Source organism: Brevundimonas sp. GW821-FHT12C05, from assembly GCF_058807475.1.
The window spans coordinates 367,501-423,069 of record NZ_JBXAQS010000001.1 but is presented as its reverse complement, the minus strand read 5'-3'; the positions used below and the strand labels follow the sequence as shown (position 1 = coordinate 423,069).

General features: G+C 68.3%; 54 protein-coding genes, 2 tRNA genes and 2 rRNA genes (2 of these 58 cut by a window edge). 36 read left to right on the top strand and 22 right to left on the bottom strand.

All coding sequences use genetic code 11. The annotated features are described in order from the left end of the window. Positions 1–888, top strand: partial view of an acyl-CoA dehydrogenase family protein gene (locus tag AC1RRF_RS02055; protein WP_492832341.1) — the 3' portion only. 300 nt of this gene lie to the left of the window's left edge; 888 of the gene's 1,188 nt are visible here — the last part of the coding sequence; its start codon lies beyond the left edge, outside the window; its stop codon occupies positions 886–888. Between the two features lie 69 nt (positions 889–957). On the opposite strand, the gene AC1RRF_RS02050 is transcribed toward AC1RRF_RS02055, so the two are convergent. Further along, positions 958–3,291 (bottom strand): TonB-dependent receptor, encoded by a 2,334-nt coding sequence (locus AC1RRF_RS02050; protein WP_492832339.1) that lies wholly within the window; start codon positions 3,289–3,291, stop codon positions 958–960. Between the two features lie 374 nt (positions 3,292–3,665). Here AC1RRF_RS02050 and AC1RRF_RS02045 point away from each other — a divergent pair, with 374 nt between their 5' ends. The 5 genes from AC1RRF_RS02045 to AC1RRF_RS02025 all read left to right on the top strand — a co-directional run bounded on the left by AC1RRF_RS02045 (position 3,666) and on the right by AC1RRF_RS02025 (position 8,517). After that, positions 3,666–5,030 (top strand): spinster family MFS transporter, encoded by a 1,365-nt coding sequence (locus AC1RRF_RS02045; RefSeq protein ID WP_492832337.1) that lies wholly within the window; start codon positions 3,666–3,668, stop codon positions 5,028–5,030. Next, on the top strand, positions 5,027–6,655 hold the full coding sequence (locus AC1RRF_RS02040) for an AMP-binding protein (RefSeq protein WP_492832335.1): 1,629 nt from the start codon (positions 5,027–5,029) through the stop codon (positions 6,653–6,655). Before AC1RRF_RS02045 ends, AC1RRF_RS02040 begins: the two co-directional genes overlap by 4 nt. A 31-nt stretch (positions 6,656–6,686) precedes the next feature. Then, complete coding sequence (locus tag AC1RRF_RS02035) at positions 6,687–7,628, top strand: winged helix-turn-helix transcriptional regulator (protein ID WP_492832333.1); 942 nt, start codon at positions 6,687–6,689, stop codon at positions 7,626–7,628. A 116-nt stretch (positions 7,629–7,744) separates the two neighbouring features. Next, positions 7,745–8,146, top strand: coding sequence for a nuclear transport factor 2 family protein (locus AC1RRF_RS02030; RefSeq protein ID WP_291832716.1), 402 nt, complete (start codon positions 7,745–7,747; stop codon positions 8,144–8,146). After that, a complete protein-coding gene (locus AC1RRF_RS02025) occupies positions 8,143–8,517 on the top strand; it encodes a nuclear transport factor 2 family protein (protein WP_492832331.1) in 375 nt (124 codons plus the stop codon). The genes AC1RRF_RS02030 and AC1RRF_RS02025 overlap by 4 nt, the downstream gene beginning before the upstream one ends. A gap of 3 nt (positions 8,518–8,520) precedes the next feature. Here the strand turns inward: AC1RRF_RS02025 and AC1RRF_RS02020 are convergent, their stop codons facing one another. From AC1RRF_RS02020 to AC1RRF_RS02000, 5 genes are all read right to left on the bottom strand, one after another. Beyond that, entirely contained in the window at positions 8,521–9,999 is a 1,479-nt protein-coding gene (locus AC1RRF_RS02020) for an AMP-binding protein (protein ID WP_492832329.1), read from the bottom strand. 23 nt (positions 10,000–10,022) lie between these two features. Next, positions 10,023–10,859 carry a DUF1295 domain-containing protein gene (locus AC1RRF_RS02015; RefSeq protein ID WP_492832327.1) on the bottom strand — a complete coding sequence of 279 codons (837 nt, stop codon included), beginning with the start codon at positions 10,857–10,859 and terminating at the stop codon, positions 10,023–10,025. Between the two features lie 29 nt (positions 10,860–10,888). After that, positions 10,889–11,647: an SDR family oxidoreductase gene (locus AC1RRF_RS02010; protein ID WP_492832325.1), complete on the bottom strand. Its 759-nt coding sequence runs from the start codon at positions 11,645–11,647 to the stop codon at positions 10,889–10,891. Between the two features lie 9 nt (positions 11,648–11,656). Then, positions 11,657–12,187, bottom strand: a complete 531-nt coding sequence (locus tag AC1RRF_RS02005; RefSeq protein ID WP_492832323.1) for a nuclear transport factor 2 family protein — start codon at positions 12,185–12,187, stop codon at positions 11,657–11,659. 74 nt (positions 12,188–12,261) lie between these two features. After that, the gene (locus tag AC1RRF_RS02000) at positions 12,262–13,284 is read right to left on the bottom strand and encodes an NAD(P)H-dependent amine dehydrogenase family protein (protein WP_492832321.1); all 1,023 of its coding nucleotides are present in this window, start codon (positions 13,282–13,284) and stop codon (positions 12,262–12,264) included. 134 nt (positions 13,285–13,418) lie between these two features. Here AC1RRF_RS02000 and AC1RRF_RS01995 point away from each other — a divergent pair, with 134 nt between their 5' ends. After that, positions 13,419–14,384 (top strand): SDR family NAD(P)-dependent oxidoreductase, encoded by a 966-nt coding sequence (locus AC1RRF_RS01995; protein ID WP_492832319.1) that lies wholly within the window; start codon positions 13,419–13,421, stop codon positions 14,382–14,384. A gap of 8 nt (positions 14,385–14,392) precedes the next feature. Here AC1RRF_RS01995 and AC1RRF_RS01990 read toward each other — a convergent pair. The 3 genes from AC1RRF_RS01990 to AC1RRF_RS01980 form a co-directional block, all read right to left on the bottom strand. Then, positions 14,393–14,475, bottom strand: a tRNA-Leu gene (locus AC1RRF_RS01990). 14 nt (positions 14,476–14,489) lie between these two features. After that, on the bottom strand, positions 14,490–15,917 hold the full coding sequence (locus tag AC1RRF_RS01985; RefSeq protein ID WP_492832317.1) for a M20/M25/M40 family metallo-hydrolase: 1,428 nt from the start codon (positions 15,915–15,917) through the stop codon (positions 14,490–14,492). Positions 15,918–16,021: 104 nt separating this feature from the next. Beyond that, a complete protein-coding gene (locus AC1RRF_RS01980) occupies positions 16,022–16,258 on the bottom strand; it encodes a DUF3297 family protein (protein WP_291838985.1) in 237 nt (78 codons plus the stop codon). 126 nt (positions 16,259–16,384) lie between these two features. Here AC1RRF_RS01980 and AC1RRF_RS01975 point away from each other — a divergent pair, with 126 nt between their 5' ends. The 14 genes from AC1RRF_RS01975 to AC1RRF_RS01910 all read left to right on the top strand — a co-directional run bounded on the left by AC1RRF_RS01975 (position 16,385) and on the right by AC1RRF_RS01910 (position 27,161). Further along, entirely contained in the window at positions 16,385–17,269 is an 885-nt protein-coding gene (locus tag AC1RRF_RS01975; protein WP_492832315.1) for an alpha/beta hydrolase family protein, read from the top strand. 25 nt (positions 17,270–17,294) lie between these two features. Next, positions 17,295–18,146, top strand: a complete 852-nt coding sequence (locus tag AC1RRF_RS01970) for an aldo/keto reductase (protein WP_492832313.1) — start codon at positions 17,295–17,297, stop codon at positions 18,144–18,146. 80 nt (positions 18,147–18,226) lie between these two features. Next, a complete protein-coding gene (locus AC1RRF_RS01965) occupies positions 18,227–18,475 on the top strand; it encodes a helix-turn-helix domain-containing protein (RefSeq protein ID WP_492832311.1) in 249 nt (82 codons plus the stop codon). Further along, on the top strand, positions 18,475–19,119 hold the full coding sequence (locus AC1RRF_RS01960) for a Pr6Pr family membrane protein (protein ID WP_492832309.1): 645 nt from the start codon (positions 18,475–18,477) through the stop codon (positions 19,117–19,119). The genes AC1RRF_RS01965 and AC1RRF_RS01960 overlap by 1 nt, the downstream gene beginning before the upstream one ends. Before the next feature lie 8 nt (positions 19,120–19,127). Beyond that, positions 19,128–20,657 carry a UbiD family decarboxylase gene (locus tag AC1RRF_RS01955; protein ID WP_492832307.1) on the top strand — a complete coding sequence of 510 codons (1,530 nt, stop codon included), beginning with the start codon at positions 19,128–19,130 and terminating at the stop codon, positions 20,655–20,657. Between the two features lie 113 nt (positions 20,658–20,770). After that, complete coding sequence (locus AC1RRF_RS01950) at positions 20,771–21,115, top strand: hypothetical protein (RefSeq protein WP_492832305.1); 345 nt, start codon at positions 20,771–20,773, stop codon at positions 21,113–21,115. Positions 21,116–21,253: 138 nt separating this feature from the next. Continuing rightward, on the top strand, positions 21,254–21,883 hold the full coding sequence (locus tag AC1RRF_RS01945; RefSeq protein ID WP_492832303.1) for a hypothetical protein: 630 nt from the start codon (positions 21,254–21,256) through the stop codon (positions 21,881–21,883). Positions 21,884–21,929: 46 nt separating this feature from the next. Then, positions 21,930–23,750 (top strand): M14 family metallopeptidase, encoded by a 1,821-nt coding sequence (locus AC1RRF_RS01940; protein WP_492832301.1) that lies wholly within the window; start codon positions 21,930–21,932, stop codon positions 23,748–23,750. A gap of 9 nt (positions 23,751–23,759) precedes the next feature. Beyond that, entirely contained in the window at positions 23,760–24,179 is a 420-nt protein-coding gene (locus AC1RRF_RS01935) for an MAPEG family protein (RefSeq protein ID WP_492832299.1), read from the top strand. Between the two features lie 40 nt (positions 24,180–24,219). Continuing rightward, on the top strand, positions 24,220–25,572 hold the full coding sequence (locus AC1RRF_RS01930) for a TldD/PmbA family protein (RefSeq protein WP_492832297.1): 1,353 nt from the start codon (positions 24,220–24,222) through the stop codon (positions 25,570–25,572). Then, positions 25,569–26,366 (top strand): 3'(2'),5'-bisphosphate nucleotidase CysQ, encoded by a 798-nt coding sequence (locus AC1RRF_RS01925; RefSeq protein ID WP_492832295.1) that lies wholly within the window; start codon positions 25,569–25,571, stop codon positions 26,364–26,366. The genes AC1RRF_RS01930 and AC1RRF_RS01925 overlap by 4 nt, the downstream gene beginning before the upstream one ends. Positions 26,367–26,438: 72 nt before the next feature. Then, entirely contained in the window at positions 26,439–26,687 is a 249-nt protein-coding gene (locus tag AC1RRF_RS01920) for a DUF4170 domain-containing protein (protein ID WP_492832293.1), read from the top strand. Between the two features lie 82 nt (positions 26,688–26,769). Continuing rightward, positions 26,770–26,937, top strand: coding sequence for a hypothetical protein (locus AC1RRF_RS01915; protein WP_291836146.1), 168 nt, complete (start codon positions 26,770–26,772; stop codon positions 26,935–26,937). Beyond that, entirely contained in the window at positions 26,934–27,161 is a 228-nt protein-coding gene (locus tag AC1RRF_RS01910) for a hypothetical protein (RefSeq protein WP_492832291.1), read from the top strand. The genes AC1RRF_RS01915 and AC1RRF_RS01910 overlap by 4 nt, the downstream gene beginning before the upstream one ends. 4 nt (positions 27,162–27,165) lie before the next feature. On the opposite strand, the gene AC1RRF_RS01905 is transcribed toward AC1RRF_RS01910, so the two are convergent. Next, positions 27,166–27,831, bottom strand: a complete 666-nt coding sequence (locus AC1RRF_RS01905; RefSeq protein WP_492832289.1) for a protein tyrosine phosphatase family protein — start codon at positions 27,829–27,831, stop codon at positions 27,166–27,168. Positions 27,832–27,910: 79 nt separating this feature from the next. Between AC1RRF_RS01905 and AC1RRF_RS01900 the strand changes: the two genes are divergently transcribed. From AC1RRF_RS01900 to AC1RRF_RS01875, 6 genes are read left to right on the top strand one after another with little or no spacing between them, the layout of a single operon-like run. Further along, positions 27,911–28,471: a COG3650 family protein gene (locus tag AC1RRF_RS01900; RefSeq protein ID WP_492832287.1), complete on the top strand. Its 561-nt coding sequence runs from the start codon at positions 27,911–27,913 to the stop codon at positions 28,469–28,471. Between the two features lie 40 nt (positions 28,472–28,511). Further along, entirely contained in the window at positions 28,512–30,353 is a 1,842-nt protein-coding gene (locus AC1RRF_RS01895) for an ABC transporter ATP-binding protein (protein WP_492832285.1), read from the top strand. Next, entirely contained in the window at positions 30,350–31,036 is a 687-nt protein-coding gene (locus tag AC1RRF_RS01890; RefSeq protein WP_492832283.1) for a lysophospholipid acyltransferase family protein, read from the top strand. Before AC1RRF_RS01895 ends, AC1RRF_RS01890 begins: the two co-directional genes overlap by 4 nt. 1 nt (position 31,037) lies before the next feature. Then, positions 31,038–32,327, top strand: a complete 1,290-nt coding sequence (locus tag AC1RRF_RS01885) for a 3-deoxy-D-manno-octulosonic acid transferase (RefSeq protein ID WP_492832281.1) — start codon at positions 31,038–31,040, stop codon at positions 32,325–32,327. Continuing rightward, on the top strand, positions 32,324–33,328 hold the full coding sequence (lpxK, locus tag AC1RRF_RS01880; protein WP_492832279.1) for a tetraacyldisaccharide 4'-kinase: 1,005 nt from the start codon (positions 32,324–32,326) through the stop codon (positions 33,326–33,328). Before AC1RRF_RS01885 ends, lpxK begins: the two co-directional genes overlap by 4 nt. A gap of 55 nt (positions 33,329–33,383) precedes the next feature. Next, complete coding sequence (locus tag AC1RRF_RS01875; protein ID WP_492832277.1) at positions 33,384–33,734, top strand: YMGG-like glycine zipper-containing protein; 351 nt, start codon at positions 33,384–33,386, stop codon at positions 33,732–33,734. On the opposite strand, the gene tipF is transcribed toward AC1RRF_RS01875, so the two are convergent. Continuing rightward, positions 33,731–34,999, bottom strand: coding sequence for a flagella assembly cyclic-di-GMP phosphodiesterase TipF (gene tipF, locus AC1RRF_RS01870; protein WP_492832275.1), 1,269 nt, complete (start codon positions 34,997–34,999; stop codon positions 33,731–33,733). The two genes, AC1RRF_RS01875 and tipF, sit on opposite strands and share 4 nt — an antisense overlap. Before the next feature lie 109 nt (positions 35,000–35,108). Between tipF and AC1RRF_RS01865 the strand changes: the two genes are divergently transcribed. Both AC1RRF_RS01865 and AC1RRF_RS01860 read left to right on the top strand, forming a co-directional pair. Further along, positions 35,109–35,879 (top strand): SDR family NAD(P)-dependent oxidoreductase, encoded by a 771-nt coding sequence (locus tag AC1RRF_RS01865; protein ID WP_492832273.1) that lies wholly within the window; start codon positions 35,109–35,111, stop codon positions 35,877–35,879. Between the two features lie 10 nt (positions 35,880–35,889). Next, a complete protein-coding gene (locus tag AC1RRF_RS01860) occupies positions 35,890–36,798 on the top strand; it encodes a lysophospholipid acyltransferase family protein (protein ID WP_492832271.1) in 909 nt (302 codons plus the stop codon). A 6-nt stretch (positions 36,799–36,804) separates the two neighbouring features. Here the strand turns inward: AC1RRF_RS01860 and AC1RRF_RS01855 are convergent, their stop codons facing one another. The 5 genes from AC1RRF_RS01855 to AC1RRF_RS01835 form a co-directional block, all read right to left on the bottom strand. Next, positions 36,805–37,305: a response regulator gene (locus tag AC1RRF_RS01855; protein WP_492832269.1), complete on the bottom strand. Its 501-nt coding sequence runs from the start codon at positions 37,303–37,305 to the stop codon at positions 36,805–36,807. Between the two features lie 118 nt (positions 37,306–37,423). Then, positions 37,424–38,254 carry a M23 family metallopeptidase gene (locus AC1RRF_RS01850; RefSeq protein ID WP_492832267.1) on the bottom strand — a complete coding sequence of 277 codons (831 nt, stop codon included), beginning with the start codon at positions 38,252–38,254 and terminating at the stop codon, positions 37,424–37,426. Further along, positions 38,254–38,454, bottom strand: a complete 201-nt coding sequence (locus AC1RRF_RS01845; protein WP_492832265.1) for a DUF2093 domain-containing protein — start codon at positions 38,452–38,454, stop codon at positions 38,254–38,256. Before AC1RRF_RS01845 ends, AC1RRF_RS01850 begins: the two co-directional genes overlap by 1 nt. Positions 38,455–38,501: 47 nt before the next feature. Next, complete coding sequence (xseA, locus tag AC1RRF_RS01840) at positions 38,502–39,977, bottom strand: exodeoxyribonuclease VII large subunit (RefSeq protein WP_492832263.1); 1,476 nt, start codon at positions 39,975–39,977, stop codon at positions 38,502–38,504. 36 nt (positions 39,978–40,013) lie between these two features. Next, positions 40,014–42,659: a TonB-dependent receptor plug domain-containing protein gene (locus AC1RRF_RS01835; RefSeq protein WP_492832261.1), complete on the bottom strand. Its 2,646-nt coding sequence runs from the start codon at positions 42,657–42,659 to the stop codon at positions 40,014–40,016. Between the two features lie 97 nt (positions 42,660–42,756). Between AC1RRF_RS01835 and AC1RRF_RS01830 the strand changes: the two genes are divergently transcribed. Together AC1RRF_RS01830 and purD are read left to right on the top strand one after the other, a co-directional pair. Next, positions 42,757–42,915: a hypothetical protein gene (locus AC1RRF_RS01830; RefSeq protein WP_492832259.1), complete on the top strand. Its 159-nt coding sequence runs from the start codon at positions 42,757–42,759 to the stop codon at positions 42,913–42,915. Between the two features lie 58 nt (positions 42,916–42,973). Continuing rightward, complete coding sequence (gene purD, locus AC1RRF_RS01825) at positions 42,974–44,248, top strand: phosphoribosylamine--glycine ligase (protein WP_492832257.1); 1,275 nt, start codon at positions 42,974–42,976, stop codon at positions 44,246–44,248. 3 nt (positions 44,249–44,251) lie between these two features. On the opposite strand, the gene AC1RRF_RS01820 is transcribed toward purD, so the two are convergent. Beyond that, positions 44,252–44,974 carry a murein L,D-transpeptidase catalytic domain family protein gene (locus AC1RRF_RS01820; protein WP_492832255.1) on the bottom strand — a complete coding sequence of 241 codons (723 nt, stop codon included), beginning with the start codon at positions 44,972–44,974 and terminating at the stop codon, positions 44,252–44,254. 167 nt (positions 44,975–45,141) lie between these two features. Here AC1RRF_RS01820 and AC1RRF_RS01815 point away from each other — a divergent pair, with 167 nt between their 5' ends. The 5 genes from AC1RRF_RS01815 to ileS all read left to right on the top strand — a co-directional run bounded on the left by AC1RRF_RS01815 (position 45,142) and on the right by ileS (position 51,838). Next, entirely contained in the window at positions 45,142–46,416 is a 1,275-nt protein-coding gene (locus AC1RRF_RS01815) for a metal-dependent hydrolase family protein (RefSeq protein ID WP_492834124.1), read from the top strand. Positions 46,417–46,462: 46 nt separating this feature from the next. Beyond that, positions 46,463–47,332: a TIGR01459 family HAD-type hydrolase gene (locus tag AC1RRF_RS01810; RefSeq protein ID WP_492832253.1), complete on the top strand. Its 870-nt coding sequence runs from the start codon at positions 46,463–46,465 to the stop codon at positions 47,330–47,332. Positions 47,333–47,370: 38 nt separating this feature from the next. Next, the gene (locus tag AC1RRF_RS01805) at positions 47,371–47,832 is read left to right on the top strand and encodes a MaoC family dehydratase (RefSeq protein WP_492832251.1); all 462 of its coding nucleotides are present in this window, start codon (positions 47,371–47,373) and stop codon (positions 47,830–47,832) included. Continuing rightward, positions 47,832–48,800: a bifunctional riboflavin kinase/FAD synthetase gene (locus tag AC1RRF_RS01800; protein ID WP_492834123.1), complete on the top strand. Its 969-nt coding sequence runs from the start codon at positions 47,832–47,834 to the stop codon at positions 48,798–48,800. The genes AC1RRF_RS01805 and AC1RRF_RS01800 overlap by 1 nt, the downstream gene beginning before the upstream one ends. Positions 48,801–48,922: 122 nt before the next feature. Then, positions 48,923–51,838, top strand: coding sequence for an isoleucine--tRNA ligase (gene ileS / locus AC1RRF_RS01795; RefSeq protein ID WP_492832249.1), 2,916 nt, complete (start codon positions 48,923–48,925; stop codon positions 51,836–51,838). A gap of 53 nt (positions 51,839–51,891) precedes the next feature. Here the strand turns inward: ileS and AC1RRF_RS01790 are convergent, their stop codons facing one another. The 5 genes from AC1RRF_RS01790 to AC1RRF_RS01770 form a co-directional block, all read right to left on the bottom strand. After that, positions 51,892–53,628: a M56 family metallopeptidase gene (locus AC1RRF_RS01790; protein WP_492832247.1), complete on the bottom strand. Its 1,737-nt coding sequence runs from the start codon at positions 53,626–53,628 to the stop codon at positions 51,892–51,894. Beyond that, positions 53,625–53,999 carry a BlaI/MecI/CopY family transcriptional regulator gene (locus tag AC1RRF_RS01785; RefSeq protein WP_492832245.1) on the bottom strand — a complete coding sequence of 125 codons (375 nt, stop codon included), beginning with the start codon at positions 53,997–53,999 and terminating at the stop codon, positions 53,625–53,627. Before AC1RRF_RS01785 ends, AC1RRF_RS01790 begins: the two co-directional genes overlap by 4 nt. 273 nt (positions 54,000–54,272) lie before the next feature. Further along, positions 54,273–54,349, bottom strand: a tRNA-Met gene (locus AC1RRF_RS01780). 85 nt (positions 54,350–54,434) lie between these two features. After that, positions 54,435–54,549 (bottom strand): 5S ribosomal RNA (gene rrf / locus AC1RRF_RS01775). 67 nt (positions 54,550–54,616) lie between these two features. Then, a 23S ribosomal RNA gene (locus AC1RRF_RS01770) occupies positions 54,617–55,569 on the bottom strand; it runs 1,833 nt beyond the window's last position.

The window sequence follows — 55,569 nt, the reverse complement described above, 5'->3', positions numbered from 1 at the left end:
GTCGTCTTCGCCGACCTGGCCACGCCCTGGATCGCCCTGCCGCCGATCATCAACGGCGGGACGCCTGAGATGCTGGACCGCGTCGCTCGCCCCGTGCTGGCCGGTCAGAAGAAGATCGCCTTTGCGGTCACCGAGCCCGGCGGCGGCTCCGACGTCTCGGGCTTCACCACCACGGCCGAGCGCCGCGGCGACGTCTTCGTCGTCAACGGCGGCAAGACCCTGATCTCGGGCGCCATGAAGGCCGACTTCCTGCTGACCGCCGTCCGCACCGGCGGCCCCGGTATGGGCGGCCTGTCCATGCTGCTGATCGAGACCGACCGGCCCGGCGTCACCCGCGGACCCGTGCCCGGCCTCCAATGGTACAACCGCAACAACGGCTGGCTTCAGTTCGACAATGTCGAGGTCCCCGTCTCCAACCTGATCGGGACCGAGAACCGCGGCTTCGCCGGGCTGGCCAGCCAGTTCAACATCGAGCGCTTCAGCGGCATCTCGGCGACGCTCGCCATGGCCCGCACCTGCATCGCCGAAGCGATCGCCTTCGCCCGCGAGCGCCAGACCTTCGGCAAGCGGCTGATCGACCACCAGTCGATGCGCCACAAGATCGTGGAGATGATCCAGCGCCTGAAGGCGGCCTACGCCTTCCTCGACATCCTGGTCTGGCGCTTCCAGCGCGGCGAAGCGCCGGTGGCCGACCTGGCCCTGCTCAAGGTGCAGGCCACGACCACCCTGGAGCACTGCGCCCGCGAAAGCCTGCAGGTCCTCGGCGGCCGCGCCTACACCGGCGACAACCGCGTCGAGCGCATCTATCGCGAGGCCCGCATCTTCGTCATCGGCGGCGGCTCCGAGGAGATTCTGCGCGACCTCGCCGCCAAGCAGATGGGATTCTAAACAAGAAGAGGCCCCGCCGACGGATCGGCGGGGCCAAGTTTTCAGGAAAACGCAGTCGCTTCAGAAGTCTCAGAAGTTCCGCCGCAGGGTGATCCCGTAAGTGCGGGGATCGCCGAGGAAGGCCGAGTACGAACCGGCCTGGAACGTGGCCGGAATGATGCGGCGATAGTAATCCTTGTCGAAGACGTTGCGGGCCCACAGGTCCACCGCCCAATCGCCGCCCTCATGCCGCAGCGAGAAGCGGGCGTTGGCCACCGAGAAGGCCTCCTGCACGCGGTTCGGGTCGAACCCGCCGGTGAAGAACTCGGAGCTGTAGCGGTTGTCGACATAGGCCACGCCGGTCAGGTCGCCCGAGATCGGGAACTCATAGGTGACTGAGGTCACGTTCACCCAGTCCGGCGACTGCTCCATCTCCTTGCCGGAATAGGTCGAGTTGCCGGGGCTGACCGGATAGTAGGCGTCCGTGTAGCTGAGGCCGTTGGTGATCGTCAGGCCGTCCATCGGCCGCCAGGTCACCTCGATCTCGGCGCCCTTGGTCACCGCCTCTTCCAGGCTGCGGACGACGAAGTTGACGCCCGTGTACTCGATCAGCTGGAAGCCCGAGAAGGTCTGATGGAAGACCGCCATGTTGGCGATCAGGCGGCGGTCGAAGAACTCGGTCTTCAGGCCGACCTCATAGGCGTCCACCGTCTCTTCCGAGAAGGCCAGATCCCGAGCGTTCGGCGTCGCCGGGGTGGTGAAGCCGGCGCGGTCGAAGTTGTAGCCGCCCGACTTGTAGCCCCGCGAATAGGAGACATAGCCGTTCACGTTCGGAGCGAACTCATAGGCCACATTGAAGGTGCCGGTGAAGGCGTCTTCGCTGCGCGAGTCGGTGTCGCCCGCCGGGTTCATCCGCGTGTCCCAGAAGGGCGCGCAGAAGCGGGTGATGCCCGGCGCGTCGCCGGTCGCCACGGCGCTGTCGCAGGCGGGGTTGAAGTTCTGCCCCCAGAAGTCGATCGACTTCTTGTTGTTGGTGTAGCGCAGGCCGGCGGTGACGCTGAGCTGGTCGGTGATGTTGAAGATGTTGTGAGTGAAGACCGAGATGTCCCGGCCGTTCTGCTCTCCCACGCCCCGCGCGCCGTCGCCGGGCCTGAAGGCGGCCAGGGTCGAGGCCTGGAAGGTGGCGGCGCCGCCGTAGATCAGCGGGTAGTCGGCGCCCATGCGGTAGGCGGAGTCGTTGCGGACATCCTCATCCGAATAGTAGGCCCCGACCAGCCAGTCGAGCATGCCGTGCGTGCCCTGCAGGCGCAGTTCCTGGGTGAAGACGTCGAAATTCTGGTGCAGACCGTCCGGGGCGAAGAAGCCCAGGTCGGCGCCCGAATGGTCGAAGTCCTGCGAACGCGAGGCTTCCCAGCTGCGGTAGGCCGTGACCGAGGTCAGGTTGGCCCAGCCGAGGTCCCAGTCGGCCTGGGCCGACAGACCCCAGTCGACGATGTTCTCGGAGTTGACCCGCCCGACGGTCTTGGACGCCTGCCGGTCGAAGGGATTGGTGCTGGTGTAGCCGATCTGCCCCCGCGCGGCGGACAGGCTGTTCACCAGTCCATAGGTCGGGCCGGCGATGGCCAGCACGGCGACGCAGCAGTTCTCTTCGCGGTTGGTGTAGTCGGCGCTGAACATCCAACGCAGGGTGTCGGTCGGCTCGTAGCGGAGCTTGGCCCGGATGAACTGACGATCCAGGTTGTCCAGGGTCTCCTGGCTGTTGGCGTCCGGATAGAAGCCGTCGCGGGTTTCCGAACTGGCTTCCACCCGGAGGGCGGCGTTGTCCGAAAGGGGGAGATTGACGGCGCCGGCCACGCGCATGTTGGAGAAGTCGCCGTAGGTGCCTTCAAGGCGGCCCTCGACGCCGGCGAAGCTGGGCGTCCGGGTGACGATGTTGATCAGGCCCGAGGAGGTGTTGCGGCCGAACAGGGTGCCCTGCGGTCCGCGCAGGACTTCGATCCGCTCCAGATCGCCGAGCTCGGACAGGGCCACGCCGGTCCGGGCGCGGGTCACGCCGTCGATCACCACCCCGACCGAGGACTCCAGGCCCGGGTTGGTGGAGGTGGTGCCGATGCCGCGGATGCGGATCGACGAGTCCGCGCCGCCGCCCGGGGTCTGGAACTGCACGCTCGGCGCCAGGCCGGTCAGTTCCCGGATGTCCGAGACGCCGGAGTTCTGAAGCTGCTGGGCGCCGATGGCGGTGACGGCCACGGGCACGTCGATGAGCCGCTCTTCCCGCTTGGTCGCGGTGACGATGACGTCATCGATCTGGGTCGCAGTGTCCTGCGACGGTGTTTGCGGAGCAGTCTGGGCCCATGCCGGCGATGCGCCGAGAGATGCGGCCAGAAGCAATGCGGATACGCTGATGGAACCTCGAATGGTCACGCCCTATCCTCCCATGAGCCCCCGTTTAGCCGAGGTGCTTCAGTGCTAGGTGTAACTTGCAGAACGAGACTGTCAAATAGCTTTTGTAATCAGACCAACATCTGTGCTTGATTGGGTTAAGGCTGTCACAGGGCCCTGGAACTCGTTCGCAAGACCGAAAATCCAAACCCCAAGCGACGCCAACCAGACCGGAAAACCGGCGGTATAACAGGGAGTTGAGGCGGACCCATGGAAACATCGGTCACACGTCACAGCGAACAGCCCGGCCCGTTTCCGCGGACCGCGAAATCGCTTGCCGGAATCCACCCGCCCGCCGGGGTCGGATCGGCAAGTCACTTTCATCTTTAGATTGATTGATGGACCGGACCTCGCCGATGACCAGTACGACGTCCCCTGAAGCCGCCGTCGCGGCGACCCCGCCCAAGCCCCGCGTCTGGCCCCATCCGGGGTGGGGCTGGTTCGCGGTCGCGGCCCTGATGGTGGCCTATACCTCCAGCTTCATCGACCGTCAGATCCTGAGCCTTCTCGTCGAGCCGATCCGCGCCGACCTGAATATCTCGGACACCCAGTTCAGTTTGCTGGCGGGCCTGGCCTTCTCGCTGTTCTACACCCTGATGGGGGTCCCCTTGGCCCGGCTGGCCGACCGGGGCAGCCGTCGCTGGATCATCTTCTTCGGCATTGTGATCTGGAGCATGATGACCGTCGCCTGCGGTCTGGCCAACAGCTTCTGGGCCCTGTTCGCCGCGCGGGTGGGGGTCGGCATCGGGGAGGCCGCGCTGTCACCGGCCGCCTATTCGATGATCTCGGACTACTTCCCGCCCCGCATGCGGGCCCGCGCGCTCGCGGTCTATTCGATGGGCCCCTACATCGGCGCCGGGCTAGCGCTGATGATCGGCGGCGGCGCGATCGACATGATCGCTCGGCACGGAGCCTTGGAGCTGCCGCTGGTGGGGACGCTGGCGCCGTGGCAGCAGACCTTCGTCCTGGTCGGCCTGCCCGGCCTGCTGATCGCCGCCCTGTTCCTGATCGTGCGCGAGCCGCCCCGGCACGGACTGGTCAAGGCTGACAAGAACGCCGGCGTGCTGAAGTTCATGTGGGCGCGCAAGAAGACCTTCTACGCCATGATCATCGGCTTCTCGATCTTCGGCATCGCCGGCATCTCCTACCTGGCCTGGATCCCGGCGGTTCTGATCCGGACGCATGGCTGGAGCGCGTCACAGGTCGGCTTCGCCTACGGCGCCATCCTGCTGCTGGCGGCGACACCCGGCGTCCTGGTCGGCGGCTGGCTGAGCGACTTCCTGGCCGCGCGCGGACGCAAGGACGCGCCGTTGTTCGCCGCCATCATCGGTCTGGTGTGCAGCATCCCCTTCGCCATCGCCACGCCCCTGATGCCCACCGCGACCTTGACCATCGCCTCGCTGGCGGGCTTCAGTTTCTTCGCCGGGGTGATGAACAGCCTGCCGGCGACCTCGCTGCAATCGGTGTCGCCCAACCAATTCCGGGCCCAGGTGACGGCCATCTACTTCCTGATCGGCAACCTGATCTCGTTGGCCGGCGGCCCGACGATCGTGGCGGCGATCAGCGACAGCCTGCTGGGCGGCCCCAAGCACATCGGCACCTCCCTCGCCATCGTCAGCGGCGTCTGCATCACCCTGGCCTCGGCCATCCTGATCAAGACCCTGCCCCATTTCCGCGCCAGCGTGGATGAGGCCGAGGAATGGCAGAGAGACGCCTCGTGAGCGGCCTGAAGCTTCCCTGGTTCGACCCGACGCCGCCGACGGCGGACGAATGCGTGATCCCGCGCCTGCTGGACCGCTACGCCGCCGAGACGCCGGACAAGGTCTTCATTCGCTATGAGACCGGCGAGACCTGGACCTGGGCCGAGACCCGGCTGAAGGCGTTGGAGACCGCCGCCGCCCTGCAGGCGCGCGGGGTGAAGAAGGGCGACATCGTCGCGGCCTGGGCCCCCAATTCGGCGGCGCTGGTGCGGTCATGGTTCGGCGCCAACTATGCGGGCGCGGCTCTCGCCCCGATCAACACCAGCTTCCGCGGCAAGCTGCTGGAGCATGCGGTCGGCAAGACCGGCGCCCGGCTGTTGATCGTCCATCCCGACCTGGTGGAGCGGCTGGAGGGCCTGTCGCTCGGCGCGGTCGAGGGGCTGATCCTGACCGGCGAGACGACCGGACCGGTCGACCTGGGTGTCGCGGTCGAGCCCGCCGCCGCCCTGATCGGAGACGCCTCGGCCTATGCCCGGGTCGAGTCCGATCCGTGGGACACGCCCGTCATCATCTTCACGTCCGGCACGACCGGTCCGTCCAAGGCGGTGCTGACCTCCTATGTGCAGGAGTGGACGACCGGCAAGGTCACCTACGGCTACATGCACGGCGGCGACCGGATGCTGGTCAACCTGCCCATGTTCCACGTCGGCGGCATCGCCGCGATCACGGCGGCGGTCGCCTGCGGCGGCTCGGTGGCCCTGTTCGAGGCCTTCGACACCCGACGCTTCTGGGACGTGATCCGCGAGACGGAATCGACCGTGTGCAGCGGCCTGATCGGCGCCCTGACCGCCTTCCTGATGAAGGAGCCGCCCAGGCCGGACGACCGGGACAACCCGTTGCGGATGGTGACCCTGGCCCCGATCACCGAGGACACGGTCGCGCTCGCCGAGCGGTTCGGCTTCGACTACATCTCGGGCTTCAACATGACCGAGGTTTCGGGGCCGCTGATCTGCGCGGTCAACGAGACGGTGATGCGCAGCTGCGGCCGGGCGCGCGAGGGCATGGAGTGCCGCATCGTCGACGCCTTCGACAATGAGGTTCCGCACGGCGAACCCGGTGAACTGGTCATCCGGGCTGACAGCCCGTGGACCCTGAGCCACGGCTATCTGGGCGACCCGGAGGCGACGGCGGAGGCGTGGCGCAACGGCTGGTTCCACACCGGCGACCTGATGCGTCGCGACGCCGAGGGCTGCTTCTTCTTCATCGACCGCAAGAAGGACGCCATCCGGCGGCGGGGCGAGAACATGTCGTCGCTGGAGATCGAGATCGAGGTTTGCGGCCATCCCGCCGTGCGCGAGGCGGCCGCCTATGGCGTCGATTTGCCGGGCGGGGAGCAGGAGGTGATGGTGACGGTCGCCCCGGTCCCGGGCGCGACCATCGATCCGAAGGAACTGATCGAATACCTGATCCCACGCATGACCCACTTCATGGTGCCACGCTATGTGCGGGTCGAGGCGGAGCTACCCAAGACGCCCACCAACAAGATTCAGAAGACGGGTTTGAGGGCGGAAGGAATCACGCCGGAGACCTTCGATCGGGAGGCCGCCGGACTGACGGTCCGCAGACAGAAACTCACCACAGCTTGAATCCCGTTCGGCGAGACCGCTAAGACAAGCCATGGCTTCCCAAAGCGCGACGAAGACCCGGCTGGTTCCCAAGAGTTCCCTGAACCGGGCGCTGAACGCGCTCGGCGACCGATGGAGCCTGCTGATCGTTCAGGAGGCCTTCCTCGGGGCCACGCGGTTCGAGGAGTTCCACGAGCGGCTGGGCGGCGCCCGCAGCACCCTGTCCAGCCGGCTGCAATCGCTGGAGCGGCACGACATCCTCGAGAAGCGCCCGCACAAGGACGAGGGCGCGCGCATGGCCTACCACCTGACGCCGCGCGGGCTGGACCTGTTCGACAGCATGATCCTGATGTGGGGCTGGGGCGTGCGCTGGGGCGTGGCCGGACGCCGCGCGCCGACGGTCTTCATCCACGAGGTCTGCGGCAAGCCCATGCTGCCCGAGGTGCGCTGCACCGCCTGCGGCGAACTGCTGACGCTGCGCAGCTGCAGCTTCGTGCCCGGCCCGGGTCAGGGGATGGAGAAGCTTCCCGTCCAGCGCATGCACCGCAAGCGCCAGCCGACCGACACGACGCCGGTGCTGGAGCTGGTTGACCTGCTGGGCGACCGCTGGACCGGCTTGGTGGTCAGCGTCCAGTATTTCGGCATCCACCGCTTCGACGAGATGCAGAACATGCTGGGCATCGCGTCCAACATCCTGACCGACCGGCTGCGCACGCTGGAGAACGCGGGCATCTTCGAGCGGCGGCTCTATGAGATCACCCCGCCCCGGTACGAGTACCGGCTGACCAAGAAGGGGCTGGATCTGTATCCCCACGCCCTGACCATGCTGACCTGGGCCGACGCCTGGCTGAGGGACAAGGCGGGACCACCCGTGCGCATCCGGCATGAGTGCGGCGCGGCCCTGAGCAGCGAGGTCGACTGCAGCTGTTGCAAGGGACGGCTGAAGATGGCCGACGTGCTGTTGAAGCCCGGCAAGGGCCACACGATCACCTGACCGGCCGCCGATCACCCGGACGTGAAAGTTCGGGTTTGAAAGCGTCCTTCGCGTCGCTTGCATAAGCAAACTTATCGTCCTAGCGTTCTTCCAACGACAAGAACGGGAGCGACGCCATGGGCGAACATATGAAGGTGGTCGAGGCCATGATGGCCGCGTGGAAGAAGCGCGACGTGGAGGGCTTCATCGCCACCCTGTCCGACGACATCGAGTACCACTGGCACCCCACCAAACGTCCCGCCATCGGCAAGGACAAGATGCGAAAATTCCTGGCCAACTATGAGCAGGGCTTTGATCAGCAGGAATGGCGGATCGTGCACTCGGCCGAGGCCGGAGAGGTGCTGTTCGTGGAAGGCATGGAAGTCCTGGTCGACCGCTCGACCGGGGTGAAGATGGACAATCCCTTCGTCCAGGTCTTCGAGGTCCGCGACGGCCTGATCCGCCGCATGCGCGATTATTATGACACCTCGCAGGTGCACGCCCCGGCCAAGCCGGACGCCGCCAAGGCTTCCGCGTGAGCACGCCGATCGAGCGCCTGCGGGCGCTGATGGAGGTCTCGGGGCGTCGCGACAAGGCGGCGTTCCTGGACTTCTTCGACCCCGCCATCGAGTACCACTATCACGTCGGCACCCGCCCCCTGATCGGGGTCGAGTGGGTCGACAAATTCATCACCCGGTACTGGGCCAACCACTCCGAGACGGAGTGGGTCCTGTCCAGCTGGGCGCAGAACGAGACCCAGGTCCTGACCGAGGGTCGCGAAGACTATGTCAACGCCGACGGCGTGAAGGTGTCCCACCCCTACATGGGCATCATCGAGTTCGGGCCGAACGGGAAGATCACCGCCTGGCGCGACTATTTCCAGATGAAGGACCCGGCCGCGACGGGATGAGACCTAGGTCTCGATCCGTTCGGCTCTGAGGGCTCCGCGACGCACCTTGCCGGCGTCGTCGCGGAGCCTTTCGGCGGTCGCCTCGAAGCTGCGCGGCTGCTTGTAGCGGGCGATGCGTTCGGCGAGGAAGGCGGTCAGCGCCGCCTCGTCCAACCGCCCGTCCGCCGTCTCGACGATGGCGTGGACGCGCTGGCCCAGATCGTTGTCCGGCAAGCCGATGACCACGCTGCACTGGACGCCCGGGAAGGCGTCGATGGCCGCCTCGATCTCGGCCGGATAGACGTTGGCGCCGCCCGACAGGATCATGTCCACGCGGCGGTCGGCCAGGAACAAATAACCGTCGGCGTCCAGCCGTCCCATGTCGCCCAGGGTCTCGAACTCGCCCACGGCCTTGGGCTCGGCGCCGAGGTAGCGATAGGTGGTCCCCTGCCCCCGCAACGGGCGGAAGAAGATCTCGCCGACCTCGTCCACGTCGCAGGGCGAGCCGTCCGCGCGCAGCACCTGCATCTCGTAGCCGGGCAGGACCCGTCCGACCGAGCCGGGCTTGCTCAGCCACTGCAGGCCGTTGATGCCCGTTCCGCCCATGGCCTCGGTGCCGGTATAGAGCTCCCACACCGTCTCGGGGCCGACCCAGTCGATCCAGGCGCGCTTCAGCCACGGCGGACACGGCGCGGCGATGTGCATGACGGCGTCCAGGGACGAAATGTCGTAGCGGGCCTTCACCTCGTCCGGCAGGGCCCAGATGCGGTGCATCATGGTCGGCACCTGGAAGAGCCAGCGGACCCTGTGCCGCTCGATCAGGCGCAGGGCCGCCTCGGCGTCGAAGCGCGGCATCAGCACCACGTGCAGGCCCCACCCCAGGGCGAAGCAGGTCATGCCGAAGGGGGCGGCGTGATAGAGCGGCCCGGGATTCATCAGCACGTCGTCGTCCGGCAGCATGCCCAGCAACGGCTTGTCCGGGTCGGCCACGCCCGGCGACATATCGACGATGACCTTGGGCCGGCCGGTGCTCCCGCCCGAGGCGATGGCTTTCAGATGCGGCGCGATCTTCTCCGGCAGGGGACCGTCGTCCGCCGCCGGGTCGAAGGTGTCGGCTTCCGCGAAGGCGGGCCAACCCCCGGCTTTGGCCACCTCGTCCATGATCACCAGCCGGGGCTTCAGCAGGTCGAGGATGCCTTCCAGCTCCGCCGCCGGCAGCTTGTGCGACAGGGGAGCGGGGGTGGCGCCCAGGGCCCAGACGGCGAAGGCCAGCTCGAGGAAGGCCGGGGTGTTGGGCAGGGCGATGGCGACGAAGTCTCCCGCCTCCACGCCCAGCCGCGCCAGGGTTCGGGCGCGGCGATTAACCCGCGACGCCAGCTCGGCGCGGGTCTGGGTCTCGCCTTCGAAGGACAGGGCCGGGCGATCCGGATCGCGGGCCGCCTGGATGTCCAGGAGGGCGCCCATGCCCCGGGGCGACATCTCGCCGATCCCCGGGGTGGACATGACGCGTGGCGTGGCTGGACGCTTCACCCGACCTCCGGAGCGGCCTTCCCCGCCGGTTTGGGCGGCCAGGGAATGAGGGAACTGGTGCGGGCGATATACTCCGCATAGCCGGGGCGCTGATAGGTCAACCGCTTCTCGTAGGACGGCCCGCCGCTGTATTTCACGAACATCAGCAGCAGGAGCAGCGGCCCGACGATGGAGGCGACGCCGATCAGGCCGGTCTCCGCCGCGATGGCCCACAGGCCGAACCAGACGCACAGGTCGCCGAAGTAGTTGGGGTGGCGGGTGTAGCGCCACAGACCGGCGTCCAGCACCTTGCCCTCATTGGCCTTGTTCGCCTTGAAGCGGACCAGCTGGAAGTCGGCCAGGCTCTCGAACAGGATGCCGAAGACGACCAGGCCGGCGCCGATCCAGCCCAGCGTGCCGATGGCCGCGGGCGTGGTCGACAGCTGGCCCAACTGGACCGGCATGCTGACGATCCACAGGATCGGGGCCTGGAACATGAAGACCAGCCGCCACGAGGCGACGGGGAAGCTCCAGCCCTTGGTCTCCTGCGCGCGGCTGAGCATCTTCACGTAGCGACGGTCGGGCCCGTGCGAGCGCCAACGCCACAGAATGTAGAGGCCCAGGCGCAGGCCCCAGATGGAGGCAAGCACGAGCAGAAGCTGCATCCGCGCATCGGCGCCGTCGGCCTGGAAGAAGGTGGTCACCGCCATGAAGGCCAGCCCCAGCGCCCACCAGGCGTCGACGAAGGTGACGTCCTTCAGCGCGCAGCCGATGGCCCAGAGGATGACGAAGGACGCGATACAGATCCCGAGGTTGATCCCCAGGATCATGGCGATCTCCTGAACAGCAGGCATTGAACTTCCCTCCCCTTGTGGCGCCGGCGCTAGCGGCCGGTCGACGGTTCCTTGACGAAGACGGCCTTGGCCATCTGGCGCTCCAGCCCCTTGGGATCGCGGGCCTTGGCGGCGCGCATCTCGATGGCGAAGCGGTCGGTGTCGATCTCATCCGTGCCGCGGGTGATGCCGCGCATGGCGGCCCGAGCCACGTCCTCGGGCGCCTCCTTGGCCCCCTTCACGTGCGCGGCCATGCGGGTGTCGACCGAGCCGACGATCAGCGAGGTGACGGTCGTGCCCTGCCCGGCCAGTTCGGCGCGGATGCAGGTCCCGGCGGCGCGCATGGCGAATTTGGACGGGCTGTAGCCGCCCATGTTCGGCGCGGCGAGGATGCCGCCGACCGACAAGACGTTCAGGATCGCGCCGCCGCCGTTGGCCTTGAGGATCGGGGCGAAGGCGCGGGCCATGGCGACCGGGCCGAAATAGTTGACCTCCATCTCCTCGCGCGCGGCCGACAGGTCGTCGGCGCCGATCAGGAGCTGGTTGTTGAAGGCCCCGGCGTTGTTGACCACGACCGACACGTCGGGACAGGCGGCCGCCGCGGTCGTGATCTGCTCCGGCTTCGACACGTCGAGGCGCACCGCGACGACGCGGCCGGGAAACTCATCCTCGAGATGTTTCGCCGAGGCGGGATCACGGGCGCCGGCGTAGACCCTGGCCGCCCCTTCCTGCATCAGCACGCGGACGAAGGCCTCGCCGATCCCGCGATTGGCGCCGGTGACGATGGCGGTGCAGCCCTGAACTTCCATGATCGGACCTCAGGCGGCGGTGTAGATGATGTCGTCGGGCTTCTTGGCGCCGCGACGCAGTTGGGTCGGATCATTGGTGATCGCCCCGCGCGCCCAGGTCTCCGAGATCTCGTGTTCCTCGTTCCACTCCCAGCACATGGTGCGGCGCAGGATCCGCCATTCCTCCCCGCGCTTTTCCATCTGGTCGACGCAGCGGGCCAGGGTGCGGGTGTCGAACAACTCGCCCTTCACCTTCAGGCGCGAGGCGGTGAGGATGTAGCATTCGGCCGTCGCCGTGGTCGGGCTCTTCAGCTGGATGACCAGGTTCATGGCCAGATGGTTCATCAGCCCGGCCTTGGGCAGGCGTTCCTTGACGACGGCGACCCATTCCGACGCCGGGCCGTTGAAGGTGCCGCCGTGATCCTCCCAACCGTCAGGCCAGTAGGCGCGCTCGACCAGTTCCGCGTCGGCGCGGTCGCAGCCGCGCAGGAACAGCAGCAGCGTCTCCTCGATCGCCTTCTTGTCGAGAAGCGCCTGCACCTCGGGATCACGGTCGGCCATGGTCGTTTCCTCGGTTCGTTCTTTTTAGTCTTTGAATGAAAGTGACATGACTTTTGTTAGCGGGCAACCCGCCGTCAAAGGCGGAGCAGGCCCGGCGGCGCCGCGACCACGCGCGGAATGGCGTCCAGCACCATGGCGGCGACCGCGAACTGCTCGGGCTTGGTGCGCACGCCCTCCGGCGCGGTGTCGACCAGGTCCATGGCGATCTTCAGCCCGGGCAGGCCGTCGACCTCGATCCGCCAGTGCGGCTTGCCGGCGAAGGCCGGATCGGCCGGGTCCATGATCCAGTTGACCTCGTGGGTGATGCGGCGGACGCCGTCGATGAGGCCGTGCACCCGCCAGGTGGTGGCCGCGACCGTCCCGACCGGGATCACCCCCGCCGCGACCGTCAGGTCCCGGCCGGCGAGCCGCAGTTCGTGGTCGGACTGATAGCCGTCCAGCGTCAGGCCGATGCGCCGGGCCAGGCCCTCGACGCTCTGGGCGAACATGCCGTCGAAGGTGCGCGCCAGGGGCCCGTCGACCAGGTCGATGCTCGCCGGATCGGCGCCGAAGCCGAGCGCGCCGAAGACGTAGTCGGGGTTGGGAACCGTCGCGCAGTCAATGATTTCGCGGGTCGCGACATTGCGATGCGACAGGCACAGGGCCACCGCCTGGACCGCCATGCGCTCGGCCACCCAGCCCGGGTTCACCCCGGTTCCGGCCAGGGTCGCGCCGCCCTTCAGTGCGCTCTCCGACAGGGTCGCCGCATAGTCGGCGCCCAGGGCCGTGGGCTCGAAGTAGTTGTTGATCGAGATGACGTTCTTGCCCGCCTCCAGCAGACGCCGGACGTCAGCGTCGTGCCCGTCATAGGGATCGGACAACATCGGACAGTGCAGCACCACGTCGGCGTCCAGCGCCAGGATGTCCTCGATGGCGCGGGTGGCGATCACACCGGTCGGATCGCGCCGCGCGATGTCCCCGGCGTCCCGCCCGGCCTTGGCCGCGCCATAGACGAACAAACCGACCAGATCGAAGCGCGGATCGTCGATCACGGCCCGCAGGCAAGCCCGCCCCATGGAGCCGGTCGCCCACTGGATCACGCGGATCGGTCTGGTCATGCGAAGCGGATCCTGTGACTTGCGATTCCGAACCGATACGCCATCAGTCCAGAAACGCAAGCCGGTTGCCAAGCCGCCTTGCTTGATTAGTATGCTTACGAAAGCGACGACGAGCGCGCTTTGGAGGATATCCGATGGCTGAGTTGCCCTTCCTGCAAGCCCTTATGAAATCTGTGAATTTCTATGCACGCTTCGCGCCGTCCTTCACCCGGGTCGGCTACATCGCTCGCGGCCTGCCGTTCAAACCGGTGCGCGCGGACTATTCCGGACAGACCTGGCTGGTCACCGGGGCGACGGGCGGGCTGGGGCGTGCGGCGACCCTGAGGGCGGTGCGCAAGGGCGCCACGGTCCACGCGGTCGGGCGCAACGTCGCCGCACTGGAGGCGCTGCAGGCCGCGGCGAAAGGCGCGTCCGGACAAATCGTTCCGGTCGTCTGCGATCTGTCATCGATGCGGGCGGTGTCCGACCTGACCCGGCGGCCTGAGATCGCGGCCCTGCGGGTCGACGTGCTGGTCAACAATGTCGGCCTGCTGATGCGGTCCTACCAGGCGACCGCCGAGGGGCTCGAGACCTCCTACGCCACCAATCTGCTGGGGCACTACATCCTGACCGAGCAGATGCACGCTGAGGGCCTGCTGGCCTCGGAAGCGGCGATCATCAATGTGGTTTCGGGCGGCCTGTACAATCTGCCGCTGACCAAATCGATGCTGAACATCCCGGAAGAGAAGTTCAACGGCTTCGCCGCCTACGCGGCCCACAAGCGGGCCCAGGTGGCGCTGACCGAGCACTGGCGGGCGACCTTCGCCGACATCGGCGCGAGGACCTATGCGGTCCATCCGGGTTGGGCCGACACGGCGGGGGTGAAGACTTCCCTGCCCAAATTCCGCAAGATCCTGGCTCCAATCCTGCGCAACGACGACGAGGGCGCCGACACCATCGACTGGCTGGCCGCGACCCGTCCGCCGGAGGTGGTCGACGAGATCTGGTTCGACCGCAAGCCGCGCACCGCGCACGCCTATCCGCACACGCGCAACCCGAGGGCGACCCCGGCGGACATCGTCGCCTTCCTAGAACGCGACCGGCAGACGCTGGTCGGCTGACCGAGGGTTGGTGCGGGCGGTCGGACTCGAACCGACACTCCAGAGGAACCGGATTTTAAGTCCGGCGCGTCTACCATTTCGCCACGCCCGCGGCGGTGTTCTGTCTCAGTGCGCCGCCGCCGTCGCCGGACGCATGGCCCGGAAGTCGACGTTGGAGTCGGCGACCAGATAGACGAGCGCGGCCCAGGCGGCGACGTTCTGGCTCAGCTGGGCCGGATCGATCTTGTCCAGGGTGTCGTCGGCGGTGTGGTGCAGGTCGAAATAGCGGGTGCCGTCCTGGTTCAGGCCGAACACCGGCACGCCCGCCTCCGCCAGCGGACCGACATCGGCGCCGCCGTGCAGTTCGGGATCGGGCGAGGGCAGGACGCCGATCGGATACAGCACCCGGCCCGCGATCTTGGCGAAGTCCGAGCCCTGGGCGCCGGGCGGCAGGCCGAGGGCGTAGACGCGGTCGGCGCCGAAGTCGCTCTCGCCGGCGATGATGTGCTGCTCCACCGCCGCGCCGATGCCGCGCAGATAGGCGCCGCCGCCGTTGCCGGTGTCGGTCGGCTGGGACACTTCTTCGGAGCCGTACAGGACCACCCGCACCGTCCGCGCCGGGCGGCGGCCGCTTTCGGCGATGGCCTTGGCGGCGGCGAGGGTGATGGCCCCGCCCGCGCCGTCGTCGATGGCGCCGGTGCCCAGGTCCCAGCTGTCCATGTGCGAGCCCAGCACGATCACCTCATTGGGGCGCGAGGCGCCGGTGATCTCGCCGACGACGTTCTGAGACACCGTCTCATAGGTGTGGGCCGTGGAGGACAGGCGCAGGCGGACGGTCTCGCCGCCGGCGATCAGGCGCGACAGCTGGCTGGCGTCGGGGGCCGAAAGGGCGAAGCCCGGCAGGGGCACGCGCCCCTCGACGTAGCGAGTGGTGCCGGTGTGCGGCATGCGGTGCTCGTCCGAACCGACCGAGCGCATGATGAAGGCCACCGCGCCCTTGGCGGCCGCCGCGCCCGGACCGGCGCCGCGAATGCGGGTCAGGGGGCCATAGCCGGCGCCGTCCTGCATGCGCACCATCTGGCCCGCGTCGACATAGGCGATCTTGCCCGCCAGAGAGCCGGCGGGAGCGGCGTTCAGGGCCTCAAGGCTGGTGAAGCGCACCACCTCGGCCTCGATCACGCCGTTGGTGCCGGGCGAGTGGCCCAGGGCGGCGACGACCAAACGCTGCGGACGGTCGCCGACGATGGAGGCGCTCTCCTCGCCGCGTTCCCAGCCGACGAGGGGGAAGGTCTCGATGCGCACGTTCTGGAAGCCGTGTTCGCGCATGTAGCCGGCGGCCCAGGCGGCGGCGTCCTGCTCGGACTTCGACCCGGCCGGACGCGCGCCGAAGCGGGTCGTCAGCCGGGTGACGTAGTCCAGGGCGATGTTCTGCTGGAGCGCCGCGTCGCGGATGCGCTCGGCCCGCTGGACGGTCGCGGCGTCCTGCGCCGCGGCGGGAAGGGCGAAGGTCAGCGCCAGGGCGCTGGCGGCGAGAAGACGGGCGGACAGGCGCATGACGGCTCCGAAGGACTCAGCAACGAGGCCGGGACCCTAGACCGCCGTTTCCGGAGCGGGAAGCATCGGCGGCCGCAGTTTTCCCGCTGCCGCCATAAGGGCGACTACTCGCCCTTGACCCAAACCTCGACCGGACCCTGCAGCTTGACGGTGAGGGCCTTGCCGCGGCGGTCGACGCGGTTGCCGACGGCCAGGCGGACCCAGCCTTCCGAGATGCAGTATTCCTCGACATTGGTCTTCTCTTCGCCCTTGAAGCGGACGCCGATGCCCTGCGCCAGGATGTCGGCGTCGTGGAAGGCGCTGTCGGGATCGACGGACAGGCGGTCGGGAAGGTCGGTCATGGTGGGGCTCTTCAGCAAATCAGCCGCCGCCTTTAGCCGGTCCGCCGCCCGGCTCCAAGCTCTTGACCTGACGCGGGGTCAATCGACTAGGTTCGTTGCAAATCAATACGGACTCAATTCCCGACCATGGCCGCGACCGATCTGATCATCCGCGACTTCATCGCCCCGGCGACCGACGGCTACCCGCTGGCGATGCGGCTGGTCTCGGCGCCGGCGCCGACCGTGGCCGTGCTGGTGAGTTCCGGGACCGGCTTCCCCAAGGGCTTCTACGACCGCTTCGCCCGGCATCTGGCGAACCGCGGCGCGGCGGTGCTGACCTATGATTTCCGGGGCATAGCCGGGTCCCGGCCCGACGATCTGGCGGCGATGAAGATGGACTATGTCGACTGGGGCCGTCTGGACATGCCCGCCGCGCTGGACGCCCTGATCGAGGCCGCGCCGGGCCTGCCGGTCGTCCACGTCGGCCACAGCGTCGGCGGCCATTTCCTCGGCTTCATGGCCAACCAGGACCGCATCGCGAAACACGCCTTCGTCTCGGTCGGCAGCGGATACTGGGGACGCCACCACCGGTCCTACAATCCGATGGAACTGTTCTTCTGGTTCGGCTTCGGCCCGTGGAGCCTAGCGCGGCACGGCTATATCAAGGGCGGCGGACTGTGGGCCGGGACCGATCTGCCGCGTGGCGTCTGGGAGACCTGGCGGCGCTGGTGCCTGAAAGAGCCCTATTTCCTCAACGAGTTGAAGGACCGGCTGAAGCCCCATCATTTCGACGCCGTCACGGCCCCGATCCGGTCATGGATCTTCACCGACGACCCCATCGCCACGCCAGTCACCTCGCCGATCCTGCTGCAGATCTACTCGAACGCCCCGCGCGAGATGAGCGTCCATGCCCCGGCCGATTTCGGCGTGAAACGGATCGGCCACGAGGGCGCGTTCCGCAAGGGGATGGAGGGTTTGTGGGACCAGATGTTCGACTGGCTGCTTGAACCCGGGCCGTCCGCACATAGGTAAGCGCACCCTTCCCGGAGCGTTCCCCATGACCGACCAGCCCACGATCACCGTCGACGGCCACACCATCCCCCTGCTGGGCTTCGGCACCTGGAACCTGACGCCCGAGGATGCGCGCCGAATGGTCGCCAAGGCCCTGCGCATCGGCTACCGCCACATCGACACCGCCTGGATCTACCAGAACGAGGCCGCCGTCGGGGACGGCATCCGCGACGCCATCGCCGCCGGCCATGTGAAGCGCGAGGACATCTGGCTGACCACCAAGATCTGGGTCGCCCACTTCGACCGCGCCGGCCTGCTGAAGCAGGCGAAGGAGTCAGTCGAGAGCCTGGGCTTCACGCCCGACCTGCTGCTGCTCCACTGGCCCAAGACCGAGCCGGCGTTCGAGGAGACGCTGGGCGCGCTCAATGAGGCGCTGGAGCAAGGGCTGACCCGCAGCATCGGCCTGTCCAACTTCCCGTCAGCCGAGTTCGCCCGCGCCCAGAGCCTGTCCAAGGCGAAGCTGATCACCAACCAGGTCGAGTATCACCCCTATCTGAAGCTGACGAAGCTGATCGCGGCGGCCAAGGCGCTCGGCTCGTCGATCACCGCCTGGTCGCCGCTGGCCCAGGGCAATATCGCCGACGATCCGACCCTGAACGCGATCGGGAAGGCGCACGGCAAGTCCGCCGGCCAGGTCACCCTGCGCTGGCTGATCCAGCAGGACATCATCGCCATCCCGCGCACGACCAAGGTCAGCCGCGCCGAGGAAAGCTTCGACATCTTCGACTTCCAGCTGTCGTCCGAGGAGATGGATCGCATCCATGCGCTGGCTCGCCCGGACGGCCGCCTCGGCGACTGGCTCGACAAGGCCTTCCAATGGGATGAAGAATGGGCCTGAGGCGTTCCACCTGAGAGGACGCCCTCTGGGAGTATCGGCGCTCAAGCAGGCGAGCGCCGATAGCGCCAAGGGAGAAGACCATGGGTTCGGTGCTGGGTTTCCCCGGCGTCGATCCGTCGGACGCGGCGGTCGGCGCAAGACTGAAGCGGTGGCGCGAAGAGCGCGGCTGGAGCGTGGAAGATATGGCGCGCCTGCTGGACATGACCCCGGAAGAGGAGCGCCGCGCCGAGGCCGGTCGGGCGCACCTGGACAGCCTGCGCATCGGCGCGGCCACCGCCGCCCTGCGCCTGCCGCTGTGGGCGCTGGTGTCTGACTCGAGGGCCTACTGATGGGGGCGGCCAGAGCCTACCGCGCGGTCTTCGCCCTGGTCGGCTGGTTCGCCATCGCCCTGCAATACTGGCTGACGCTGACCGGCGACAGCGGCAAGAGCATTGGCGAGCTGACGCTGAACTTCTTCAGTTATTTCACCGTCCTGATGAATGTGGTCGTGGCGCTGGCCCTGACCGCCCCGGCGTTGTTCCCGAACAGCGCCCTGGGCCGCTGGAGCCTGAGCGAGGGCGTCCGGGCGGCGGTGGCGATGTTCATCGCCGTGGTCGGCCTGACCTACCATTTCCTGCTTTCCCACGTCTGGGACCCGCAGGGCTGGCTGTTCGTGTCGAACGGCCTGCTCCACTACGTCATGCCGATCGCCTTCGTGCTGGACTGGCTGATCTTCACGCCCAAGGGCCGGCTGTGCTGGAGCGACGCGGTGAAGTGGCTGTCGGTCCCGCTGGTCTACATCGTCTGGACGGTGATCCACGGCTACGCCTCCGACTGGTGGCCCTACTGGTTCGTGAACCTGCCGGAACTCGGCGTCGCCAAGGCGGCCTTCTGGTTCACGGCCATGCTGGCCCTGTTCCTTGTCGTCGGCCTGATCATCGTGGCGATCGACCGCACCATCGGACGACGTGACAGGACGCGCGTCGCCGCTTAAGCGAAGCCATGGCCTACAAATCGCTGCGCGACTTCATCGACATCCTCGAAGCCGAGGGCGAACTGGTGCGCGTCAGCGAGCCCGTCTCGACCCACCTCGAGATGACCGAGATCCAGACCCGTCTCCTCCGGAACGGCGGACCAGCGGTGATCTTCGAAAAGCCGGTCATGCCGGACGGCTCGATCAGCCCCATCCCCTGCCTGGCCAATCTGTTCGGCACGGTGAAGCGCGTGGCCATGGGCGTGACGCTGGAGAAGAAGAGCCGCACCACCGCCGCCGAACTGCGCGAGGTCGGCGAACTGCTGGCCTTCCTGAGGAACCCGACCCCGCCGCGCGGTCTGGGCGACGCCATGGAGATGCTGCCGCTGGCCCAGACGGTCATGGCCATGCGGCCCAAGGTCGTGAAGACTGCGCCGGTGCAGCAAGTGGTGCTGAAGGGCGACCAGATCGACCTGACCAGCCTGCCCATCCAGGGCTGCTGGCCGGGCGAGCCCGCACCGCTGATCACCTGGGGCCTGGTGGTCACCAAAGGGCCGTCCGAGGCGCGCGAGGACGACTTCAACCTGGGCATCTACCGCATGCAGGTGCTGGGCAAGGACAAGGCCATCATGCGCTGGCTGGCCCATCGCGGCGGGGCCCAGCACTACGCCCGGCACAAGAAGGCCGGATCGAAGGACCCCCTGCCCTGCGCTGTCGTTCTCGGCGCCGATCCGGGCACGATCCTGGCGGCGGTCACGCCGGTGCCGGACACCCTGTCGGAGTACCAGTTCGCCGGTCTGTTGCGCGGCGCCAAGGCCGAACTAGTCCCCTGCAAGACCGTGCCGCTGATGGTCCCGGCCAACGCCGAGATCGTGCTGGAAGGCCATGTCCTGCTGGACGAGCACGCGGCCGAGGGCCCCTACGGCGACCACACCGGCTACTACAACTCGGTCGAGACCTTCCCGGTGTTCCAGGTCACCGCCATCACCATGCGGCGCGACCCGATCTATCTGACCACCTTCACCGGCCGTCCGCCGGACGAACCGAGCGTGCTGGGCGAGGCGCTGAACGAGGTCTTCATCCCCCTGCTGCGCCAGCAGTTCCCCGAGATCACCGACTTCTGGCTCCCGCCCGAGGGCTGCAGCTATCGCATCGCCGTGGTCTCGATGAAGAAGGCCTACCCCGGCCACGCCAAGCGGGTGATGCTGGGCGTCTGGAGCTATCTGCGCCAGTTCATGTACACCAAATGGGTGATCGTCGTGGACGACGACATCGACGCCCGCGACTGGAAACAGGTCATGTGGGCCATTTCCACCAAGATGGACCCGGCGCGTGACATCACCCTGATCGAGAACACCCCGATCGACTATCTGGACTTCGCCAGCCCCGAAAGCGGACTGGGCTCGAAGATCGGCCTGGACGCCACGGACAAGTGGGAGCCGGAAACCAAGCGGGAATGGGGTGAGGAGATCCGCATGGAGCCGGACGTGGTCGAGCGCGTATCGGAGATGTGGGGCCGTCTCGGGCTACCCGGCGACGGGACGCCGATCTGGAAATAGCCGTCTGTTGCACTGAAGACGCGATCATTTCCGAATGTGTCGAAAAATCGCTTTTCAGATGACGAAACGGTAATCTAGAAACAGGGTCAGTGATCTTCCCGGAAGGCCCACCCATGAAACACGCTCTTATCGCCGCCCTGGCGCTCGCTCTCGCGACGCCAGTGGTCACCATTCCCGCTCCCGCGGACGCCCAGGTTCTGACTGGCCGTAACAGCGCCCGCGCCTCGCGTCCGCGCCGCGCGACGCCGCCGCGCCTGTCGCAGGCCGAGCAGCAGCAGCTCTGGGAAGCCCAGGACCTGGTCACCGACCTGAACGCAGCGATCGAGTCCCTGCAGGCCGACGCGGCCGCCGCAGGCGGCCTGACCGACGCGCAACGGGCCGAGATCGACGGCCACACCGTCCGTCGCAACGAGGCTCAGGCCACCGTCGATCGCCTGATCGCCAAGCGGAACGGCTGAGCCTCAGGCTTCAAAGCACCGAATTGAACGGGGCGGCGGTGATCTCATCGTCGCCCCGTTTTTCGTTCCCGAGACGTCCCAAGGGGTGACGTGGAACCGGCGGGCCCATAGGGTCACGCTTCGCCGGTCGGGGGGTCTATGAGCGCGTTCGAGTTCTTCTTCAGCTTCTATGGCCTGTTGCTGGGCCTGTCGGTGGCCGAACTGGTCGGCGGCTTCGCCCGCATCCTGCAGGAGCGGGAGCGGGTGCGCTTCGGCTGGCTGACCCCGCTGCTGGCGACCTTCGTGGCCTTGGATGTCGCGACGTTCTGGAACCAGGCCTGGGTCATCTTCCGCGGCGCGCCGTTCAGCCACGCCCTGTTGATCGCGGGCCTGATCATCGCCGCCACCTTCTATGTCGCCGCCAGCATGGCCTTCCCCCGCGTGTCCGCCGAAGGTCATCACGAGCGGATCGATCTGGATGAGCATTTCTGGAAATCCCGGCGGCTGGTCTTCGGCTGCATCATGACCGCCAACCTCATCGTCGGCTTGCTGTTCCTCGGCTTGATGTCCGTGAACGAGGGCTTCGCCGCCCTGTCGACGACGCGGCTGTGGGTCGGTTTCGGCATCTTCTTCACCACGACCGCCGTCGCGGCCTTCGCGCCGTGGCGACGGGCCGTGATCGGCGCCCTCCTGATCGTTCTGGCCTACAGCCTGTGGACGTTGTCGATGTCCGCCATTCACCTGCTGTCCACCGGCGCCTGGTCGCCCGCGCTGGGCGTCACGGGCTGACGCCCGGATCGCTTGCCGCGGTTCAGCATTTGGTCGAGGAAGCCTCATGCGCACCCCCCTTCTGATCGCAGCCGCCCTTCTGTTCGCGAGTCCCGCCATGTCCCAGTCTGTCCCCAACACCGCACCGTGGGATCAACCCTTCCTGCCGCCCGCACCGGAGTGGAACGGCGCCAGCCGCGACCTGCTGCGTAACGCCTCGGACCCGTGGGTCACGGCCTTCGAAGCCGACGCCGCCCATGACTTCAGCCCGACCTACGTCGACACCCGCGCCTGGTTCGATCGCCTGGACGCCGCCTCGGACCTGATCCGGATCGAGCAGTTCGGCGTCTCGCCGGAAGGCCGCCCGATCTATGCCGTCATCGCTTCGAAAGACGGCCCGAGTTTCGATCCCTCCAAGCCGGTGCTACTGGCTCAGGCCGGCATCCATCCGGGCGAGATCGACGGCAAGGACGCGGGCATGATGCTGCTTCGCGACATCGCCTTCTATGGCAAGGATGACCTGCTGGACCGGGTCAACCTGATCCTGATCCCCATCCTGTCGGTGGACGGACATGAGCGCGCCAGCGCCTACAGCCGCCCGAACCAGCGCGGGCCGCGCATCCAGGGCTGGCGCAACACGGCGACCAACCAGAACCTGAACCGCGACTACCTGAAACTGGACCAGCCCGAGATGCGGGCGGTGCGCGGCTTGATCGTGAAGTACCGGCCCGACCTGTACGTCGACATCCACGTCACCGACGGCATGGATTACCAGTACGACGTCACCTACGGCTACAATGGCGAGGACGGGGTCTATTCCCGCTCCCCCGCCACCGCACTGTGGCTGGACAACGCCTTCAAGCCGGCGATGAACGCGGCGCTGGAAGCGCGCGGCCATATCCCCGGCGAGTTGGTCTTCGGCATCGACGACCAGAACCCGCGCGCCGGCCTGTCGGACGGCGGCCTGGGCGAGCGTTTCTCGAACGGCTGGGGCTCGGCGGCCCACGTCCCGACCATCCTGATCGAGAACCACAGCCTCAAGCCGCACGAACAGCGCGTGCTGGGCACCTATGTCTTCCTGGAACAGGCGCTGAAGCTGCTGGCGAGCAACGGCCGGGACCTGCGCGCCGCGATCACCGCCGACAGCGCCCTGCGTCCGGCCGAAATCCCCGCCAACTTCGTCCAGAACGACCAGCCGACCGTGACCCGCCCGTTCAAGGGCATCACCTACGAGACCTATGAGAGCCCGGCGTCGGGCCGCCGCGAAATCCGCTGGCTGGGACAGGCCGACCCCGTGCTGTGGCAGCTGCCGTTCTACACCTCGCACTCGACGCTGACCCTGCGCCGCCCGGAGGCCTATTGGGTGCCGTCGTACCGGACGGACATCATCGAACGCCTGCGCACCCACGGCGTGACGATGGAGACCCTGACCGCGCCGCGTACGGTTTCAGTGGAGATGCTGCGCCTCGACGATCCGAAGATCGGCGCCCGCCCGAACGAGGGCCACGTGCCGGTGACGGTGACCTCGGTCACGCCCGAGCGCCGCGACTGGACCTTCCCGATCGGCTCGGTGCGCGTGCCGACCGATCAGCCGCTGGGCGACATCGTCGTCCTTCTGCTGGAGCCGCAGTCGTCGGAAAGCTTCTTCGCCTGGGGCCTGTTCCCCGAGGTGCTGAGCCGCGTCGAATACATCGAGGGTTACGCCATCGCCCCGCTGGCCGAGCGGATGATGGCCGCCGATCCGGCCCTAAAGGCCGAGTTCGAGGCCAAGCTGGCCGCGGAGCCGGACTTCGCCGCCAACGGCGACGCCCGTTTGCAGTGGTTCTACGAACGAACCCCGTTCTATGATGACCACTATCGCCTCTATCCGGTGGCGCGCGAGAACTAGGGGGATCCTGTGAACATCAACGAGGCGTTGGCCTTCCACACCGAGGCCTTCCGGGCGGTCGCGCTCTGGACCGGGCTCTCGCTGCTGTTCGTCCTGTTCCTGTCGATGCGGATCAGCGCGGGACGGCGCAAGCTGAAGGTCTCGGTCGGCGATGGCGGCCACGCGACCCTCACCGCCGCCACCCGCGCCTTCGGCAACGCCATTGAGTACATCCCGGTGGCGCTCATCTCGCTGGCCGTGGTGGCGGTCTTCTACAGTGCGCCCGTCGTGCACATGCTCGGCGGATCGTTCTTCCTCGGCCGGGTGCTCCATGCCTGGGGCATGGCGCAGGAGAAGCAACCCGCCGCCGGGCGCATGTTCGGCATGATCCTGACCTACCTGCCCTTCCTCGCCTCGGCGGGGCTGCTGATCTTCGCCGCCGTCTTCTGACGGCTGTTGCGCCCCGGCTGAGGCCCGGCCATATCGGGGCATGACCTCCCCGCGTGACGCCGCCGCCTCCGACATCCTGCCCGACCTGGTCGCCGCCGCCTTGAAAGCCGGGGCGGACGCCGCCGAGGCGGTGTCCTCGGAGCGGGCCTCCCTCTCCATCGGCGTGCGCAACGGCGCGCTGGAGGACGTCGAGCGCGAGGAGAGCCGCGACCTCGGTCTGCGGGTCTTCATCGGCAGGCGTCAGGCGACCGTCTCGGCCTCGGACCTGTCGGACAAGACCCGCGCCCGCCTGGTCGAGCGCGCCGTAGCCATGGCCCGCCTCGCGCCGGAAGACCCTTACGCCGGACTGGCTCCGCAGGACCGGCTGGCCCGGGGCCCCTTCCCCGATCTGGACCTCTACGATCCGACGGAATGCAGCGCCGCCGATCTGGAAGCCGCCGCCGCCGAGGCCGAAGCCGCCGCGCTGGCGGTCGAGGGCGTCGCCCGTTCGGAGGGCGGTCACGCCGCCGCCTCGTCCAGCCGCTGGCGTCTGGTCACCTCGCACGGCTTTGACGGCGCCTATCAGGGCTCGGCCTTCTCGTTGGGCGTCGGCGTCATCGCCGAGAAGGACGGAGCCATGGAGCGCGGCGGAGAACACCGCGCCGTCCGCCACCTGTCCGACCTGCCCTCGGCCGGATCCATCGGGGCCTATGCCGGTCGACGCGCCGTCGAGCGGACCGGTCCGCGCAAGATCGCCTCCACCACCGCGCCGGTCATCTTCGAAAACCGCGTGGCGACCCAGGTGCTGTCGCCCCTGCTGGGGGCCATTTCCGGCGCCTCGATCGCGCGCGGCACCTCCTTCCTGAAGGACCGGCTCGGCCAGCGGATCCTGCCCGAGGGCGTTCGCCTGATCGACGATCCCTTCCGCCCGCGCGGCCTCGGCTCGACCCCGTTCGACGACGAAGGCGTTGCCGTGAGCGAACAATCAATCATTGATGACGGCGTTCTGACCACCTGGCTGCTGAACAGCAGCGCGGCGGCCCAACTCGGTCTGACCTCGACCGGCCACGCCTCGCGCGGCCTCGCGGGGCCGCCCGGCGTATCGACCCACAACCTGCATCTGGAGCCGGGCGAGCAGGATCTGGACGGCCTGATGGGTCAGGCCGGAACGGGCCTGCTGATCACGTCCATGTTCGGCCCCTCGCTGAACGGCAACACCGGCGACTGGTCCGCCGGGGTGTCGGGCTTCTGGTTCGAGAACGGCGCTCGCGCCTATCCGGTCAGCGAGGTCACCGTCGCGGGCAATCTCAAGGACCTGTGGGCGCGCCTTGTCCCGGGCTCCGATCTGGAGTTCCGCAGCAGCTTCAACAGTCCGTCCCTGCTGTTCGACGGCGTCGCCATCGCGGGCAAATGACGGATTTCGCCACCGATCTCGAGCTGATCCGCGACGCGGCCCTGGCCGCCGGCGAACTGGCCCTGGCCGAGCGCGAGCGGGGTTTGAAGATATGGTCCAAGTCCGGCGGTTCGCCCGTCACCTCGGCTGACCTCGCTGTCGACCAGTTGCTGCGCGCCCGCCTGCTGTCGGCGCGTCCGGACTACGGTTGGCTGTCCGAAGAGACCACCGACAACGCCGAGCGACTGTCGAAGTCGCGCATCTTCGTGGTCGACCCGATCGACGGCACCGTGGCCTATATGAAGGACAAGCCGTGGTGGTGCATTCCCATCGCCGTGGTCGAGGACGGGCGACCGGTCGCCGCCGTCATCCACGCCCCCATGCTGAACGAGACCTTCGTCGCCACCCTGGGCGGCGGCGCGTCCCTGAACGGACGGACGATCACGGCGTCGGACACCACAGACCTGGACGACGCCTCGGTTCTGGCCGACGCCCGGCTGATGGAAGGACCGCACTGGCCGGAGCCCTGGCCCGCCATGCGCTACGAGAAGCGCAACGCCCTGGCCTATCGCATGGCTCTGGTGGCGGCGGGAGCCTTTGACGCGGCCATCGCCCTGACGCCGAAATGGGACTGGGACGTCTGCGCCGGCGCCCTCATCGCGGAAGAAGCCGGGGCGAAGGTCAGCGACCATCATGGCGGCGCCTGGCGCTTCAACCAGCCCGACCCGCGACAAACCAGCCTGATCTGCTCCGCGCCGGGCCTTCACCCGTTGATCGTGCGGCGGACAGCGCCTATTCCGCTCGCGCCCCGCTGATCCGCCTCTTTCAGGTCATCTCAACCTGCGAGTGGGACGGTGAACTCCATAGACGCTCCCCGGGATACGAACATGACCGCCGAAACCGAAACGCCCCAGCTGCTGCACATCGTCATCGGCGGCGAGCTGCGCCACCTGGACGCGCCGGTGTTCCGCGACCTGTCCAAGGTCGAATTCGTCGGCGCCTTCCCGAACTACGAGGAAGCGCGCAAGGCGTGGAAGGCCAAGGCCCAGGCCACGGTGGACAACGCCCACATGCGTTACTTCATCCTGCACGCCCATCGGATGATCGATCCGCGCGGCGACGCCCACGAGCACTGATCGCGCTCCCGGGCCCTGACGGGAACCGGGGCTGTCGCTCGGACGCTTTGCCTTCGACAGTCCCGTTGACGGAGGATCGCCCGTGAACACTCTTCTGATTGTGCTGGTGCTCGGCGCCATCGCCGTCGGCATCGTCGTGTGGGTCACGCGCCGCAAGCCGGATGCGAACAGCAACGCCCCGCGCGAGTCCGACACCGCCTGGAACGACCCGGTGACGCCCGCGTCGCCGGATGATACCAAACACCCATGACCCTGTTCGGCCGCACCCTCGGCGCTGAGGAAATCAGCACCCTGGTCTTCATGCTCATGGCGTTAGTGCTGTGGACGATGTCCCTGCGCGGCGAAATGAGGTGGAAGCGGTGGTTCAGAAACTGGGAAGCCGAACGCAAGGCGCGACGCGACGCTGAACTGGCCTCGGAGCACGGCGAAAGCCCTCCGCCGTCCTCGCAGGGCCCCCGCGGCCCCTGGAGTTGAGGCCCTATTCCCGCCTCAACAGCTTCTCGGTCAGCAAAGTGCCCCACCACTGGCCCTTGAACTCCGACCGGATGGCCTTGGGATCGTAGGCCGGGCTGTCGATCCACTCCAGGAAGCTGACGCCGGTCGGCGCGACCTCCTTGAGGTATTTCTCCAGCGTGTAGTCCAGCACCCCGGTCAGCCCCTCGCGGTGGTGCAGATATTTCTTGTCGAGCTGTTTGATCGCTTCCGAGATGGGTTCGCCCAGATGGAAGTGGCGATAGAAGACCGCCATCATCCCGGCCCGGTCCGCCCCCGACTTGCAGTGGATCAGCACCGGATATTCGATCGTCTCGAACAGCCGTTTCGCCCGATGGATGCGGTCCGGCTGCGGCGGATCCCGGCTGTCCAGCGGCGCGTCGATCAGGGTCAGGCCCAGCCGCTCGCAGGCGTCCTTCTCCAGCGCATAATAGGCTTCGTCTCGCGCCCCGCGCAGGTTGATGACCGTCTTGATCCCCTGCGACTTCCACCAGGCCAGCTGACGCGGCGACGGCTGGTTCGTCCGCACCAGATCCGGCCCCAGCCAGTGGGCGTTCATGAACCACCGCCTCAGGAAGGCGTGGTCCTTCCAGACATAGTCCCACCTCGCCCGAAAGCGGCCGGCGGCGGAGGAGAGGTCGTAACGAGGCATGCAGGGGGAGATAGAGGGTCGGGAGCCGGTCGTCATCTGGCGGTTTGAGGTCTAGGCTGCAGACCACAGGAGAACCGCCATGAAAGTCGTCGCCGTCGCCGCCATGACCGTGCTGATCGCCGGTTGCCAGCCCGCCGCGGAGACGCCCGCCCCGACCGAGGCGGAACCGGCGGCTGCCGCGCCCGACACCACGCGGGCGCCGGCGGCCGACGCGGCCCTGACCGCCTTCCTGCAGGATCGCACCCGCGACGTGATGGCGCCATTGGGCTACGTCGCGCGCACGACGGGCGAAGGCCAGGACGCCCTGACGCTGGTCTATCTGGTCGGCCCCGGACTTTGCGGCAGCGGCGGCTGCAACCTGCTGATCCTGCGCAGCACCGGAGACGGCTACGCCGTACTCGGTGAAACGACGATCACCCGAGCGCCGATCCGAATGCTCTCGACCCGCACGAACGGCCTCCCGGACATCGGCGTGCATGTCGGGGGCGGCGGCATCATCAACGGGTACGAAGTGCGGTTGAAGTTCAACGGCGCGCGATATCCCTCCAATCCCACGATGCCCCCCGCCGAGCGCATCGACGGCGCCGAAGGCGTCGTCCTGATCACGGATGACGATGCGCGGACGTCCCTGAAGTCATAGTCTGCTTGACTTCCTCCCCCTGTCGTCCGACCTCGGACCGATGACGACGCCTGCCCCCGCGACCGACGAGAAAGAGCCGCTGCGCCCGCTGCTGGCGCGCATCTGGCGCGACTACCTCTCGCACCACCGCACGCCGCTGTTCCTGTCCATCCTCTGCGCGGCCGTCGTCGGCGTCATGGCGGCCACCGTCCTGCAATTGCTGCAGCCCGCCGTCGACGGCCTGTTCCTGGGCAAGCCGGTCACCATCTGGCGCGTCTTCACCATTCCGCCTGAACAGGCGCTGGTCAGTATTCCGCTGATCATCATCGGCGCCGGCGTCATCTGGACCATCGCGGCCCTCGGCCAGGCGGCCCTGGTCAATCGGCTGGGTCACGGCATCGTAGGCGACATCCAGGTGCGCCTGTTCGGCGCCATGATCCGCGCCGACCTGGCCCGCCTGCGCAGCCAGCACTCCGGCGGCTTCGTCTCCTCGGTGCTGTTCGACGCCAACATGGTGCGCGAGGCCTTCACCAACGGCGTGGTCAACTACACCCAGCATTCCCTCACCTTGGTCGCGGTGATCGGCTACATGGCCTGGACCGACTGGCGGCTGACCCTGATCGTCCTGCTGGGCGCGCCGGTCATCGCCCTCGTCATTCGCCGTTTCGGCAAACGGGTGCGCAAGGCCACCACGGGCGCCATGGTCGAGACGTCCAACCTCTCCACCGCCCTGATGGAGAACCTGGACGGCGTCCGCCTGATCAAGATCGAGAACCGCGAGGCCGCCGAGGAGGCCCGGGTCGGCGAGGTCGTCGCCCGCCGCCAGCGCCACGTCATCAAGTCCGCCGACAGCCGCGCCTTCGCCGGCCCCTTCTCGAACCTCGTCGCCATGGTCATCGTCGCCGCCGTCATGGGCTACGCCGGCTGGCAGGCGCGTCAGGGCCAGATGACGGTCGGCGCGTTCGCCGCCTACATCGGCCTGCTGATGTCCGCCGGACAGTCGCTGCGTCAGGTCACCAACCTGCAGACCGTCATGGCCGAAGGCCTGACCGCCGCCCGACGTCTGTTCGCCTCGCTCGACATTGAACCCGAGATCCGCGAGGCGCCCGACGCCGCGCCGCTGGAGACCGGCCCGGTCACCGTCGCCTTCGACCACGTCAGCTTCGCCTACGCCCCGGCGGCCGAGGGCGGCGCGCCGACCCTGTCGGACGTCTCCCTGTCGGTGAAGCCCGGCGAGACCGTGGCCCTGGTCGGCCCGTCGGGCGGCGGCAAGTCGACCATCCTGTCGCTTCTGCCCCGTTTCTACGACGTCACCTCGGGCGCGGTGACCATCAACGGCCGCGATATCCGCGAACTCAAGCTGCAGGACCTGCGCACCCACATCGCCCTGGTCACGCAGGAGCCTTTCCTGTTCGACGACACCATCGCCGCCAACATCGCCTACGGCCGCCCCGGCGCCTCGCAGGCCGATATCGAGGCCGCCGCCGCCTCGGCCGCCGCCCACGAATTCATCACCGCCCTGCCCGAGGGGTATCTGACCCGGGCCGGCGAAGCGGGCCTGCGTCTGTCCGGCGGTCAGCGCCAGCGGATCGCCATCGCCCGCGCCTTCCTGAAGGACGCTCCCATCCTGCTGCTGGATGAGGCGACCTCGGCGCTGGACACGGAGAGCGAGGCCCTGGTGCAGACCGCGCTGGAGCGGCTGATGGAGGGCCGCGCCACCCTGATGATCGCCCACCGGCTGTCGACCGTGCGCAACGCCGACCGCATCTACGTCATCGATGCGGGCAAGGTGGTCGAGACCGGCAGCCACACGTCGCTGGTGAAGAAGGGCGGCCTCTATGCCCGTCTGGCGCGGCAGCAGTCCCTGGACAGTGATCCGGTCACCGTGGCGACGGTTTCATGAGGCCGCTGCGCAATCCGGCCGTCCAGGCGTTCTTCGCCTGGGCTCTGGCCCAGTGGATGCGGTTCTGCTTCGCCACCATCCGCTGGACGCAACGGAACGAGGGCGTGGCCGAGGCCATATGGAAACAGGGCGGCGGCGTGCTGTGCGCCTTCTGGCATTCGCGCATCAGCCTGAGTCCCGTCAGCTGGCCGCTGGACCGCGCCCAACCGGTCAAGGGTCTGATTTCCCTGTCGCCTGACGGCCAGTTCATCGCCAAGGCGATGGCGCTCCTGGGCATTCCCGCCGTGCGCGGCTCCTCGGCCAACAAGGACAAGGCGGACCGCGCCAAGGGCGGCACCCAGGCCCTACGCGACGGCCTGCGCCAACTGAAGGTCGGCGCCCTGGCCGTCACCCCGGACGGCCCGCGCGGCCCGGCCCAGCAAATGGCCGAGGGCCTGCCCCTGTTGGCCAAGCTGTCGGGCGCGCCGACCCTGTTCATCGGCATCTCCTGTCATCCCGCGATCCGGCTGAACAGCTGGGACAAGGCCGTCGTGCCGCTGCCTTTCGGCAAGGGCGCCATCGTCTGGGATGTCACCGACTATCCGGAAGGGGCGGACCTGGCCGATGTCGCCCTTGCCTGGACCGAGCGTCTGAACGCCGTCGAGGCCGAAGCCGACGCCATCACCGGCCTGAAGCGGGTCTGACGTGAGCCCCGCCCTGATCCTGTACCGGCTCCTGACCCGGATGCTGGAGCCTCTGGCCCCCCGCCTGCTCGACGGCCGGGCGAAGAAGGGCAAGGAGGACCCGGTCCGCGTCGATGAACGCCTGGGTTTGACCCGCGTCCCCCGCCCCGCCGGCGAGGTGGTCTGGCTGCATGGCGTCAGTGTCGGCGAAACCCTGTCCCTGCTGCCCGTGGTCGCCAAACTGCGCGCCACCCGTCCGGACCTGAACCTGCTGGTCACCTCCGGCACCCTGACTTCCGCCGCCCTGCTCGCCCATCGCCTGCCCGAGGGCGTGATCCACCAGTTCGCGCCAGTGGACGCGCCGGGCGCGGTCGACGCCTTCCTGACCCACTGGAAGCCCGTGGTCGGCGTCTTCGTCGAGAGCGAGCTTTGGCCGAACCTGATCCTGGAATCCCGTCGCCGGGGCGTGAAGCTTGTGCTGGCCAGCGCCCGGATCACCGAGAAGACCGTCGCCGGCTGGCGGCGCTTCCCGGGCGCGGCGCGGGAGATCCTGTCGGCTTTCGACGTCATCCTGCCGCAAGACGGGGTTTCCGCCGACCGGCTGGAGAGCCTGGGCGCCCGCATCGACGGCCATGTGAACCTCAAACTGGCGGGCGAGGCGCCGCCGCATGACGGCGCGGCCTTCACCAAGCTGAGCGCCGCCATCGGCGACCGGCCCGTGGTCGTGGCCGCCAGCACCCACGACGGCGAGGAGATCGCCATCGTCCGCGCGCTGGACAAGCTGACCGACCGGCTGTGCCTGATCCTGATCCCGCGCCATCCGGAGCGCAGCGCCGCCATCGCCGCCGCCCTGACCCGCGACGGCTATCGCTTCGCCCTGCGTTCGCAGGGGCGGCAGCCGGACAACGACACCGACCTGTATGTCGCCGACACCCTGGGCGAGATGGGCCTGTTCCTGCGGCTGGCCGACGTGGTGGTCATGGGCGGCAGCTTCTCGGCGGCGCTGGAGAAGCCCCCCGTCGGCGGCCACAATCCGCTGGAGCCCGCGCGGCTGGGCAAGCCCGCCGTCACCGGCCCCGACATGACCAACTGGGCGGCCATCACCGAGGCGCTGGTCGAGGCGGGCGGCTTGCAGATCGTCGCCGCGCCATGGGATCTCCCCGCCGTGCTCGCGCCCCTGTTGGCCGACGAGAAGGTCGCCCGGGCCATGGGCGACCGCGGCCGTCGCGCCGCCGCCGAAGCCGGATCCGGGCTGGAACGGCTGATCGAGGCGATGCATCCCCTGTTGCCGCCGAAGCGGAGCCGGCGATGAGCCTGAGCACGCCGAAGTGGTGGTATCTGCGCGACCGCAAGCACGCGGCCATGACGCGGATGCTGCTCAAGCCCCTGTCCTGGGTCTGGGCCGGCGTGACCGCCAACCGCATCGCCCGCGCCACGCCGGTCGATCCCGGCGGGCCTGTCATCTCCGTCGGCAACCTGACCGTCGGCGGATCAGGTAAGACGCCCGTCGCCCGCGAGGTCCTGCGGCTGCTGCGCCAGTCAGGCGTCGAGGCCCACGCCCTGTCGCGCGGCTACGGCGGCAAGCTGCAAGGCCCGGTCCGGGTCGATCTGAACCTTCACACCGCCGCCGACGTGGGCGACGAGCCGCTGATGCTGGCGCTGGACAGCCCGGCCTGGATCGCCCGCGACCGCGTCGCTGGAGCCAGGGCCGCCGCGGCCGCCGGCGCCCAGGCGCTGGTGCTGGACGACGGCCACCAGAACCCGGCGTTGAAGAAGACCCTCAGCCTGATCGTGGTGGACGGCGAGACCCGCGACGACGAATGGCCCTTCGGCGATGGTTCGGTCTTCCCCTCCGGACCGATGCGCGAGCCGCTAAGGGCCGGGCTGGCCCGCGCCGACGCCGTGGTCATCCTGATGCCGTCCGATCTGGCCGAGCCGGACCCGGAGCTGCTGGAAAGTTTCGGCGCCCTGCCCGTCTTCATCGCCCGGCTGCAGCCCGCCGGTCCGCCGCCGTCCGGGCCGCTGGTCGGCTTCGCCGGCATCGCCAAGCCGTGGAAGGTCGAGCGCTCGCTGAAGGCCGCCGGCGCCGACCTGGCCGAGTTCGCCCCCTTCCCCGATCATGCCGCCTTCAGACCCGAAGATCTGCGCTTCCTCGCCGACCGCGCGGAACAGTTCGGCGCGACCCTGGTGACCACCGAGAAGGACTGGTCCCGCCTGCCCCCCGAATGGCGGACGCGGGTGACCTCCTGGCCGGTGAAGGCCACGTTCGAGGACGAGGCGGGCTTTCTGCGCCTGTTGCGCAGCGAGGGCTGAGCGGAACAGTCCCGACGCCCGTGTGTTCGACACGGGATTACGGAGGGAGAGCCGCATGCGCCGCCTGATGATCCTCGCCGCCCTGACCGCCCTTGGGGCCGCCGCCGCCGGCTGCGCCACCACCGACGGCTACGCCTCGGTCTGCGAGCGCGACTACGCCCGGAACCGGGACTATGCGAGGGCCAGCGGGGCCGCTCTGGGCGCTCTCGCAGGGGCGGCGATCGACAAGGACAATCCGGAGCGCGGCGCGGCCATCGGCGCGCTGGCGGGCGGGCTGCTGGGCAACCAGCTGTCGGCGGAGGACGATCCCTGCGGCTATGGCTTCGGCGGCTACAATCGCGATCGCCGCTACGGCACCGAACGGATCCATTGGCGGGACAACTACCGCCCCTATCCGCGCTACTAGCCGAACCGGCGGCGCTGCTCGGCGCTGCGCAGGGTCGAGCGCAGGAATTCGGCGGGCGGATCGGTCTCGGCCAGTACGGCTTCCTTGATGGCGCGGGGTTCTCCGAACAGGTGACCCTGGCCCATGGAGACATCCAGTTCGAGGATGTCGACGATCTGGCGCTCGCTCTCGCACTTCTCGGCGATGACCTCGATGCCGTAGCGGCGGGTCAGGCCGGCGAAATCGGCGGCCTGGATGTCGCGCAGGGACGGCAGGGCCGGTCCGTTGTCGAGGTCCAGAAGCTGTTCGATCAGCAGATCCGCGGCGACCTTGAGGAATTTCACGTCCGAGCGCTGCAGGTCGGCGAAATCGAGGTCCAGCGTCTGGACCTTGTCGATCGAGAAGCGGAAGCCCAGGTCGGCCAGCTTGGCCATGTTGCGCGCCTCGACGGCGCCGCGGGCGTCGAAGACGGCCTGGCCCAGCTCGAAGATCAGGGCCTGGTTAAGGTCGCGGTTTTCGCTCAGGAAGTCGAGAAACTGCGGGAAGAAGGTCTCGTCGCCCAGCGAGGACAGGGCCACATTGCAGAAGACGCCGACCTTGCGGTCCTGACGGGCCAGGCGGCGCACGATCTGGGCGCAGCGGAACAGCAGCAGGTTGTCGATGGCGGGGACCAGCCCCTCGCCCTCGGCGACGGACAGGTATTCGGCCGGCATCATCACCCGGTCGTCGGCGGCGCGCAGGCGGGTGAAGCTTTCGTAGAAGATGGTCCGGCGCTGCGGCAGGCTGACCACCGGCTGCAGGTAGAGGTCGACCCGGTTCTCGGCCAGGGCCTCATGGATCGTCTGCAGCAGGACGTTGGACTGCTGGCGATGGCGAGCCTCAAAGGCGCTGGCGGGGGCCGGCTGCTGGACCCGCTCCTCGATCGAGACGCTCATCTGCTGGATCAGGGTCTCCAGCATGCGGACCTCGCCCGACAGCTGCTCGGTCGAGGTCAGGGCGCCGGCTTCGATGGCCTGGGCCAGTTCGGTCAGGGCCCCCTGGGTGGATTCCATTGCGTCGGCCAGCAGGCGGTGAGCCTCGCGGACCTGATCGATTTCCTTCTTCAGGGCCGCACGCTGGCTGCGGCCGACGACCAGGACGTGGATCGCCATCAGCAGGCCCGCCGTGCCGAAGCCGGCGGCCACGCCTGCGCCGCCGCCGAGACCGGCGCGCCACAGGAAGGCGCCGACGGTCATCGCCAGGAACAGGTAGCCGAAGAACAGAAAGCCGTTGGTTATGGCGCGCATGGGGTACGGAGTTTCCGCCTTCCCGGATGGAATCGCCCGAGTATCGGGGTATCACGACAATACGCATAGGGTCCGAACACGGATTCTCCCCACGCTTTCGAGGTTAACGATGGAATTGTTCGACCTGACCGGCAAGGTCGCGGTGATCACCGGCTCTTCGAAGGGCATCGGCAAGGCCATCGCCGAGCGGATGGCCGAGCATGGCGCCAAGGTCGTGATCTCGTCGCGCAAGGCCGGCCCTTGTGACGAAGTGGCTCAAGCGCTGAACGCCAAGCACGGCGAGGGCACGGCCATCGCCGTCCCGGCCAACATCGCCTCCAAGGAAGAACTGCAGCGGCTGGTCGACGAGACCGTCGCCGCCTTCGGCCAGATCGACATCCTGGTCTGCAACGCCGCGTCCAATCCCTATGCCGGGCCGATGGGCGGCATTACGGACGACCAGTTCCAGAAGATCTTCCACAACAACGTGCTGGCCAACCACTGGCTGATCCAGATGGTCGCGCCGCAGATGGTGGAGCGGAAGGACGGGGCCATTCTGGTGATCTCGTCCGTCGGCGGGCTGCGCGGCAACGCCCTGATCGGCGCCTACAACGTGTCCAAGGCGGCGGACATGCAGCTAGTGCGCAATCTGGCCGTCGAGTTCGGCCCGTCGAACGTGCGGGTCAACTGCATCGCCCCCGGCCTGATCCAGACCGACTTCGCCCGTTATCTGTGGGAGAACGAGGAGGTGCTGAAGGTGACGGTCGAGCCCAATCCGATGAAGCGCATCGGCCAGCCGGACGAGATCGCGGGCACCGCCGTCTATCTGTGCAGCAAGGCCGCGGCCTATGTGACCGGCCAGACCCTGGTCGTGGACGGCGGGCTGACGATTGCCTGGTGACGGTCCCAAGGTGAGCTTCGGCCAGGATCTGGCCTGGCGGCTGGAGGGCGTGGCCTTCGCCGGCCTGATCGGCCTTATGCGAATGCTGGGGCTGACGCGGGCTTCCGCGCTCGGCGGCACGCTGCTGAAAGCCCTGGGACCGATGACCGGCACGCAGAAGACGGTGATGCGTAACCTGCGCATCGCCTTCCCGGACATGCCGCGGGCCGAGCGCGAGGCACTGGCGCTGGCCCAGTGGGAGCAGACCGGCCGCACCTTCGCCGAGACCCTGGTCATGGATCAGCTGACGCCCGCGTCGGGGCGGATCGAGATCGTCGGCCTGGAGCGGCTGCACGCCATTCGCGACAGCGGCAAGCCGGCGGTGCTGGTCTCGGGCCACATGGCCAACATCGAGGTGATGGCGGCGGTGATCGTTGGGGCGGGCGTGCCCTGCCAGGTGACCTATCGCGCGGCCAACAACCCCTATGTCGACAAGCAGATCCGCGAGGCCCGCGCCCGCTATGGCGTGACCCTGTTCGCGCCCAAGGGCGGTGACGGCGCGCGCGAACTGCTGGCCGGGATGGCGCGCGGCGAGTCCGTGGCCCTGATGAACGACCAGAAATTCTCGGAAGGCCCCGAAGTGACCTTCTTCGGCCAGCCGGTGAACGCGGCGCCGGGACCCAGCCGGCTGGCGCTGCGGTTCGGGACCTTCATTCAGCCGATGTCGGTGGTGCGTCTGCCGGGCGTGCGCTTCCGCGTGACGGCGCATGAACCGATCGAGCTGGAAAAGACCGGCGACCGGTCGGGCGACATCGTCCGCGGCGTGCAGGCGATCACCACCTTCATCGAGGAGCGGGTGCGCGAGCACCCGGTCGACTGGTTCTGGGTCCACAAGCGTTGGCCGCAGAAGGTCTATGACGCGATGGACGCGGAAGGCTGAACCGCCTCAGACCTCGTGCGGTCGGTCCGTGGCGCGGCGCTTGGGCCCCTTGTCGTCGGTGCTCTGCACCCGGCGGCGGTCGGGGCCGAAATAGCCGTCGGTCTTCACGAACGGGCGCGGGCGGAAGATCACCGCCTGGATACGGTCCAGAATGGCCTTGGCGGTGATCGGCTTGACCACGAACTCGTTCACCCCGGCGTCGCGCGCCTCATAGACGCGGGTCTTCTCGGAGTGGCCGGTCATCATGATGATCGGCAGATAGGGATTGGCGCTGTCGGGGCTGTTGCGCACCAGGCGGGTGAACTCGACCCCGTCCAGCGGAAACATGTTGAAGTCGACGATGACCAGGTCAACCGCGTGCTCTCGCAGGATTTCGAGCGCGGCGGCGCCGTCGGCGGCCTCTCGCAGCTTGCGGATTCCGGCGGACTGAAGAACAGCGGAGGTGATCGCCCTCATATGCTGGTTATCGTCAACCAGAAGAACCTGAAGGGCGGCGAGGGAAGACATGCGGGACAGCTTGGTCGGAGACGGCCAAACCGTCGGCGTCCGCGAGGTCTAGGGCCGGATTCGGTCCGCGTCTATCAGCGAACGTTGTTTCAACTTTAGCGTAAACGGCTAAGCTTGTTCAGGATTTGACCAGCAGCGACGGATCGAGGTTTCGATCCCGCCATTTCATGCGCCAACACAGGTGGGGACCGGTCGCTCGGCCCGTCATGCCGACGCGCCCGATCAGGTCGCCGCGCAGCAATTCCTGCCCTTCCCGGACCTCCAGCCGCGACTGATGCAGATAGGCGGTGATCAGGCCCTGGCCGTGATCGATCAGGACCAGCCCGCCTTCGAAATGCAGCGACGGCTGGGCCAGGGTCACCCGGCCCGGCGCCGGCGCGCGAATGGCCGAGCCCTGCGGCGCGGCCAGGTCGATGCCGAAATGAGGACGGGCGGGCGTGCCGTTCAACACGCGTTGGGCGCCCCAGCGACTGGTGATGCGGAAATTCTCGAGCGGCCAGACGAAGCCGTCGTGGAAGCCGTCCGCGTCGATCCGGCTGGCGAAGCCTTCCGTCTTGAGCAGCACCTCCTCCCGGATGCGGGCCAGCAGGGCCGGATCCGAAGGCTCCACCGTCGCCGGCGGCAGGCCGTTGACCGTAGTGGAAGGGAAGGTCCCCGTTGCAATGGACAGCACCCGGCGGGCCGAGCGGCCGTCCGACCGGGCCTCGATCTCGACACTGCCCGCCGCCTCGCGGTCGAAACCGACGATGAACCAGCCGTCGGCCGAGGCGGCGGTCAGGGATTCGCCGTCGACGAACACCAGCGCCCGCGGCCAGGTCCGGCCGATGGCATGGCCGCCCTGCACGAAGCGGCCGGTCAGGTCGAGGTCGGAGCCCGAGGTCTGGGCGCGGGCGGCGGCGGCGGACAGAAGCGCCGCACCACCGGCGAGCAGGCCGCGCCGGTCCAGCATCAGGGCTGCTGGCCCAGCCGCTGGAAGGCTTCTCCAGGACCGGCGTAGGCTTCCTGAAGCCGGGCCGACCAGTAGCGCAGGGTTTCCAGCGGGATCGGCTTGCCGGACACGGCGCAGGTGACGATGCGCCCGGGCTTCAGCACGGCGAACTCGCCATCGCCATAGTGGAGCGTCGCCTGTTCACCGGGAGATTGGATCATGACCGCAACCTAGCTTGAGCGAACCGGGTGCGCCAAGGCTTTCGCGCCTAGAAAAGGTCGCCCTGCCCGGGAGGAGTGGGTTTGGCCTTGGGCGCCGGGCGAGGCTTCGGTTCGGACGTCGGCGGCGGTGCGCCCCCCTCCCCGTCGATGCGGGCGCCCTTGACCCCGTCGGCGAAGACCAGGCGCACGGCCTGACCGTCGTGCAGCCCGGCGGCGGAGGCGATCATGGTCCCCTCCGCGTCCTCCACCCGAGCGAATCCGGGCTTGGGCCGCTTCGGATCGAGGGTCGCCAGCGCCCGCGACAGGGCGGCAAGCCGGGTCCCGTCGCGATCAAGCTGGCGAGGCAGGGTCGGAGCGAAGCGACCGGCGACGGCGCCCAGCCGGTCACGGCGGCGCTCCATGGCGCGGTCCAGCAGGGCGGGCGACAGGCGGCCCGCCACGGTGATCAGCTGGTGGGCCTTCTCGCTGCGATGGCGTTCCAGCGCCGAGCCGAGCTTGCTGCTGACGTGATCAAGCCGCTGCTGCGGCAGGGCCAGCAGGTCCTCGGGCCGGGCAGGCAGGCCGCGAGCGGCGGCGCGCAGCCGGGTGCGGCGGTCTTCCAGCAACCGCCCTCCGGCGCGGGCCAGGCGGCGCTCGAAGTCTGCCACGGCGTATTGCAGGTCGGCCAGCACCGGGGTGGCGATCTCGGCGGCGCCGGTCGGCGTTGGGGCGCGGCGGTCCGAAACGAAGTCGATCAGGGTGGTGTCGGTCTCGTGTCCCACGGCCGAGATGATCGGTATGGAGGCGGCGGCGACCGTGCGGGCCAACGCCTCGTCGTTGAAGCACCACAAGTCCTCGACCGAGCCGCCGCCCCGCGCCACAATGACCACGTCGGGACGCGGAATGGGCCCGCCGGGCATCATGCCGTCGAAGCCGCGGATGGCGTTGGCGACCTGGCCCGCGGCGGCGTCGCCCTGGACCACCACCGGCCAGACGATGACGCGGCACGGCCAGCGTTCGGCGATCCGATGCAGGATGTCGCGGATCACCGCGCCGGTCGGGCTGGTGATCACGCCGACCGTGGCCGGGAAGGCGGGGATGGGCTTCTTGCGCCCGGCCTCGAACAGGCCCTCGCCCGCCAGCTTGCCCTTAAGCCGTTCCAGCTGGGCCAGAAGGGCGCCGGCGCCGGCGGCCTCCATGCTCTCAATGACGATCTGGTACGACGAGCGGGCCGGATAGCTGGTGATCTTGCCGGTGACGATGACCTCCAGCCCCGACTCGGGCCGCACGCCGAGGCCCCGCACCGAACCCTTCCAGATCACGCCGTCGATGGCGGCCTTGTCGTCCTTGAGCGTCAGATAGACGTGACCCGAGGCGTGGTGGTTCACCTTGGAGATCTCGCCGCGAAGGCGAACATGACCGAACCGGTCCTCCAGCGTGCGCTTCAGGGCGAACGACAGTTCCGAGACCGTCTGGGGCGGATTGTTGTCGCGCGGCGCCTGCGGTTCGTCCGCCGGGCCTTCGAAGACGTAGTCGTCGGTCATGACGTCAGCCTAGCGGCGCATCGAACGGGGCGAAACTCAGAACCGCTTCGTTAGTCCAATGCTGATCACCCGGCCACGCGGATCGGCGACCACCGGGTCATAGCCGAGCGCGAACTGGGCCAGCGGCGGGTCGGAATCGGCCACGTTCACCACGCCCAGCGAGAGATCCAGCGCCGAAGAGAGGGCGCGGACGTACTGCAGGTCCACCGTGGTCCAATGATCGATGGTGGGATCGGTGATGCCGCTGCGATCGTTGCGATAGCCGCCGGTGTAGTGGGCCAGGACGGTGACGGTGTCGCTCGGCCCCGACCAGCCGACGGCGAACTCCCCCCGATCCTGCGGCATCGACCGCGCGAGGGTGTTCAGATTGGTCGAGCCCAGGCCCGAAGTGGTCGGCGCGCCGGGCGCCAGACGGATGTCGTAGCGATCAATCCAGGTCCAGGTCGCCGAGGCTGAGATCAGACCGGCAAACAGATCGCGTTCATAGCGGGCCGAGAGATCCAGCCCCTGGGTCTCGATGGACGAGGCGTTGGCGAAGCGCAGGTCCACAAAGGTCAGGGCGCCGCCGGGGGCGCGGGTGACGCGGGCTTGCGCCGCCGTGCCTGTCAGGCCCGCCAGATCATCCGCCGTCGCGCGGTCGATGACCGCCTGGGCGGATTCCTTGACGATCAGGTTGGTGTAGTCGATCCGCCAGGCGTCGAGGCCGAACTGCAGGCCGCGAACGGGTGTCCAGACCGCCCCCGCCGTCAGGGTCTCGGACTCCTCGGGTTTCAGATCCGGATCGCCGGTGGTCAGGGTGTTGACGAAGACGAAGGCGCCCCGGTCGAAGACCGAGGGTTGCGACGCCTGGGCCCCGGCCAGCGCATAGACGGACGGGGTGCGGAAGCCCTGGCCCCAGGAGGCGCGCAGGGTCAGGGCCTCGGCGACGTCCCAGCGCACGGCCACCCGAGGGCTCAGCGCGCTCTCGCCGCCGTCGTAGGCCTCCTGCCGGACGGCCAGTTGGGCCTCGACGGCGTCGCCCAGGCGGATGCGGGCCTCCGCGAAGGCCGAGAAGACCTCCTGATCGCCGTCGAAGTCCGGCGAATAGCCCGCCGTCAGAAGCTCGCCCGCATTGACCAGATCGCTCCAGTCGTGGCGCAGACCGCTGCGGCGGTACTGGACGCCGAGGGCCAGGTCGGCCTCGCCGCCGGTCCAGTTCAGGACCCGGCCGTTGGTCTGGGCGTCGACGGTGGTCAGGGTGGCCGCGCCGCGCAGGCCGGTCGAGCCGATCAGGCCGGCGACCAGCGCGGGGTCGTTGACCGCCCCCGTGCCGAGGAAGGCGCTGCCGAACGGGTTGAAGTACCGGCAGGCGCCGACGCCCGGCGTTCCGGACGCCGGAGTGCAGCCCGCGCCGCCCAGTCCGTTCAGGGCGTTCTGCAGGGCCGTGCCGATCACGTCGGGCTTGTCATAGGCGATGTGCTGGCGGCTGGAGGTCGCCGACAGGTCCCAATTCCAACCATTGGAGAAGCGGCCGGCGACGCCGCCCGCCAGACGCCAGGTCTCGTAGTCGAACTCCGCCTGCGACGCTCCAGCCTCGGCGCCCAGCAGACGTCCCCGGAACTGCACCGCCTCGCCGAACGGATTGTCGGGATGGGAGGCCGGCACGGTCAGGCTGCGGGCCAGGATGGGCAGGGACGGGCTCTGGCGCGCGATGGTCTCGGTCGAGGACCAGGCGGCCTGCAACCGGACATCCACCGTGCCGACCGCACGGCGCCAGCCGGCGAACAGCTGGGTGCGGGTTTCTTCCGGCGACAGGTCGAAAAAGTCCGAATAGTCGAGACGGCAGAAGGCGTCGGTCGGACCGTTGCGGAAGGCGTGGGTGAAGGCGGGATTGGTGCAGTCCGGGTCCGGCGCATAGGCGTTCGTGCTCGGCCGGAAATAGGAGCCGGGCTGGCCATAGCTGGTCACCGCCGTCCAGGCGGCCCGGCCATAGTTGCGGGCCTGGGTGAAGTCGCGTTCGTCCGAGCCCAGCGCCGAGCGGCGCAGATGCGAGGCGGCCAAGGTCAGGTCCCCGCCCCCGACCCGCAAGCCGCCCAGCCCCTCGACCAGCGTCTCGTCGGCCCCGTCCATGAAACCGTGGCGAACCCGCAGCTCGGGGTGATCCCCTCCGTCGCGGGTGATGAAATTGACCACGCCCGCCACCGCGTCGGAGCCGTAGAGGGCCGAGGCGCCGTCCTTGAACGTCTCGACACGCCGCAGCGCGATCAGGGGCACCAGGCTGTTAATGTCGACGAAGTTCGAGCCGTCGGCGGCCACGGCGGCGCTGGACGTCCAGCGCAGGCCGTCGACCAGCACCAGGGTCGACCCGAGTCCGAGGTTGCGCAGGTTGAACTGGGCCGTGCCGGAGCTCTGCGGCTGGTTCAGCTGATCCACACGCGCTTCGGAGCCGGAGTTGGCGGTCAGCAGCTGAAGAATCTGCGCTGTATCGGTAACCCCTGCCCGATCCAGCGTTTGACGGTCCAGGATCTCAACCGGGGCCAGCTTCTGGGCGCCCGAAAGGCGTGAGCCGGTGACGACGACCTCGTCCAGCGAGTCTGGTGCGACCTGGGGCGCGGTCTGGGCTTGGGCGGCGCTCGTCAGGGCGCAGAAGGCGGCCCCCGCGAGAAGGGCGAGGCGGCGGTCGGTACGAAGGGAATCGAACATGGTCGGGCGGTTTAGGTCGCCTTGGCCGTAAGGGACAGGGTCAAGCTTGACGTGACGGCAGAGGGAACGCCGTTCAGGTGTGGGTCGTTTGCCGATCATGCCTGTCGACCCGCCCGATACTGATCCCGATGACCAGGACCCCCGCGAGCGGAGACTGAGTGAACGCAGCGACACGCCCGCCGTCAGTCCGTGGGTGGTGATCGGCGGCATCCTGATGCTCGGGGCGCTGGTCTATGTCGTCTCGGCCCTGATTTAGCGCCCGTTCACGACGCTCCTGACTTGACCGCCTTCGCAGGTGCGGTCATTGCGCGGGCATGAATATCCTGCTGGTCGGATCAGGCGGGCGCGAGCACGCCCTGGCGTGGAAGATCGCCCAGTCACCGCTGGTGAAGCGGCTGGTCATCGCGCCCGGCAATCCGGGCATGGAAAAGCTGGGCGAATTGCGCCCGGTCAAGGTGACCGACGCTGACCAGCTGGCGGCCCTGGCGCGCGAGATCCGCGCCGATCTGGTCGTGGTCGGTCCCGAGAGCACGCTGGAGAAGGGTTTGGCCGACCGGCTGAACGCGGCGGGCATCCCCTGCTTCGGCCCGACGGCAAAGGCGGCGCAGCTGGAAACCTCCAAGGCCTTCTCCAAGGCCTTCATGGAGCGCCACGAAATCCCGACCGCGGGCTTCGGGGTCTATGAGCGGCTGCATGAGGCCCGGCAGGCCCTGACGGTGTTTAAGCCGCCCTACGTCATCAAGGCCGACGGCCTGGCGGCGGGCAAGGGCGTGGCCATCTCGCCGACCAAGCGCGAGGCGGAACGCGAGATCGAATGGATGCTGGGCGGCCGCTTCGGCCAGGCCGGGGCCCGCGTCGTCATCGAGGAGTTCATGGCCGGCGAGGAAGGCTCGCTCTTCGCCCTGTCCGACGGTCGGCATTACGTCCTGCTGGGCGGGGCGCAGGACCACAAGCGCGCCTATGACGGCGACCTGGGTCCGAACACGGGCGGCATGGGCGCCTATTCCCCGGCCCCGGTCTTCACTCCCGAACTGGTCGAGGCCGCCGAGCGCGACGTGGTCGCCCCGGTGATCGCCGGCATGGCGCGCGAGGGCATGCCCTATCGCGGCGTGCTGTACGCAGGCCTGATGGCCACCGACGAAGGTCCCAAGGTCGTCGAGTTCAACGCCCGTTTCGGCGACCCGGAGTGCCAGGTGCTGATGATGCGGCTGGCCGGCGACATCGTGCCGGTGCTGCTGGCCTGCGCGCGCGGCGACCTGAGCCGGACGCCGCCGCCGGAATTCCTGGCCGAGACAGTGATCTGCGTGGTCATGGCGGCGCAGGGCTATCCCGACAGCCCGGTCGAGGGCTCCATCATTCGCGGCGCCGAGCAGGACTTCGGCCCGCATGTGCAGGTCTTCCACGCCGGGACAAAGCGCCAGGAGGACGGCCAGCTGGTCGCCGCCGGCGGCCGGGTGCTGAACATCTGCGCGCGTGGCAAGGACATCGCGGAGGCCCGCCAGCGCGCCTATGCCGCGATCAAGAAGATCGACTGGCCCGGCGGCTTCAACCGCACGGACATCGGTTGGCGGGCGCTGGAGCGGGAGTAGTCCCTAGGCCCAGGCGAACAGCAGACGGCCTTCGCCCATGCGCTCGCGCAGGCGGGGCAGATCGGTGTGGGCGACCGAGAAGCAGCCATAGGAACGACCCAGCTTGCCTTCGCGGGCCAGGAAGGCCGGATCGGCGTAGTCGGCGCCGTGGATGATGATGGCGCGCTCGCGGGCGTTGTTGTTGGTGTACTCCAGCCCGTCCAGCAGAACGTTCGGGCCCTGCTGGGCGCCCCAGCCGGCGCCGGCGGTGGCGTAGGCGCCGACCGAGGACTTGAAGCTTTCCGGGACGTTGGAGAAGGTCCGGGCGTAGCCGGAATGGTCCGGATCGGACCCACGGCCGTGGCAGGTGCGCATCAGGGTGACGGCCCCACCCTCGAGATCAACCTCGTAGAGGCGCTCTTCGCCCGAGAATTTAGTGAAGTCGACCAGATACATGCGGTCGCGCTGGGTGATCTTGTGGTCGTGAATGTCGAGCGCGGCCAAGGCGCGCTGCATCAGTTCGGGACGGACCTGACCCCGCGGATCCAGCATGCGGGTGGAGTTGAGATGGGCCGTGATGGCCTCAGGCTCGGCCGGGGCGACAGCGATGCGCGGAGTCTGGACCGGAGCGGTCTGTGCGGTCGTCAGCGGCGTGAAGGCGCCGGTCGGCCGGGTCGCCGCCGCGGAGGCGCAACCCGACAGGAGGGCCGCACCGCCCAGAATGAATCCACGTCTTGCTAACCGCATGCGACGCCCCTCGCACGTTTCACAGGAAGTGACGGGTTGTTTCAAAAGCGACGGGGGATAGCAACCTGAGCCTTGGAGGATGGCCAGAGACAGGTAAGGTGATCCGGGGATCAAGGGAGGATTTCGTGAAGTCGATCACGTCGATACTGGCGGCGCTCGCCGCATGTGTGGCCACAAGCGTCGCCGCGCAAACACCCGCGACCACGTCCGTTTCACCGGAGACGGGAACCACGTTCGTTCAAGTGGGGCGACTTCTGGCCGATCCGTCCACCGGGATTGTGCAACGCGATAAAACTCTCGTGATCAGAGGGAACCAAGTCGTCGAAATCCGCGACGGCTTTGTCGGCGAGGGGCGGATCGTCGATCTGCGGGACGATTTCGTCCTGCCCGGACTGATCGACAGCCACGTTCATCTGACCGGTCAGCAGAACCCGAATTCACGGCTGGAAAGCGTGACCCAGTCCAGCGCGGACGAGGCGATGGTCGGCGCCCGCTATGCCCGCCGCACCCTCCTGGCCGGCTTCACCACCGTGGCCGATCTGGGCGCGACCAACGAAGCCATCTTCGCCCTGCGCGGCGCGGTGGCCCGCGGCGACGTGCCCGGCCCGCGGATCATCGCCTCGGGCGCGGCGGTGTCGATCCATGGCGGCCATGGCGACGTCAACGGCTACCGCGAAGACATCATGCACCTGTTCACCGGGGAGAACATCTGTTCCGGCCCCGAGGACTGCATGCGCGCGGTGCGGCTTCAGGTGCGGGCCGGCGCCGACATCATCAAGATCACGGCCACAGGCGGAGTACTGTCCAACACCGCCGCCGGCCTGGGCCAGCAATTCTCGGACGAGGAACTGGCCGCCATCGTCGCCGCCGCCCACCGCATGGGCCGCCAAGTCACGGCCCACGCCCACGGGGAGGATGGGATCAACAGCTTCCTGCGCGCCGGCGGAGACTCGATCGAGCACGGCACCTATCTGAACGACGAGTCGATCCGGCTGATGCGCCGCGACGGCGTTTATCTGGTGCCCACCCTAATGGCCGGCGACTTCGTGGCCCGCATCGCCTCGAGTCCCGACAACTTCTTCACCCCGGCCCAGACCGCCAAGGCCTTGCAGGCCGGTCCGCTGATGCTGGACATGGCGCGGCGGGCCCACGACGGCGGCGTCCGCATCGCCTTCGGCACGGACAGCGGCGTCTCCGCGCACGGCGACAACGCCGGCGAATTCGTCCTGCTGGTCCGCGCCGGACTGACCCCGCTGGAAGCGATCCAGACCGCGACGGTCAACGCCGCCGCCCACCTGCACATCTCCGGCGAGGCCGGGCGGATCGCCCCGGGCATGCCGGCCGACCTAATCGCCGTCAGCGGCGACCCGCTCGCCGATGTGACCGCGCTGCAGCACGTCGGCTTCGTGATGAAGGGCGGGGCGATCTACCGCGAGGACTAGACCTCCCGCCCTTCACCCGACCGGTCCGAACCGCTATCTCGGGCGGATGACCCTTCCGCACGCCCTTTCCGGCCTCGGCGAGATCGCCGGGGACTACGACATCCTGCTCTGCGACGTCTGGGGCGTGATCCACAACGGCCGCGAAAGCTGGCCCGCGGCGTGCGAAGCGCTGACCCGCTTCAATAGCGAGGGCGGGCACGTCATCCTGATCTCCAACTCGCCCCGCCCGGGCCCGGGCGTCGTCAGCCAGATGGACGCGCTGGGCGTGCCGCGCGACAGCTGGAAGGCCGTCGTCACCTCGGGCGACGCCACCCGCGCCGAACTGGCCAAGCGCGCGCCCGGCCCGGCCTGGCTGATAGGCCCCGAGCGAGACGCGCCCCTTTATGAAGGCCTGGGCCTTGAGACCGTCCCCGACGCCTCGAACGCCGCCTTCATCTCGGTCACCGGCCCCTATGACGACGAGATCGAGACGCCCGAGGACTATCGCGAACGCCTGACCGCCGCCGCCGCCCAGGATCTGGAGATGATCTGCGCCAACCCGGATCGGGTGGTCCAGCGCGGAGACCGGCTGATCTACTGCGCCGGCTCGCTGGCCGACCTGTACGAAAGCCTCGGCGGGCGCGTGACCATGGCGGGCAAGCCGTTCGGTCCGATCTACGATCTGGCCCTGCACGAAGCCGCCGCCCTGCTGGGTCGGCCGGTCGACCGCTCGCGCGTGCTGTGCATCGGCGACGGCGTCGTGACCGACGTTCTGGGGGCCAACAAGCAGGCGCTGGACTGCCTGTTCATCGCCCAGGGCATCCACGGCGATCAGGCCAAGGGGCCGGACGGCCGCCTGAACCCCGACCGCGCCGCCGCCCTGTTGAAGGCTGAAACAACATATGCGCGCCACGCCATGCTCGATCTCGCGTGGTGAGGATGGTCATTCTGACGCACGGGCGCTAACACCCCCTCATGGTTGATCTGGTTCAGAAACATCCCTCGGGCGGCTACATCCTCGAGGAGCTTCACGCGGGCATGGCCGCCGAAAAGGTGATCCACGTCACCGAGGAGCGCATCCGCCTGTTCGCCGAGGCGTCGGATGACTTCAATCCGGTCCACCTGGACGAGGCGTTCGCCGCCCGGACCGCCTATCGCGGCCGCATCGCCCACGGCCTGTTGTCGGCTTCGTTCGGCTCGGCGGTGGTCGGCACCATCCTGCCCGGCGCCGGTGCGATCTACATCTCCCAGACCCTGGCCTTCCATCTGCCGGTCCGCATCGACGACACCGTCCTGATCCGCATCACCGTCCTGTCGGTCGATCAGGAAAGCGCGCGGGTCGAGCTGAACTGCGAGGGCTTCGTCGACGGCAAGCTGATCATGGACGGCATCGCCATGGTTCGCGTGCCACGCCGCCGCAAGCCGTCGGCGCGTTGATCCAGGTCGTCCGCGGCTGGCGCGACCTGCCCCCCGAGCAACGGGGCGCGGCGGTCGCCATCGGCGCCTTCGACGGCGTTCACCGCGGGCATCAGGCCGTCATCGCCGCCGCCCGCGAGGCCGCCGCCCGTCTGGGCGTTCCCCTGGCCGTGGTCAGCTTCGATCCGCATCCCCGCCGCTGGTTCCAGCCCGACGCCGCCCCCTTCCGCCTGATGACGCCCGGCCAAATGGCCCGGGCACTGGAGCCGCTGGGCGTCGATCGCCTCTATCTCCTGCCCTTCGACGGCGAGATGGCGGCCATGACCGACGAGCAGTTCGCCCGCGAAGTGCTGGGTGAAGGGCTCGGCATCCGCCACGCCGCCGTCGGTTTCGACTTTACCTTCGGCAAGGGTCGCACCGGCTCGCCCGAGGCCCTGCGCCGCTACGGCGAGACGGCGGGCTTCACCGTCTCGGTCGCCGAGCGGCTGGACGACGCCGACGGGCTGAAGCTGTCGTCCTCGGCCGTGCGCGAGGCGCTGAAGGCCGGCGACATGGCCCGCGCCGCCGCCATCCTGAGCCGCCCCTTCGCCATCGCCGGCGAGGTGATCCACGGCGACAAGCGGGGCCGGACCATCGGCATACCGACCGCCAACATCGCCATGGGCGACTACATGCGCCCGGCCTACGGGGTCTATGCGACCCGTACCCGCCTGCCGGACGGACGGGTGGTCGACGGCGTCGCCAATCTGGGCGTGCGGCCCATGTACCCGACCGACGATCCCCTGCTGGAGGTCTGGCTGTTCGACTTCAGCGAGGACCTCTACGGCCAGACGGTCGAGACCGAGCTGGTCGCCTTCCTGCGCGGCGAGATGAAGTTCGACGGGCTGGAGGCGCTGAAGATCCAGATCGACGCCGACGCCGAGGCCGCCCGCGCGGCGCTTCGTCAGTGGCGCGCCGATGCCCCGCCTGCTAGACCGCTAGCACCATGACCGTCCGCGTGTTTCGCCCGATTTCGATTAGCCGCCCGGCGTAGCGCCGCAGGGCTTTTGCCCCGCGCACGTCGGGACTTCGAAACTCACGCGAACGATCACACACGACGAAACGAGACTTCATGGCTGACGCCACCGACACCCCCTCCGGCCGCGACTACCGCGAAACCGTCTTCCTGCCGGAGACGCCCTTCCCCATGCGCGGCGGCCTGCCCCAGAAGGAACCGCAGATCATCGCGCAGTGGGGCGACCTCTACGCCGCCCTACGCAAGCAGCGTCAGGCCGACGGCGCGCCGCTGTATGTGCTGCACGACGGCCCGCCCTACGCCAACGGCGACATCCACATCGGCCACGCCCTGAACAAGACGCTGAAGGACTTCGTCGTCCGCAGCCGCTTCCTGCTGGGCAACGACGTCGACTACGTCCCCGGCTGGGACTGCCATGGCCTGCCGATCGAGTGGAAGATCGAGGAACAGTACCGCGCCAAAGGCCGCCGCAAGGACGAGGTCTCTAAGGCCGAGTTCCGCGCCGCCTGCCGTGAGTACGCCGCCGGCTGGATCGACGTGCAGCGCGAACAGTTCAAGCGCCTGGGCATCACCGGCGACTGGGACAACCGCTACGCCACCATGGACTTCACGACCGAGGCGGCCATCGTCGCCGAGTTCCACAAGTTCAAGAACTCGGGCCAGCTGTATCGCGGCTCCAAGCCCGTCATGTGGTCGCCGGTCGAGCGCACGGCCCTGGCCGACGCCGAGATCGAATACCACGACCACGTCAGCCCGATGGTCTGGGTCAAATTCCCGGTCACCGGCGCTACGGACGATCATCCGGACGACCTGCTGTCGTTCCGCCACGCGACGCCGTCCGTCGTGATCTGGACCACGACGCCGTGGACCATCCCCGCCAACCGCGCCATCAGTTACGGCCCGGAGATCGCCTATGGCCTGTACGAGGTCACGGCGATGGAGGAAGGCCTCGAGTTCGAGCCCTGGGCCAAGCCGGGCGACCGCCTGATCCTGGCCGACAAGCTGGCCGAGGAGGTGTTCAAGGCCGCCAAGATCGCCGCCTGGACCCGCGTCGACGACCTGAACCCCTCGGGCCTGGAATGCGCCCATCCGCTGGCGGCCCTGTCGCCCGGCTATGGCTTCGCCGTGCCGCTGCTGGCCGGCGACCACGTCACCGACGACGCCGGCACGGGCTTCGTACACACAGCCCCGGGCCATGGCGCCGACGACTTCGAGGTGTGGAAGGCCCACGGTCATCACGAGGTGCCGGACACCGTCGATCCGGACGGCGCCTATTACGACCACGTGCCCCTGTTCGCGGGCCTGAAGGTGCTGGAGACCGAGGGCAAGAAGACCGGCAAGTTCGGTCCCGCCAACGGCGCGGTGATGGACAAGCTGATCGAGGCCGGGACCTTGCTGGCCCGAGGCCGGATGGAGCATTCCTATCCGCACAGCTGGCGTTCGCGCGCGCCGGTCATCTTCCGCAACACGCCGCAGTGGTTCATCCGCATGGATGAGACGCTGAAGTCCGGCGACACCCTGCGCGAGACGGCGCTGAAGTCGATCGACGAGACCGCCTTCCACCCGGCGGCGGGCAAGAACCGCATCCGGTCGATGGTCGAAGGCCGTCCCGACTGGCTGATCAGCCGCCAACGCGCCTGGGGCACGCCCCTGGCCATGTTCGTCGACAAACAGACCGGCCAGCCGCTGGTCGACGCCGAGGTCGACGCCCGCATCCTGGCCGCGGTCAGCGCCGGCGGCGCCGACGCCTGGTTCGAGACGCCCGACGCCGACTTCCTGGGCGTCAACGATCCGGCCAAGTACGAGAAGATCGAGGACATCCTGGATGTCTGGTTCGACTCCGGCTGCACCCACGCCTTCACGCTGGAGGCCCGCGATCCGGCCCAAGGCTACGTCGGCGATCGTCCCTCGCACTGGCCCGCCGACCTGTACCTGGAAGGCTCGGACCAGCACCGCGGCTGGTTCCAGTCCAACCTGCTCGAAGGCTCCGGCACCCGCGGCCGGGCCCCCTATGACGCCGTCCTGACCCACGGGTTCACCCAGGATGAGAACGGCGAGAAGATGTCGAAGTCCAAGGGCAACACCGTGGACCCGGCGACCGTCATCAAGGAGTCGGGCGCCGACATCCTGCGCCTGTGGGTGGCGCTGGTGGACTATGCCGAGGACCAGCGGATCGGAAAGCAGATCCTGCAGACCACGGTCGACGCCTATCGCAAGCTGCGCAACACCGTCCGCTATCTGCTGGGCGCCCTGGCCGACTTCGACGAAGCCGAACGCCTGCCCTACGCCGAGATGCCGCCGCTGGAGAAGTTCGTCCTCCACCGCCTGCATGAGCTGGATGGCCAGGTCCGCGCCGCCTACGCCGAGTACCGCTTCCAGGATGTGGTCCGCCCGGTGCTGGAGTTCTGCTCCAACGACCTGTCGGCCCTCTATTTCGACGTCCGCAAGGACAGCCTGTACTGCGACCGTCCGGACGCGATCCGCCGCCGCGCCGCCCGCACGGTGATGGACGAGGTCTTCGCGCGCCTGACCGCCTGGCTGGCTCCGCTGACGCCGTTCACGATGGAAGAAGCCTGGACCACCCGCTTCCCCAATGGCGGCTCCAACTGCGCGCGGGTCATCCCGGAGACGCCGGCGGAGTGGAACAACCCGCAGGAAGCCGACCGCTGGGCCGGCGTCCAGGGCGTGCTTGAAGTGGTCAACGAGGCGCTGGAAGCCGCCCGACGCGAGAAGGTCATCGGCGGGGCGCTGGACGCCTGGCCGGTCGTGACCGGTCCCGCGGGCGCCTTCGCGGCGTTCGCCGAGCTGGACGCCGCCGAGATCTTCCGGACCTCTGGCGCCGAACTGGTCCATGGCGGTGAAGCGATCTCGGTCGAGGTCAAGCTCGCCGACCATCCCAAATGCGCCCGCTCATGGCGGCGCGTGCCGGACGTGGGGTCCGATCCGGATTACCCGGATCTCAGCGCCCGCGACGCGGACGCGGTCCGCTGGTGGGACGCCCAGCGCGCATAACAAAACGGCCCCGCCCGATCCCGGACGGGGCCGTCTTTCCATTCAACCGGCGATCAACCTTCCCGGGCCTGATTGCGCAGTTGAACGGACTGGGCGGCCAGCTCCTCGGCCTGGCGGGCGAGCCGGGGTGACAGGGCGCGCAGTTCCTCATCGGTGACCGGGTGGCCGGCCACCCGTTGCCGCTCGATCACCTGCGCGCGATAGGCCGCATCGCGCAGGCGACGTGATTCCTCACGCATCTGCTGGGCGCCGCGTTCCATCTGATCGGCGCCGCGGGCCATCTCGACACGGGCCTGGGCCATGGCGCGTCCGGCTTCGCGCCGGGCGACGACGGCCTGGGCTTCGGCGTGCCGGGCCTCGACACGAGCCGCTTCGCCCAGGGCTCGCGCTTGTTCCGCCTGTCGGCGCACGTCGGAGCGGGAAATGGCGGCGGCTTCAGCGCGCGCCTGGGCGGCTTCGGCTCGGGCCTGGACCGCATCGGCTCGCGCCTGGACGGCCTGCTCACGCGCCTGGGCGGCCTGTTCTCTCGCTTGCGCAGCCTGTTCCCTCGCCTGTTCGGCCAGACGGCGGGTCTCCGGATCAGCGTTGTCGGTCCAGTAGACCTGCGACGTCTGGAACCGGGGCGCCCGGGGCGGAGGGGGAGGCGCGGGCGGAGCCGGCGGCGCGGGCGGCGCGGTCCATACCATGGCCGACGGCGGAGCCGGAGGCGCAGGCGGCGCGGGCGGTGCGGGCGGAGCCACCCAATTCATGGCCGAACGCGGCGCCGGTGGCGCCGGCGGGGCTTTCGGCGCATGACGCGGCGCGGCGGGCGGCGGCGGCGGGGCCGCGCGTTGCGTCAGCTCAAGAGCGGCCAGCGGCGTGGCGACAGCGACCAGGGCGCCGACCGTCAGGGCCAGGACCAGGGGACGGGCAGGCAGGGAGCGACGGGTCTTCATAATGCGGGCGATCCTTTTCGAGAGAGAGCGGGCGGGGCCGGTCATGCCGAGGGCGGCGGGCTGACCGAAATCGGCGGCGAGGCCGACCAGCGTGCGGGCGTAGGCGCCCGGATCCAGAACCTTCAGGGCCTCGGCGTCGGCGGCGTCCTCGGTTCGCGCTGCCAGTTCGGCGTGCAGCCACCAGACCAGCGGGTTGAACCAGAACAGGGCCAGGGTGCATCGGGACAGCAGCAGGAACAGCCAGTCGCGGCGCCGGATGTGGGCCAGTTCGTGAGCCAGGACGGCGCGGGCGCATTCCGGCCGGGCCACGTGGTCGTCGCCGATCAGCACCACGCCGGGCGGCAGCCCCCAGCTCAGCGGCGCGGCAACGGCGGACGACGCCAGCAGGCGAGGACGCAAGCGCGCGGCCACCCGCTCCAGCGGCGCGGTCCATAGGGTCGAGGTCACCGGCCGCCCGGCGCGCGTCCATTTCATCAGGGTCCACAGGCCCAGGGCGAAGCGGCCCGCGACGATGGCCGCGCCCGCAGCCCAGACCCACGACAGGAACAGACCGGGCGTCGGCTCGACCACGGACGTGGACAGGGACACCCCCGCCACCGGCCCCACTTCCCCGGCCCAGAGCGGCAGGGGGGCGAGCGTCGCCTCAGGCGCGGCGGCGCCGGGCAGCAGCGGCAGAGCCAGATCCGGCGTCAGCAGCATCAGCACCGGCAGGGCCAGCAGCAGCAGTACCGTGACCCGGAGCAGATCGACGCCTTCGGTGGCCGGACGTTCGCGCAGGGCGGCGGCCAACAGCAGGCCGGCACCGGCGATGACGCCCGATTTGACCAGCAGTTCGAGAATGAGGACGACGGTCATGCGTCACGCTCCCCGGCGTCGTCGATGGCCCGCTTCAGCGCCTCGATCTCGTCCGGCTTCAGGGCGCGGGTCAGGCCCAGAAGGGCGGTGGCGGCGCTGGCGGCGGAACCGGCGAAGAAGGTGTCGACCATCCGGCGCAGGGCGCCCGTGGCCAGGGCTTCGGGTGCCGGCGCCGGGCGATAGGCGACGCCGCCTTCCCCGGCCTTGCGCACGACCAGGCCCTTGGCCTCAAGGCGGGCCAGCAGGGTGCGGACGGCGGAATCGCTGAGCGGATCGGTCAGGGCGGCGCGGACCGCGCCCGTGGTGGCCTGCTCCAGCCGGCACAGGGTCTCGAACACCTCTCGCTCACGTCTGGGAAGGGTTTCGATCATCACGGCGCCTCCGGATCGCTACATTCGTAGCGCCACACTTGTAGCGAATTACGTCAGGATCGGGGCGGCCGGATGAACTCGACGCAAGGTGAGGCGCCGCGACAGGGCCGAACGCCAAAAAGCCCCGCCGGCAGGACCGGGCGGGGCTTTGAAAGGCGGTTGAGGCGGATGATCGGCGCGCGAAACCGGAACTGGAGGCGCCTGCAGACGGCGGGCGCCGGGATTCCAGACAGCAAAAAGCCGTTAGACGATTGATCTAACGGCTTAAAAGCTTGGGTGCGGGAGTAGGATTTGAACCTACGACCTTCAGGTTATGAGCCTGACGAGCTACCGGGCTGCTCCATCCCGCGGCAAACGGTAGAAATGAAGGAAGAGACGTTCGAGAAGACGCGCCTGCGAAGGCGACATAAAGCAATCATTCTATCCGACTGGTAGACCCGGCGGCGACCTACTCTCCCGCGCCTTAAGACGAAGTACCATCGGCTCTGGAGGGCTTAACGACCGAGTTCGGAATGGGATCGGGTGGGGAACCTCCGACATAGCCACCAGGTCAACCAGGCGGATAGAAGGATTGCGAAGAAGACATTGTCAAAAAATCGAATGAGTTTTGCTGAGAAACGATCAAGCCGATCGGATTATTAGTACCAGTAAGCTTCATGGGTCGCCCCACTTCCACACCTGGCCTATCAACGTGGTAGTCTTCCACGATCCTCAGCGAAGCCTTGTTTTGAGGTTAGTTTCCCGCTTAGATGCTTTCAGCGGTTATCTATTCCATACATAGCTACCCTGCTGCGCAGCTGGCGCCACGACAGGTCCACCAGAGGTATGTCCATCCCGGTCCTCTCGTACTAGGGACAGATCCTCTCAAGCTTCGAACACCCACGGCAGATAGGGACCAAACTGTCTCACGACGTTCTGAACCCAGCTCACGTACCACTTTAAATGGCGAACAGCCATACCCTTGGGACCTGCTCCAGCCCCAGGATGTGATGAGCCGACATCGAGGTGCCAAACTTTGCCGTCGATATGGACTCTTGGGCAAAATCAGCCTGTTATCCCTAGAGTACCTTTTATCCGTTGAGCGATGGCCCTTCCACGCGGGACCACCGGATCACTATGGCCGACTTTCGTCTCTGCTCGACTTGTCAGTCTCGCAGTCAGGCGGGCTTATGCCATTGCACTCGACGACCGATTTCCGACCGGTCTGAGCCCACCATCGCGCGCCTCCGTTACACTTTAGGAGGCGACCGCCCCAGTCAAACTACCCACCACGCCATGTCCCGGGACCGGATAACGGCCCTCGGTTAGACGTCAACGACAGTAAGGGTGGTATTTCAAGGATGACTCCACCAGAGCTAGCGCCCCGGCTTCATAGTCTCCCACCTATCCTACACATACGGTCGCTAACGCCAAGGCGAAGCTATAGTAAAGGTTCATAGGGTCTTTCCGTCTGACCGCGGGAACCCCGCATCTTCACGGGGAATTCAATTTCACTGAGCCTGTGCTGGAGACAGTGGGGAAGTCGTTACGCCATTCGTGCAGGTCGGAACTTACCCGACAAGGAATTTCG

Excerpts from the sequence above, each read along its gene's own strand:
- AC1RRF_RS02045 (WP_492832337.1), top strand. The coding sequence starts at position 3,666 with ATGACCAGTACGACGTCCCCTGAAGCCGCCGTCGCGGCGACCCCGCCC.
- AC1RRF_RS02035 (WP_492832333.1), top strand. The coding sequence starts at position 6,687 with ATGGCTTCCCAAAGCGCGACGAAGACCCGGCTGGTTCCCAAGAGTTCC.
- AC1RRF_RS02030 (WP_291832716.1), top strand. The coding sequence starts at position 7,745 with ATGGGCGAACATATGAAGGTGGTCGAGGCCATGATGGCCGCGTGGAAG.
- AC1RRF_RS02020 (WP_492832329.1), bottom strand. The coding sequence starts at position 9,999 with ATGTCCACCCCGGGGATCGGCGAGATGTCGCCCCGGGGCATGGGCGCC.
- AC1RRF_RS02015 (WP_492832327.1), bottom strand. The coding sequence starts at position 10,859 with ATGCCTGCTGTTCAGGAGATCGCCATGATCCTGGGGATCAACCTCGGG.
- AC1RRF_RS02010 (WP_492832325.1), bottom strand. The coding sequence starts at position 11,647 with ATGGAAGTTCAGGGCTGCACCGCCATCGTCACCGGCGCCAATCGCGGG.
- AC1RRF_RS02005 (WP_492832323.1), bottom strand. The coding sequence starts at position 12,187 with ATGGCCGACCGTGATCCCGAGGTGCAGGCGCTTCTCGACAAGAAGGCG.
- AC1RRF_RS02000 (WP_492832321.1), bottom strand. The coding sequence starts at position 13,284 with ATGACCAGACCGATCCGCGTGATCCAGTGGGCGACCGGCTCCATGGGG.
- AC1RRF_RS01995 (WP_492832319.1), top strand. The coding sequence starts at position 13,419 with ATGGCTGAGTTGCCCTTCCTGCAAGCCCTTATGAAATCTGTGAATTTC.
- AC1RRF_RS01985 (WP_492832317.1), bottom strand. The coding sequence starts at position 15,917 with ATGCGCCTGTCCGCCCGTCTTCTCGCCGCCAGCGCCCTGGCGCTGACC.
- AC1RRF_RS01980 (WP_291838985.1), bottom strand. The coding sequence starts at position 16,258 with ATGACCGACCTTCCCGACCGCCTGTCCGTCGATCCCGACAGCGCCTTC.
- AC1RRF_RS01975 (WP_492832315.1), top strand. The coding sequence starts at position 16,385 with ATGGCCGCGACCGATCTGATCATCCGCGACTTCATCGCCCCGGCGACC.
- AC1RRF_RS01970 (WP_492832313.1), top strand. The coding sequence starts at position 17,295 with ATGACCGACCAGCCCACGATCACCGTCGACGGCCACACCATCCCCCTG.
- AC1RRF_RS01965 (WP_492832311.1), top strand. The coding sequence starts at position 18,227 with ATGGGTTCGGTGCTGGGTTTCCCCGGCGTCGATCCGTCGGACGCGGCG.
- AC1RRF_RS01960 (WP_492832309.1), top strand. The coding sequence starts at position 18,475 with ATGGGGGCGGCCAGAGCCTACCGCGCGGTCTTCGCCCTGGTCGGCTGG.
- AC1RRF_RS01955 (WP_492832307.1), top strand. The coding sequence starts at position 19,128 with ATGGCCTACAAATCGCTGCGCGACTTCATCGACATCCTCGAAGCCGAG.
- AC1RRF_RS01950 (WP_492832305.1), top strand. The coding sequence starts at position 20,771 with ATGAAACACGCTCTTATCGCCGCCCTGGCGCTCGCTCTCGCGACGCCA.
- AC1RRF_RS01945 (WP_492832303.1), top strand. The coding sequence starts at position 21,254 with ATGAGCGCGTTCGAGTTCTTCTTCAGCTTCTATGGCCTGTTGCTGGGC.
- AC1RRF_RS01940 (WP_492832301.1), top strand. The coding sequence starts at position 21,930 with ATGCGCACCCCCCTTCTGATCGCAGCCGCCCTTCTGTTCGCGAGTCCC.
- AC1RRF_RS01930 (WP_492832297.1), top strand. The coding sequence starts at position 24,220 with ATGACCTCCCCGCGTGACGCCGCCGCCTCCGACATCCTGCCCGACCTG.
- AC1RRF_RS01925 (WP_492832295.1), top strand. The coding sequence starts at position 25,569 with ATGACGGATTTCGCCACCGATCTCGAGCTGATCCGCGACGCGGCCCTG.
- AC1RRF_RS01920 (WP_492832293.1), top strand. The coding sequence starts at position 26,439 with ATGACCGCCGAAACCGAAACGCCCCAGCTGCTGCACATCGTCATCGGC.
- AC1RRF_RS01910 (WP_492832291.1), top strand. The coding sequence starts at position 26,934 with ATGACCCTGTTCGGCCGCACCCTCGGCGCTGAGGAAATCAGCACCCTG.
- AC1RRF_RS01905 (WP_492832289.1), bottom strand. The coding sequence starts at position 27,831 with ATGCCTCGTTACGACCTCTCCTCCGCCGCCGGCCGCTTTCGGGCGAGG.
- AC1RRF_RS01900 (WP_492832287.1), top strand. The coding sequence starts at position 27,911 with ATGAAAGTCGTCGCCGTCGCCGCCATGACCGTGCTGATCGCCGGTTGC.
- AC1RRF_RS01895 (WP_492832285.1), top strand. The coding sequence starts at position 28,512 with ATGACGACGCCTGCCCCCGCGACCGACGAGAAAGAGCCGCTGCGCCCG.
- AC1RRF_RS01890 (WP_492832283.1), top strand. The coding sequence starts at position 30,350 with ATGAGGCCGCTGCGCAATCCGGCCGTCCAGGCGTTCTTCGCCTGGGCT.
- lpxK (WP_492832279.1), top strand. The coding sequence starts at position 32,324 with ATGAGCCTGAGCACGCCGAAGTGGTGGTATCTGCGCGACCGCAAGCAC.
- AC1RRF_RS01875 (WP_492832277.1), top strand. The coding sequence starts at position 33,384 with ATGCGCCGCCTGATGATCCTCGCCGCCCTGACCGCCCTTGGGGCCGCC.
- tipF (WP_492832275.1), bottom strand. The coding sequence starts at position 34,999 with ATGCGCGCCATAACCAACGGCTTTCTGTTCTTCGGCTACCTGTTCCTG.
- AC1RRF_RS01865 (WP_492832273.1), top strand. The coding sequence starts at position 35,109 with ATGGAATTGTTCGACCTGACCGGCAAGGTCGCGGTGATCACCGGCTCT.
- AC1RRF_RS01855 (WP_492832269.1), bottom strand. The coding sequence starts at position 37,305 with ATGTCTTCCCTCGCCGCCCTTCAGGTTCTTCTGGTTGACGATAACCAG.
- AC1RRF_RS01850 (WP_492832267.1), bottom strand. The coding sequence starts at position 38,254 with ATGCTGGACCGGCGCGGCCTGCTCGCCGGTGGTGCGGCGCTTCTGTCC.
- AC1RRF_RS01845 (WP_492832265.1), bottom strand. The coding sequence starts at position 38,454 with ATGATCCAATCTCCCGGTGAACAGGCGACGCTCCACTATGGCGATGGC.
- xseA (WP_492832263.1), bottom strand. The coding sequence starts at position 39,977 with ATGACCGACGACTACGTCTTCGAAGGCCCGGCGGACGAACCGCAGGCG.
- AC1RRF_RS01835 (WP_492832261.1), bottom strand. The coding sequence starts at position 42,659 with ATGTTCGATTCCCTTCGTACCGACCGCCGCCTCGCCCTTCTCGCGGGG.
- AC1RRF_RS01830 (WP_492832259.1), top strand. The coding sequence starts at position 42,757 with ATGCCTGTCGACCCGCCCGATACTGATCCCGATGACCAGGACCCCCGC.
- purD (WP_492832257.1), top strand. The coding sequence starts at position 42,974 with ATGAATATCCTGCTGGTCGGATCAGGCGGGCGCGAGCACGCCCTGGCG.
- AC1RRF_RS01820 (WP_492832255.1), bottom strand. The coding sequence starts at position 44,974 with ATGCGGTTAGCAAGACGTGGATTCATTCTGGGCGGTGCGGCCCTCCTG.
- AC1RRF_RS01810 (WP_492832253.1), top strand. The coding sequence starts at position 46,463 with ATGACCCTTCCGCACGCCCTTTCCGGCCTCGGCGAGATCGCCGGGGAC.
- AC1RRF_RS01805 (WP_492832251.1), top strand. The coding sequence starts at position 47,371 with ATGGTTGATCTGGTTCAGAAACATCCCTCGGGCGGCTACATCCTCGAG.
- ileS (WP_492832249.1), top strand. The coding sequence starts at position 48,923 with ATGGCTGACGCCACCGACACCCCCTCCGGCCGCGACTACCGCGAAACC.
- AC1RRF_RS01790 (WP_492832247.1), bottom strand. The coding sequence starts at position 53,628 with ATGACCGTCGTCCTCATTCTCGAACTGCTGGTCAAATCGGGCGTCATC.
- AC1RRF_RS01785 (WP_492832245.1), bottom strand. The coding sequence starts at position 53,999 with ATGATCGAAACCCTTCCCAGACGTGAGCGAGAGGTGTTCGAGACCCTG.